This is a genomic window from Mesorhizobium sp. CNPSo 4670 (genome assembly GCF_057784235.1).
The window spans coordinates 1-57,671 of the sequence record NZ_JBWJFQ010000028.1 but is presented as its reverse complement, the minus strand read 5'-3'; the positions used below and the strand labels follow the sequence as shown (position 1 = coordinate 57,671).

At 58.6% G+C, this 57,671-nt stretch carries 40 protein-coding genes and 10 pseudogenes; 15 read left to right on the top strand and 35 right to left on the bottom strand.

The window, feature by feature from the left end:
• Positions 1 to 112: 112 nt before the first annotated feature.
• Positions 113 to 2,437, top strand: coding sequence for a 5-methyltetrahydropteroyltriglutamate--homocysteine S-methyltransferase (gene metE, locus AC0ZT5_RS31760; RefSeq protein WP_488499650.1), 2,325 nt, complete (start codon positions 113 to 115; stop codon positions 2,435 to 2,437).
• A gap of 293 nt (positions 2,438 to 2,730) precedes the next feature.
• Here the strand turns inward: metE and AC0ZT5_RS31755 are convergent, their stop codons facing one another.
• On the bottom strand, positions 2,731 to 3,786 hold the full coding sequence (locus tag AC0ZT5_RS31755; protein WP_488499628.1) for a cytochrome-c peroxidase: 1,056 nt from the start codon (positions 3,784 to 3,786) through the stop codon (positions 2,731 to 2,733).
• A gap of 762 nt (positions 3,787 to 4,548) precedes the next feature.
• Here AC0ZT5_RS31755 and AC0ZT5_RS31750 point away from each other — a divergent pair.
• Positions 4,549 to 4,883, top strand: a pseudogene (locus tag AC0ZT5_RS31750) (Ros/MucR family transcriptional regulator).
• A 3-nt stretch (positions 4,884 to 4,886) separates the two neighbouring features.
• Positions 4,887 to 5,012: a hypothetical protein gene (locus AC0ZT5_RS31745; protein ID WP_488499627.1), complete on the top strand. Its 126-nt coding sequence runs from the start codon at positions 4,887 to 4,889 to the stop codon at positions 5,010 to 5,012.
• 210 nt (positions 5,013 to 5,222) lie between these two features.
• Here the strand turns inward: AC0ZT5_RS31745 and AC0ZT5_RS31740 are convergent.
• From AC0ZT5_RS31740 to AC0ZT5_RS31730, 3 genes and pseudogenes are all read right to left on the bottom strand, one after another.
• Positions 5,223 to 5,510 (bottom strand): annotated as a pseudogene (locus tag AC0ZT5_RS31740) (IS3 family transposase); the annotation flags it as partial.
• Between the two features lie 86 nt (positions 5,511 to 5,596).
• Positions 5,597 to 5,812 carry a helix-turn-helix domain-containing protein gene (locus tag AC0ZT5_RS31735; RefSeq protein WP_488499626.1) on the bottom strand — a complete coding sequence of 72 codons (216 nt, stop codon included), beginning with the start codon at positions 5,810 to 5,812 and terminating at the stop codon, positions 5,597 to 5,599.
• A gap of 1,114 nt (positions 5,813 to 6,926) precedes the next feature.
• Positions 6,927 to 7,142 carry a helix-turn-helix domain-containing protein gene (locus tag AC0ZT5_RS31730; RefSeq protein ID WP_488499625.1) on the bottom strand — a complete coding sequence of 72 codons (216 nt, stop codon included), beginning with the start codon at positions 7,140 to 7,142 and terminating at the stop codon, positions 6,927 to 6,929.
• A gap of 141 nt (positions 7,143 to 7,283) precedes the next feature.
• On the opposite strand from AC0ZT5_RS31730, the gene AC0ZT5_RS31725 reads away from it, so the two are divergent.
• The gene (locus tag AC0ZT5_RS31725; protein ID WP_488499624.1) at positions 7,284 to 7,535 is read left to right on the top strand and encodes a hypothetical protein; all 252 of its coding nucleotides are present in this window, start codon (positions 7,284 to 7,286) and stop codon (positions 7,533 to 7,535) included.
• 684 nt (positions 7,536 to 8,219) lie between these two features.
• Here the strand turns inward: AC0ZT5_RS31725 and AC0ZT5_RS31720 are convergent.
• Both AC0ZT5_RS31720 and AC0ZT5_RS31715 read right to left on the bottom strand, forming a co-directional pair.
• Positions 8,220 to 9,215 carry an aldo/keto reductase gene (locus tag AC0ZT5_RS31720; RefSeq protein ID WP_488499623.1) on the bottom strand — a complete coding sequence of 332 codons (996 nt, stop codon included), beginning with the start codon at positions 9,213 to 9,215 and terminating at the stop codon, positions 8,220 to 8,222.
• A 328-nt stretch (positions 9,216 to 9,543) separates the two neighbouring features.
• Positions 9,544 to 11,019, bottom strand: a complete 1,476-nt coding sequence (locus AC0ZT5_RS31715) for an MmgE/PrpD family protein (protein ID WP_488499622.1) — start codon at positions 11,017 to 11,019, stop codon at positions 9,544 to 9,546.
• Positions 11,020 to 11,670: 651 nt separating this feature from the next.
• On the opposite strand from AC0ZT5_RS31715, the pseudogene AC0ZT5_RS31710 reads away from it, so the two are divergent.
• The 3 pseudogenes from AC0ZT5_RS31710 to AC0ZT5_RS31700 all read left to right on the top strand — a co-directional run bounded on the left by AC0ZT5_RS31710 (position 11,671) and on the right by AC0ZT5_RS31700 (position 14,970).
• Positions 11,671 to 12,839 (top strand): annotated as a pseudogene (locus AC0ZT5_RS31710) (IS91 family transposase).
• Between the two features lie 325 nt (positions 12,840 to 13,164).
• Positions 13,165 to 13,592: pseudogene (locus AC0ZT5_RS31705) on the top strand (transposase); the annotation flags it as partial.
• Between the two features lie 343 nt (positions 13,593 to 13,935).
• A pseudogene (locus AC0ZT5_RS31700) lies at positions 13,936 to 14,970 on the top strand (IS110 family RNA-guided transposase).
• 890 nt (positions 14,971 to 15,860) lie between these two features.
• Here AC0ZT5_RS31700 and AC0ZT5_RS31695 read toward each other — a convergent pair.
• From AC0ZT5_RS31695 to AC0ZT5_RS31685, 3 genes are all read right to left on the bottom strand, one after another.
• Positions 15,861 to 16,523: a GntR family transcriptional regulator gene (locus AC0ZT5_RS31695; protein ID WP_488499621.1), complete on the bottom strand. Its 663-nt coding sequence runs from the start codon at positions 16,521 to 16,523 to the stop codon at positions 15,861 to 15,863.
• Between the two features lie 398 nt (positions 16,524 to 16,921).
• Complete coding sequence (locus tag AC0ZT5_RS31690; protein ID WP_488499620.1) at positions 16,922 to 17,242, bottom strand: MocE family 2Fe-2S type ferredoxin; 321 nt, start codon at positions 17,240 to 17,242, stop codon at positions 16,922 to 16,924.
• An 87-nt stretch (positions 17,243 to 17,329) separates the two neighbouring features.
• A complete protein-coding gene (locus AC0ZT5_RS31685) occupies positions 17,330 to 18,343 on the bottom strand; it encodes a sterol desaturase family protein (protein WP_488499619.1) in 1,014 nt (337 codons plus the stop codon).
• Between the two features lie 194 nt (positions 18,344 to 18,537).
• Between AC0ZT5_RS31685 and AC0ZT5_RS31680 the strand changes: the two genes are divergently transcribed.
• From AC0ZT5_RS31680 to tnpC, 7 genes are all read left to right on the top strand, one after another.
• Positions 18,538 to 19,755 (top strand): NAD(P)/FAD-dependent oxidoreductase, encoded by a 1,218-nt coding sequence (locus AC0ZT5_RS31680; protein ID WP_488499618.1) that lies wholly within the window; start codon positions 18,538 to 18,540, stop codon positions 19,753 to 19,755.
• Between the two features lie 10 nt (positions 19,756 to 19,765).
• Positions 19,766 to 20,608 (top strand): sugar phosphate isomerase/epimerase family protein, encoded by an 843-nt coding sequence (locus tag AC0ZT5_RS31675; protein WP_488499617.1) that lies wholly within the window; start codon positions 19,766 to 19,768, stop codon positions 20,606 to 20,608.
• Positions 20,609 to 20,984: 376 nt separating this feature from the next.
• Positions 20,985 to 21,431 (top strand): IS66-like element accessory protein TnpA, encoded by a 447-nt coding sequence (gene tnpA / locus AC0ZT5_RS31670; RefSeq protein ID WP_488499616.1) that lies wholly within the window; start codon positions 20,985 to 20,987, stop codon positions 21,429 to 21,431.
• A complete protein-coding gene (gene tnpB, locus AC0ZT5_RS31665) occupies positions 21,428 to 21,730 on the top strand; it encodes an IS66 family insertion sequence element accessory protein TnpB (RefSeq protein WP_488499615.1) in 303 nt (100 codons plus the stop codon). The genes tnpA and tnpB overlap by 4 nt, the downstream gene beginning before the upstream one ends.
• Positions 21,731 to 21,779: 49 nt before the next feature.
• Positions 21,780 to 22,106 carry a hypothetical protein gene (locus AC0ZT5_RS31660; protein ID WP_488499614.1) on the top strand — a complete coding sequence of 109 codons (327 nt, stop codon included), beginning with the start codon at positions 21,780 to 21,782 and terminating at the stop codon, positions 22,104 to 22,106.
• 3 nt (positions 22,107 to 22,109) lie between these two features.
• A complete protein-coding gene (locus AC0ZT5_RS31655; RefSeq protein ID WP_488499613.1) occupies positions 22,110 to 24,197 on the top strand; it encodes a recombinase family protein in 2,088 nt (695 codons plus the stop codon).
• A 181-nt stretch (positions 24,198 to 24,378) separates the two neighbouring features.
• On the top strand, positions 24,379 to 25,857 hold the full coding sequence (gene tnpC, locus AC0ZT5_RS31650; RefSeq protein WP_488499649.1) for an IS66 family transposase: 1,479 nt from the start codon (positions 24,379 to 24,381) through the stop codon (positions 25,855 to 25,857).
• A 540-nt stretch (positions 25,858 to 26,397) separates the two neighbouring features.
• On the opposite strand, the gene ehuA is transcribed toward tnpC, so the two are convergent.
• From ehuA to AC0ZT5_RS31560, 18 genes and pseudogenes are all read right to left on the bottom strand, one after another.
• Positions 26,398 to 27,162, bottom strand: coding sequence for an ectoine/hydroxyectoine ABC transporter ATP-binding protein EhuA (ehuA, locus tag AC0ZT5_RS31645; protein ID WP_488499612.1), 765 nt, complete (start codon positions 27,160 to 27,162; stop codon positions 26,398 to 26,400).
• A gap of 50 nt (positions 27,163 to 27,212) precedes the next feature.
• Positions 27,213 to 27,884 carry an ectoine/hydroxyectoine ABC transporter permease subunit EhuD gene (gene ehuD / locus AC0ZT5_RS31640; protein ID WP_488499611.1) on the bottom strand — a complete coding sequence of 224 codons (672 nt, stop codon included), beginning with the start codon at positions 27,882 to 27,884 and terminating at the stop codon, positions 27,213 to 27,215.
• Positions 27,878 to 28,543: an ectoine/hydroxyectoine ABC transporter permease subunit EhuC gene (gene ehuC, locus AC0ZT5_RS31635; RefSeq protein ID WP_488499610.1), complete on the bottom strand. Its 666-nt coding sequence runs from the start codon at positions 28,541 to 28,543 to the stop codon at positions 27,878 to 27,880. Before ehuC ends, ehuD begins: the two co-directional genes overlap by 7 nt.
• Before the next feature lie 60 nt (positions 28,544 to 28,603).
• Positions 28,604 to 29,446, bottom strand: a complete 843-nt coding sequence (gene ehuB, locus AC0ZT5_RS31630; protein ID WP_488499609.1) for an ectoine/hydroxyectoine ABC transporter substrate-binding protein EhuB — start codon at positions 29,444 to 29,446, stop codon at positions 28,604 to 28,606.
• A 202-nt stretch (positions 29,447 to 29,648) separates the two neighbouring features.
• Positions 29,649 to 29,864: pseudogene (locus AC0ZT5_RS31625) on the bottom strand (IS6 family transposase); the annotation flags it as partial.
• A gap of 172 nt (positions 29,865 to 30,036) precedes the next feature.
• On the bottom strand, positions 30,037 to 30,837 hold the full coding sequence (locus AC0ZT5_RS31620) for a CmcI family methyltransferase (RefSeq protein ID WP_488499608.1): 801 nt from the start codon (positions 30,835 to 30,837) through the stop codon (positions 30,037 to 30,039).
• A gap of 734 nt (positions 30,838 to 31,571) precedes the next feature.
• Positions 31,572 to 31,727, bottom strand: a pseudogene (locus AC0ZT5_RS31615) (IS21 family transposase); the annotation flags it as partial.
• 722 nt (positions 31,728 to 32,449) lie between these two features.
• Positions 32,450 to 33,160, bottom strand: a pseudogene (locus AC0ZT5_RS31610) (helix-turn-helix transcriptional regulator).
• Positions 33,161 to 33,450: 290 nt separating this feature from the next.
• Positions 33,451 to 34,857, bottom strand: coding sequence for an aminotransferase (locus AC0ZT5_RS31605; RefSeq protein WP_488499607.1), 1,407 nt, complete (start codon positions 34,855 to 34,857; stop codon positions 33,451 to 33,453).
• A gap of 911 nt (positions 34,858 to 35,768) precedes the next feature.
• A complete protein-coding gene (locus tag AC0ZT5_RS31600) occupies positions 35,769 to 36,263 on the bottom strand; it encodes a Mov34/MPN/PAD-1 family protein (protein WP_488499606.1) in 495 nt (164 codons plus the stop codon).
• Positions 36,263 to 38,062 (bottom strand): ThiF family adenylyltransferase, encoded by a 1,800-nt coding sequence (locus tag AC0ZT5_RS31595; protein ID WP_488499605.1) that lies wholly within the window; start codon positions 38,060 to 38,062, stop codon positions 36,263 to 36,265. Before AC0ZT5_RS31595 ends, AC0ZT5_RS31600 begins: the two co-directional genes overlap by 1 nt.
• A gap of 429 nt (positions 38,063 to 38,491) precedes the next feature.
• Positions 38,492 to 38,992: an Lrp/AsnC family transcriptional regulator gene (locus AC0ZT5_RS31590; RefSeq protein WP_488499604.1), complete on the bottom strand. Its 501-nt coding sequence runs from the start codon at positions 38,990 to 38,992 to the stop codon at positions 38,492 to 38,494.
• A 487-nt stretch (positions 38,993 to 39,479) separates the two neighbouring features.
• Positions 39,480 to 41,024 (bottom strand): fumarate hydratase, encoded by a 1,545-nt coding sequence (locus tag AC0ZT5_RS31585; RefSeq protein ID WP_488499603.1) that lies wholly within the window; start codon positions 41,022 to 41,024, stop codon positions 39,480 to 39,482.
• A gap of 6 nt (positions 41,025 to 41,030) precedes the next feature.
• A complete protein-coding gene (locus tag AC0ZT5_RS31580) occupies positions 41,031 to 42,464 on the bottom strand; it encodes an aldehyde dehydrogenase family protein (protein ID WP_488499602.1) in 1,434 nt (477 codons plus the stop codon).
• A 202-nt stretch (positions 42,465 to 42,666) separates the two neighbouring features.
• Positions 42,667 to 43,593 carry a LysR family transcriptional regulator gene (locus tag AC0ZT5_RS31575; protein WP_488499601.1) on the bottom strand — a complete coding sequence of 309 codons (927 nt, stop codon included), beginning with the start codon at positions 43,591 to 43,593 and terminating at the stop codon, positions 42,667 to 42,669.
• Between the two features lie 128 nt (positions 43,594 to 43,721).
• Positions 43,722 to 44,624 (bottom strand): HpcH/HpaI aldolase/citrate lyase family protein, encoded by a 903-nt coding sequence (locus AC0ZT5_RS31570; RefSeq protein WP_488499600.1) that lies wholly within the window; start codon positions 44,622 to 44,624, stop codon positions 43,722 to 43,724.
• 112 nt (positions 44,625 to 44,736) lie between these two features.
• The gene (locus AC0ZT5_RS31565) at positions 44,737 to 45,888 is read right to left on the bottom strand and encodes a CaiB/BaiF CoA transferase family protein (protein ID WP_488499599.1); all 1,152 of its coding nucleotides are present in this window, start codon (positions 45,886 to 45,888) and stop codon (positions 44,737 to 44,739) included.
• On the bottom strand, positions 45,872 to 47,158 hold the full coding sequence (locus tag AC0ZT5_RS31560; RefSeq protein WP_488499598.1) for a methylaspartate ammonia-lyase: 1,287 nt from the start codon (positions 47,156 to 47,158) through the stop codon (positions 45,872 to 45,874). The genes AC0ZT5_RS31565 and AC0ZT5_RS31560 overlap by 17 nt, the downstream gene beginning before the upstream one ends.
• 204 nt (positions 47,159 to 47,362) lie before the next feature.
• Between AC0ZT5_RS31560 and AC0ZT5_RS31555 the strand changes: the two are divergent.
• A pseudogene (locus tag AC0ZT5_RS31555) lies at positions 47,363 to 47,548 on the top strand (IS630 family transposase); the annotation flags it as partial.
• A 7-nt stretch (positions 47,549 to 47,555) separates the two neighbouring features.
• Here the strand turns inward: AC0ZT5_RS31555 and AC0ZT5_RS31550 are convergent.
• The 8 genes and pseudogenes from AC0ZT5_RS31550 to AC0ZT5_RS31515 form a co-directional block, all read right to left on the bottom strand.
• A pseudogene (locus AC0ZT5_RS31550) lies at positions 47,556 to 47,742 on the bottom strand (IS110 family transposase); the annotation flags it as partial.
• Between the two features lie 479 nt (positions 47,743 to 48,221).
• A complete protein-coding gene (locus tag AC0ZT5_RS31545; protein ID WP_488499597.1) occupies positions 48,222 to 48,815 on the bottom strand; it encodes a GNAT family N-acetyltransferase in 594 nt (197 codons plus the stop codon).
• Between the two features lie 613 nt (positions 48,816 to 49,428).
• The gene (locus tag AC0ZT5_RS31540; protein ID WP_488499596.1) at positions 49,429 to 49,917 is read right to left on the bottom strand and encodes a sarcosine oxidase subunit gamma; all 489 of its coding nucleotides are present in this window, start codon (positions 49,915 to 49,917) and stop codon (positions 49,429 to 49,431) included.
• Between the two features lie 10 nt (positions 49,918 to 49,927).
• On the bottom strand, positions 49,928 to 53,020 hold the full coding sequence (locus AC0ZT5_RS31535) for a sarcosine oxidase subunit alpha family protein (protein WP_488499595.1): 3,093 nt from the start codon (positions 53,018 to 53,020) through the stop codon (positions 49,928 to 49,930).
• The gene (locus AC0ZT5_RS31530) at positions 53,017 to 53,283 is read right to left on the bottom strand and encodes a sarcosine oxidase subunit delta (RefSeq protein WP_488499594.1); all 267 of its coding nucleotides are present in this window, start codon (positions 53,281 to 53,283) and stop codon (positions 53,017 to 53,019) included. Before AC0ZT5_RS31530 ends, AC0ZT5_RS31535 begins: the two co-directional genes overlap by 4 nt.
• A gap of 18 nt (positions 53,284 to 53,301) precedes the next feature.
• Complete coding sequence (locus tag AC0ZT5_RS31525; protein ID WP_488499593.1) at positions 53,302 to 54,558, bottom strand: sarcosine oxidase subunit beta family protein; 1,257 nt, start codon at positions 54,556 to 54,558, stop codon at positions 53,302 to 53,304.
• A gap of 816 nt (positions 54,559 to 55,374) precedes the next feature.
• Positions 55,375 to 56,799, bottom strand: a complete 1,425-nt coding sequence (locus AC0ZT5_RS31520) for a M20/M25/M40 family metallo-hydrolase (RefSeq protein ID WP_488499592.1) — start codon at positions 56,797 to 56,799, stop codon at positions 55,375 to 55,377.
• Positions 56,800 to 57,378: 579 nt separating this feature from the next.
• Positions 57,379 to 57,671 (bottom strand): aspartate/glutamate racemase family protein (locus AC0ZT5_RS31515; RefSeq protein ID WP_488499591.1); only part of this gene is annotated, 293 nt, incomplete at its 5' end.

Sequence of the window (57,671 nt, the reverse complement as noted above, 5' to 3'; positions counted from 1 at the left end):
GGTGTCTCGGTGGCCGCAGCAGTCCGGCGTTCGTGCCGGTCTACGAGGCGCCTTCTTGTCCCCCACGCCCCAACCATCGGGGTATGGCATGACTGTCTCTCAGCAAATTCCTGTGGCAACGCTCGGTGTGCCGCGGTTCGGTCGCCGGCGGGAACTGAAATTCGCGCTTGAAAGCTACTGGTCCGGAAAATCTTCCGCTACTGACCTTCTCACGACGGCGAAAGCGCTGCGTGCCGCCAACTGGGAAGAGCAGCGCGATCGCGGCGTGTCGAAAATTCCGTCGAACGACTTCTCGCTCTACGACCATGTGCTCGACACTGCAGAAATGGTCGGCGCGGTGCCGTCCCGATACGCCTGGAGTGGCGGCGAGCTTCCGCTCGACATCTACTTCGCCATGGCGCGCGGCGACCAAGGCCAGACGGGGAGCTGCGGGCACTCTGATCAGGAGCGTGCGGCTGGCCCTGCCCTGACCGCGATGGAAATGACCAAATGGTTCGACAACAACTATCACTACATCGTGCCGGAACTCGACGATGATCAGACGTTTGCCCTCTCGTCGACGAAACCGGTTGATCACTTCCTCGAGGCTAAAGCCCTCGGCATTCATACACGCCCAGTCATCCTTGGACCTGTCACCTTCCTCAAACTGGCGAAGTCACCTGCCGAGGGTTTCAATCCCATCGCGCTGCTGCCGCGGCTTCTGCCCGTCTACGAGCAGCTCCTGCGGGGGTTGAAACTGTCGGGAGCCGATTGGGTGCAGATCGATGAGCCAGCCCTTGTCCTGGATCTAAACCCGAACGAACGAGCTGCGTATGAATTTGCCTATGGGCAGCTGTCGAAGGCCACTCCCGAACTGAAGATCATGCTGGCTACCTATTTCGGTGCGCTGGGGGACAATCTCGAGACGGCGATTTCGCTGCCAGTGGCCGGCCTGCATCTCGATCTTTCGCGCGCTCCCGAGCAGTTGGAGAGGGTTGGTCGGCTTGCGCCTAAGGACCTGGTGCTGTCGCTTGGCTTGATCGATGGCCGCAACGTCTGGCGCGCGAACCTGCCTGCCATTCTCGACCGCATCAAGCCGATCGTCGCCGGCTGGCCCTTGGACCGCGTCGAAATTGCACCTTCGTGCTCGATGCTGCATGTGCCCATGGACCTTCGCATGGAGACGGCACTTGATGCCACTATAAGCTCGTGGCTCGCCTTCGCGGCGCAGAAGACCGACGAACTGGTGGTGCTGGCGAGGGCGCTGTCCGAAGGCAGGGATGTAGTGGCACACGAGTTGACAGCTTCTGCCGAGGCTGCCGCTGCTCGCGCAGCGTCCGCAAAGGTCCATGATCCGCTTGTTGAAGGTCGGATCGCCGGCATCGACGATAGCATGAAGCAACGAAAGAACCCTTTCCTCGTGCGTTCCACGGTCCAGGCCCGCACGCTGAGCCTGCCCCCGTTCCCAACGACCACCATAGGATCATTCCCGCAGACGACTCGGGTGCGCAAGGCCCGCTCCGCCCACAGGAAGGGTGAGCTCAGCTATCTCGACTACGACAGCTTTCTGCAGAACGAGACCAAGACTGCCATCCGCTGGCAGGAGGAGATCGGGCTGGACGTGCTGGTGCACGGCGAGTTCGAACGAAACGACATGGTACAGCATTTCGGCGAGAAGCTGTCCGGCTTCGCCTTCACCCAGCATGGCTGGGTGCAAAGCTATGGCTCCCGCTACGTGCGTCCCCCGATCATCTTCGGCGATGTATCGCGCCCCAATCCGATGACGGTGCGCTGGTGGGAATTCGCCCAGTCGCTTACGCAAAAGCCAGTCAAGGGAATGCTCACAGGCCCTGTGACCATTCTTAACTGGTCTTTTGTCCGCGACGACATTCCGCGCTCCGAGGTCTGCCGCCAGATCGCCCTCGCCATTCGCGATGAAGTGACGGACCTGGAAAGATCTGGCGCAAAGATAATCCAGATTGACGAGGCGGCGTTTCGCGAAGGCTTGCCGCTGCGCAAGTCCGACTGGCAAGTCTATCTGGACTGGGCGGTCGAATGCTTCCGGCTGGCCTCGACGGGTGTAGAGGACGCGACCCAGATCCACACTCACATGTGTTATTCGGAGTTCAACGCGATCATCGACGCGATCGCTGAGCTGGACGCGGATGTAATTTCGATTGAGACATCGCGCTCGGCGATGGAACTGCTGGACGCCTTTACGAGCACCAAATATCCGAACGAAATCGGGCCCGGAGTCTATGACATACACTCACCGCGCATTCCAGAAGTCGCCGAGATTTCGGCCCTCCTCATGCTTGCACGCGAGCGGCTCTCCGACCGGCAACTTTGGGTAAACCCGGACTGCGGCCTCAAAACGCGCAAATGGGATGAGGTCCGCCCTGCCCTCGTGAACATGGTCGCTGCAGCACGCGCCCTCCGGGATAGAGTGCAGGCCTGAGGCTTTGCCAAGTTGTCGTCGTATGGTGCGTCACCGGCCACCTGGGTGACGCAAATTCCGCGAACCGCCTGGGTTGGCGGAACGTCCTATCAACCGCCTTAGATGAGCTGTCTGAATATTATCTGGCCGCCTCACCTTGGACACTGGCATGGTGCCATCGCGTCGGGCAGACGACGGAAGCGTCGTCTGCCCGTTGATATTAAATCGGACACCTGGTGTTTGTCGCGACCGCCTCGCGGTCTCGCCTCAGTGATGTTCCGTTATACCGTTGGGCTCTCCGAAGCTCAGTCCACTTACTTTCCCAATATCTGCGAGACAGGTCGAGGCGTCGTCGCGGTTTCGGCCGGTAAGATGGGATAGACAACGTCGGGTACTGTTCCGGTCAACGCGTTAAGGAAGGCGACAAGCCGGTCGATTTCTTCTTTCGTCAATTCTTGGCCGAGCTGTGTCTTTCCCATGATGGCGACGGCCTGTTTCAGATCCCACACCTTGCCCGAATGAAAATACGGCGCAGTGAGTGCTACATTGCGCAGCGGCGCCACGCGGAAAACATAAGAATCCTCCGCCTTATTGGTGACTGCAAATCGGCCCTTGTCCCTTTCCGGCAGGACCTCGGGGCTGGGCTTTTCGACAAGGCCGAACGGGTAGTAACCGTCCCCACCTACGTTGACACCGGCATGGCAAGACGCGCAGCCTTTGTCCATGAAGAGCGCCAGACCCTGCTTCTGCTCGGGAGTCATTGCGGCATCATTACCATTGAGGAAATCATCAAAGGGGGCTGGCGTGACAAGCGTCGCCTCAAAGGCTTCGATTGCCTTGGCGAAGTTTTCGAAGGTGACCCGGTCGGCTTCATCTGGGAAAGCTGTGTTGAACCACTCGACATATTGCGGCATCGACTTGAGCGTGGCGATCAGTTGATCCGGCGTGTTGGCCATTTCGCCACTGGCTTGCACTGGACCCTTGGCTTGAGCCTTGAGGTCTTCGGCGCGACCATCCCAGAACTGCGCAATGTTGAAGACAGCGTTCAAAACCGTGGGCGCGTTGCGCGGCCCTTTTTGCCAACCATGGCCGATTGAAGTCTCACGATTGTCATCGCCCCCGGTGGCCAAGTTGTGGCACGAATTGCATGAGAAAACGCCTGATGACGAGACGCGTGGATCGAAGAACAATGCCTTGCCGAGAGCGATTTTCTGCCAGGTGATCGCGTTGTTGGTGACTGCCGGCGTGATGGATGGCAAAGCCTTGAAAGTGGACAGTGCTGTTTCTCTGAGGTGTTCGGGGATCGCTTGATCAGCAAAAGCGGCGGCTGCCAACAAGGCTACTGCCGTCATAGTCAACAGGACTTTCATAGATAATCTCTCCGCGTATTGGTTGGCAGCCATTTTGGGATATGAGATTCGTCAACGCTCTGCGCTGGATCAGTTGAGGAAAGGATCGGATTGTCTGACCGGCAATCCCCACGACAGAAGCCCCAGCGGCCGGAAGTGAGCGCCTTTCTCGATTGGGCTGAAATTCTTGGCACCGATCGCCAGCCCCGAAGCTGGCGCCGAGCCGTATGTCGGATTCTGTTACCCGCCTTCTACTGTGAAGAACTCAGGTCGGCATAGCGCGACGTTTCGATGTTTGGGACGAATTATCCGTTACGCAGCAAATTCTTCTCGACCTCCAGCGGCTGCTGAATGCTTCCGGTCCATTGAACCTTTGCTGCATGGAACCTGCCTTAACGTCTTCCGGGCAGTGCAGAATGTCACAGCCACCGCTGTTTCAAGAGCAAACACCCGCGCGGATCCCCTCAGGTAGGTTCCAGCGGTCCGCTCCCCAATCCTGGCCGAGGTAACGACCCACCAAGATGATGAACCTCAGCCGCTCAATGACTCTCGAACGGATATTCGGTATTTATTCCTCACGTGCACGCCACGGCTTTCGATTGCTCGGCGCGGTCATCAGGAACGTCCGATGAACAGCGAAGGGCGAGTACGGCGCTATGATTGGCACTAATGGATAAGCACTCGCATTAATTCGCTCTCGAGACATTCGTTGTTTTCAGCAACAACCGGTACCATGCGACGCTTCACCGACCGACTATTTTCACCCGCCGTCTGGAGTGTTTCGTGACAGAAGAACCCGAAACAAACATCGACACCCTTGTCGAGCTCACCGCCGATGTCGTATCTGCCTATGTCTCCAACAATCCAGTCCCGGTGGGAGACCTACCCGGTTTAGTCAACCAGGTGCATGCAGCGCTCAAAGACAAGGCGGCGGGCCCTGCGCAGAACAGCCGGAGGCTCTCAAGCCTGCGGTACCAGTCAGGAAATCGGTGACACCCGACTACATCACTTCCCTTGAGGACGGAAAAAAATTCAAGTCGCTGAAGCGCTATCTGTCGACTCACTATGGACTAACGCCGGATGAATATCGCGCCAAATGGGGCCTGCCGGCGGATTAACCTATGGTCGCGCCGAATTACGCCGCGGCGCGCTCGGCCCTGGCCGAGACGATGGGGCTCGGCCGCCAACCGAAGGAGCCGGAAACGGCCGAGCCGGCAAAGCGGCCGCGCAAGAAGGACGCACCTTAATTGGCAATCGAGGTTCGATCTCAAACCTATAGGATCGGCGTAATCTGTGCCCAGCGGACTTATCAGAAGGCGGGCAAACCCGCCCTTCCTTCCAACCATGAACTTCACGTTGCCCCCGCTTCTACCCAGTTTCAGGTCATTTCGGGGGTGGGTTGTGCTCTCCTGGGCGGTGAAGCGACATGGCCTGCTGCCGGTTTTTCGGACACCAGGTTAAGCTAACATAGCTTTCTCCTCGAACTCGACAGGGCTCATATAGCCCAACGTCGAGTGCCGTCGCCGAGGGTTGTAGAAGCCCTCGATGTAATCGAACACGTCGGCCCTAGCGTCATCCCTCCTCCTGTAGACCTTGCGGGTTGTCCGCTCTGTTTTCAGCGACGAGAAGAAGCTCTCCATCGCAGCATTCTCCCATACGTTGCCCGACCGGCTTATCGAGCAGGTGATGCCGTGATGATCGGTCATCAAACGCTGGAACTGCTCGCTCGTATCTTGGCTGCCTTCTCGCGTGTCCGAAAACCTGGCCGAAAAATCTATCTGGGTCTGTTCGCGGATAGTATGTGAGAAGGCAAAGAAAAAGGAAATTTCCCCTATTTTTGCGTCGGTCTGATCAAGTCGCATGGCTCTACGTTCAACGCGATGGCTAGCCGTCCGAGCACACTGACGCTCGCGGAGACACGGGCGCGTTCGATCGAGCCGACGTAACGCATGCTAAGGTCAGCACGGGCTGCCAGCTCTTCCTGCGTCAGATCCTGATCATGGCGCACACGACGCAAGTTTATCGCCATGACCTCCTTGAGATCCATGGCGCGGATACGGACAGAACCGGAACCATCGTTCTAGGAATGTTCGTTCCTATTCGTGTCTGGTTGAGGGTGCGGCTGGGGTATGGAGATACGCGAGCAATTGCGCGGATTACCCGTCGCTGCGCCTACGCAGTCCTGAAGAGTCTTGACCAAACAACCTGCCCGCCTTTCGAAATCGCGTCCATCCTTTGACCCTTAGCCCGGCAGGCGCGGCGCTCGCGCCCGCTTTTTGCCAGCTTGCCAATGCTCATTTCCTCCAGCATAGCGGCGGTTTCAGGCGACCCTGGATCACCAGCACTGCGTCTCGTCATAATCTGCCCAAATGCTTACGCACAATCTGCCAATTTCTGTTTCTCCAGGACGTGCGGAGAACTTCTGGAATTTTCGGTTGAGCATTACCAAAAGGTCGCCAGCCCAAGGAAGAAATGGGCCACGCTTTTGGCCAGGCTGCGGCATCGCTAAATGACTTGAGATGACCCTTTGCATATCGCTGAGTTTGAGGCGACAGTTCCCCAAACGATAATCGTCACAGGGTCGAACCGCTACCGGCAACGTGATGATCGTCCAGGCAGCATTTGTCGTTGTCACTGCAACGGACACACCGGATTTGCTGTTCCTAGTCGGCGGAGCCGCTTCTGCTTTCGCGCCTCGGCTGCGAGGTTGATAGGCCAGGCCGCCTCCTTTTTGTTGAGGTCGACGCTATTCGGCATAGTGCTCCCTTCAAGGAACAAAGCGATAGATGCTCTCGAAGGCCGGATCGCCCGTGCTCGAAAGTGGTAGACGGCGTTGGGATCGCTTCCGAATCCGAAGAATTGGCCTTGCGATTGGCGATGCCTTGGCCGTGAAATGGCTTCAGCCGATCAACGTCATCGGTGCGAAACGACACGGAACGGCGGCCATGTATTCTGGTTTGGGTCGGGCGGCGTCAGACGCGAGAAACGCCGGATTAGCGCGGGCTACGTGGTGGGGAAAATGGTTTGTGCAACGCTCATCGCGTTAAACAATTGGTGTCGAGCCGCCGATGCGAGCGTGTCGTGCCCCGGTGGTGATGGCGGCGCCTCGAACCCCCCGGCGAACGTCAGCCACGATTTGCCGGCCGCGAGCGGCATTGCATCTACCTGTGCCGTGGCCTGATCAAGTCGCATGGATCGACGTTCAATGCGATGGCCAACCGTCCGAGCACACTGATGCTCGCGGAAACACGGGCGCGTTCGATTGAGCCCACGTTAAGCATACTAAGCTCAGCGCGGGCTGCCAGCTCTTCCTGCGTCAGATCATGATCATGGCGCACACGACGCAAGTTGATCGCCATGACCCCCTTGAGATCCATGGCGGAAAACGGACCAGAACAGGACGATCATTATAGGAATGATCGTTCCTATTCGCTGTATTGGGTCGCGAGAGAGTGTGGGCGGTCTTCTGACAAAGCCGTTCACCCCTCCGCTCACGAAACGATGTTCACAGGTCCGCCATGAAGCATGAAACAGTCGACGAGGTACCCTGGTCGGACAGTCTCACGGCTTACGATGAGGCACATTTCACGACTTACATGCAATTTCTGGACGCTGCCGCCGATAACGACAGCTACGAGGAAATGGCACAGCTGATCCTGGGCATCGATCCCGAGCGCGAACCGGAACGCGCCCGAAACGCGGCTAGAAGCCACCTCGACCGCGCGAACTGGTCCATCACGAGCGGTTACAAGGAACTGTTTGCCAACTGAGATGCACGCTATTCAGCGCCTTGTTAAATTAGGACGGTTCGTAGCCGCTATCTGTGCGGTCACGCCGATGGTTCCGACGATCGGTCCAGTCGACCGGACGCGCGCCTGACCGACCAGCACTCCTTCAATGTCCCGATACGAGGCTCAGCGGGTAGCCCATCGATCACAAACACCCTCTGGCCGTCATTGTCCGTCTGCATCACCGCGCCCGCCTCATGCCGGTTGCCAAATGTCGCGCTCGTGCCGCAGTCCGATGCTGCGAATGCTCGCCGAACAAGTTTTAGACCCCACTATCAGGGCAAAGTCCGGTTCGCTCAGGTCTGACGGCGGAAGACCGCCACGGCCAAACAGCAGGGCGCGTCGTCGTGGCCCGGCGGTATCGACCAGGCATGAAAGCCCGGCCTCCCGCGCCCCCAAAACTGCCAGAACGGCGCAGCCGCGAACCTACCGCTAAGCCCACTCCCGAAAACTACCCGATTCAGCGGAATCGCTGTCGGAAGTACTTCGATTGGGACGGCACTTTCGGGCTTTCGGGCGAGCCGTATGGTGATGCCGACCCCCTCTTCAAAATGTCGTCCGTTGTTACGTTGCCCCCGTTGCCGATACCGCCTGAACACTCGCTGAAACAAAATCGATCCAGGCAAGCACCGATATTCGGGAGCGGGTAGTTGACGGATCCGGCGATCAGCGATCGATCCCGGCCATCAGCCAGTCGGGGTAACGATTGCCTGAGACCTTTCCTATTGCGAGCGCTTCGTCGAGCGTCTGCATGTCAGAGGCAGTCAGTTTGACAGTGTCGGCGCCGACATTCTCCTCAAGGTAGGCGGGTCGTTTAGTACCTGGGATCGGGACGATGTCGTCACCCTTGTGCAGCAACCAAGCGAGCGCGATCTGAGCCGGTTTTGCGCCCTTGGCTTCAGCGATGTCGAACACGACCTGAGCCGCCTTCACGTTGCTGTCATAGTTCGAGGCCTGATACCGTTCATCGATCCGGCGGGTATCGCCTTCAGGATATTCCTCGGCGCGTTTGACCCCGCCGGCAAGGAAGCCGCGGCCCAACGGGCAGAAAGGCACCAATCCGATGCCCAGTTCACGAAGTACGGGGATCACCTCCCCCTCAAGGTTGCGCTCCCACAAAGAGTACTCGCTCTGAAGAGCTGAGACCGGGTGCACCGCATGCGCCCGGCGCAGCGTCGCGCCGCCGACTTCCGACAGGCCGAAGAATCGCACCTTGCCCTCGCCCACCAACTCCGCGACCGTACCCGCGACATCCTCAATCGGGACCTCCCGATCGATGCGGTGTTGATACAGCAGATCAATATGGTCGCTTTGGAGCCGCCGCAGGGATCCTTCGACCGCGCGGCGGATCGATTCGGGTCGGCTATCGGTTTCGGCGCCGAGCTGGCGGCCCTTTTTGAAGCGAAAACCGAACTTAGTCGCGATCACCACCTTCTCCCGCCGATCCCGAAAAGCGCGGCCGAGCAGTTCCTCATTTGTGTACGGACCGTAGCCTTCGGCGGTATCGAAGAAATCGCAGCCAAGCTCGATCGACCGGTGCAGAGTGGCGATCGACCCCTCCTCTTCCGCTGGCCCGTAGTACTGGCTCATTCCCATGCAACCGAGGCCGATCGCGCCAACCCGCAGGCCTCGCATACCCAGTCGCCGCTTGCTCAATGTCATGGATTCCTCCTTGTGAAAACGTGTGAAGCAAGAGATTTCGCCGCTGGATATTCTCAGAGGCGAACACGCCGCTCTGGTTCGCGACAGGCGATCTGTGACCCGGCGCGGCTATCGTTGGTATTGCACAGCTACCCTGATGTTGGTCCCGTCGATGTAAGGACGGTGTTCTGCGGCGCGGTAGGACAATCACCTAGATCGGCGACGGCCGCTTCCCTTGCAGACGATGTGGAGAACCTGCTTTTGACGGCGAGATGGCACCTTTATATCGGCTTCATCAAAATCGCCCAATTCTGTATCAGCTTGACTCTGTGTACTCACTCACCCGAGACTACTTACCGCCAACTAACAGCTCGAATAGCGGCGCCAACGTGGGCTGCTTGTCGAGATCGCGGATAAAGTCTCCGATCAACCCGAGTTGTTTCTCAGAGAACGGCAACATCGACATCTCGCTGCAATCCTTAAGTTTCCGTATGCCATCGACCAGCGAAGCTGGGTTTTCCGGATGTCCGAATGGCTTGTCCACACGAACAAATTGTTCTGATCCATTCTTTAATCTTACTTTAATGTTTGTCGGCGAATTCCCATACTGTCCGTGAGTGCGTTCGATCTCCGGATCAACCTCCACCTTGGTAACGGCCATAATACGACGCACGTCCGGATCCTGCAGCGCTTCGGGACGGAAATCGCCAATTGCAACTCTGCCATATTGCGCGGCGACAGAGATGGCGTAGGGCAGACTGTAACGCGCTACAATCGGGTCCCTTGGGTTCCACTTTTGGTCGTGCGGCTGAGCCACGAGACTTTCAGCGCGGTGATTCAACCCAAGCTCGATTGAAACAATATCATCGCCCCGGAAGTTGTGCTTCTCTCGCAACTGCAGTAGCCCGTCGATCCCGAAATGATTACACTTGCAGGAGGGCCAGGGTTTGAAGCCCATGGAAGCGTTCACATAATCATGGCCGAGTTTGTTCATAAGCATATCTAAGTCGAACTCAGGTTCGAAGGCCTTGTAGAAACCATATTTCCCAAAGAACGGTTCCCGCGGGCCATTGAAGCCCACCATAGCTGATAGGGCCGATTCAATTCCCGAGCGGGCCCGCAATCCCTGCTGCAGCGCTACAGTGTGGGCACCTTCTTCATACATCTGGTATTCGCCGGCAGCATGGGCGTAAGCAATTCCGAACGCATTCCGGGTTTTTTCTTCATCGAGCCGCAGCAATTTGGTACTACTGGCAGCAGCACCCCAGACAGCGACCATGTTGTCGCGGCCTGTATTTGAAGAATATGTGGTAACGCTACGCGCGAGACGCACATGCAGATCGATAGCTGTTGCGATCGCGGCCAGCAATTCTCTTCCAGTAATAGAAGGATCCCGTTCGGCGAGTGCTAGGGCCGGAGGAACATCATACGAGCTTGCGTGGCAACCATTGATATAAATCTCATACGTCTCATCAAAATCGAGGGCTCTTGCAGTAGTCGCATTAACAAGAGCTGCCAAGCTGGAAGGAAGCTTCTCCCCAGAAATCCAAACTGTGCATTCTGGCTTGCCGCCCGATAACGCGCCCAGATCGCGAGAAATGTGGGCGATAGGATCATTCGATCCGCCGATCGCGCACGCGATAGTGTCCAGGATCGAAAGCTTCGCGCGTTCTATTGCCTTGTCAGGTATCATCTCGAACTCTGAATTTACAACGTGCCGAATGATCTGCGTTGTTGCATCCATTGCCATACCACCATGAAATATTATGCTTCTGATACCCAGAACATACTCCCTTGGGAGCGGCTGATTGTTCTGTTTCGCCAAGCGAGTCGCCTGTTCGATCGATGTCATTGATTGAATGCATTTAACCTCGAGAGATGTCTGGTGCCGCATCCGCCCCGAAATGTCACAGTTGCTCCAGGCGACGGGTGGGCATTGGAACGCCGGCTTCCGCAAAGAATTGACGTTGAGTAAACGGATCGCAACATCTTCAGTCGATTTCTTTTTCGGTCCTCGTAGATCGAAGTTCGGTAGGGTTTACTGTCGCATCAGCTGACACGTCGAAGTCCGTAAAGTCAGTAATGCCAATAACGTCACAGTTCATACGCAATTGGGACATTAACGGGCCAGCACATCGAAAATTGACAGCCAATACCGATTGCCTCTATTTTTTCCGCCGCCCTTGGGCCCTCAACAGGGATGGCCGTTTTCATGCCATTGGGGCCGACCTCCGTCGCGTGCCGTGCCTAAGCAGGCGCTGGCTTAAATTGTTCGTGACCTCAGGCTTGCTGGACGATACCACGGTCGACGCGCCTCAATTGCGAAAGTTCTGCAAAGTTATTGATGTACATAATTACAACAATTTGCTTGACAGAGCTGCCGGCGATTTGGCGCTGCCTTCTACATTCGCTGGGAACCTGCCAGGCAAAGTCTGGAGCGGGCTAGCGATTCAGGATTTGATGGAATCAAAGGGGATTGAACGAAGGCGAGGCGTATCGACAGGTCAATATCGGCCATCTTGGACGCGTCGAGCGCCGCACGATGAGCGCCATCGAACTGTGCCGGACCGCCGAACTGGGCGGCCATGTGGAGGGCTGCCGGTCCTGCGGGGCGATCCGCGTGGCCTACAATTCCTGCCGCAACCGGCATTGCCCCAAGTGCCAGGGGCAGGCCTGCCGGGACTGGCTCGCCGCGCGGCAGGACGAGCTTCTTCCGGTTGCCTACTTCCACGTGGTGCTCACACTGCCGGCCGAGGTTGCCGCGATCGCCTTCCAGAATAAGGCGGCGGTCTACACGATCCTGTTCAAGGCCGCGGCCGAGACGCTGCGCACGATCGCCGCGGATTCCAGGCATCTCGGCGCAGAGATCGGTCTCATCGCGGTGTTGCACAGCTGGGCCAAACGCTCACCTACCATCCCCACATCCATTGTATCGTGCCGGGCGGTGGTTTGTCGCCCGACGGCACGCGATGGATCCCCTGCCGGCCGGGGTTCTCCCTGCCCGTGCGCGTGCTGTCGCGTCTGTTCCGCCGGCGCTTTCTGGAGGAGCTGCGAGCGGCCCATGATGGGGGGCGGCTGGGCTTCTTCGGCGATCTCGCCCACCTGGCAAAGCCCGATGCCTTCGCCCGCTTGCTCGCCGAGGCTCGTCGCCGTCAATGGGTCGTCTACGCCAAGCCGCCCTTCGGCGGGCCGAAGCAGGTGCTGGCCTATCTCGGCCGCTACACCCATCGCGTCGCCATTGCCAATTCCCGACTGATCAGCACGGCCGACGATCGGATCGCATTCCGCTGGCGGGACTATCGCCATCGCGGCAAGACCAAGATCATGACGCTCGACGCGCATGAGTTCATCCGCCGCTTCCTGCTGCACACGCTGCCCGACGGCTTCCATCGCATCCGCCACTACGGCTTCCTCGCCAATGGTCATCGCGCTGCCAGGCTCGACCTGTGCCGCAGGCTTCTGGCCAACCCGCAGCAGGACGACCTCCAAGCGGATGCCGAAAGCGCCGCCGCCGAGCCCCTTGCGGCAGCGCACCGCTGCCCAAGGAGTCCGGCCGTGACGGCTGAGGCTGGTCCAGTTACTCGGCAGGCCAGAATCGTCAAAACCTTACCACCTTACTACGTCGCAAAAATTATGTTTGTGTGAAGCGTTAGTTTATCTCGCATTGCAGAATTGTAGTGTTGTTGATAACCAGGCAGGCCGACAGATTTGCAGGCCTCCATCGCCAAACGGAAGCACGTTGGCAACAAAAGCCAGGGGTTCAGGCAGCATACCGGCGCCCTGACGGTGGCTGCGGTCAACCGGCTTGGATCATCCCGCTCGCGACGATTGCTCGGTGAGGAGGTCGAGCTGCTGTGTGTGCTGTATCGGCAAGCGGGACGGCTGCCGTGGGTAGATTGTGTTGAAAAGCCTGGCTTGAAACCGTTCTGAAGCACTGATTCAGTCTCCTTGGTGAAGGGAGATTGAGTCGATGATGGGCGAGCGGACCGTGATGCAGGAGGCGCTGTTCCACGAGTTCAGCATCGAACCTCACGTGCCATCAGACCATCTGCTTCGCTCGATTGATCGGTTCGCCGACCTGTCCGAGCTGCGCTCGCATCTGCGACCGTTCTACAGCGAGATCGGCCGGCCCTCGATCGATCCGGAGCTAAGATCCGGATGCTGATCGTCGGTTACTGCTTCGGCATCCGCTCCGAGCGCCCGCTCTGCGAGGAAGGGCATCGGAATCTCGCCTATCGCTGGTTTTGCCGGCTTGGCTTGGAGGGTGATGTCCCGGACCATTCCACTTTCTCCAAGAACCGGCACGGCCGCTTTCGCGACAGCGATCTGCTGCGCGAGCTGTTCGAGACTGCGGTGCGCCGCGGCATCGAAGAAGGTCTCGTCGGCAACGAGGACTTCACCGACCTGCGCGTGCTGCGTCACGCCTGGCAGCGCGTAGCCTCCTACCGAGGCCGACGCAGGGCTGGGATCGACGGGATCACCGTGGGCCGCATCCGGAATGGGATCGGTGAGCAACGCTTCCTCGAAGGGCTTCAGGCGAATTGCGCTCCCGCGCATATCGACCCGCCTGCGCGGCGCAAGCTCATCCCCAAGGCCGGTAAACCGGGGCAATTCCGGCCCCTGGGTATTCCCACGATCAAGGATCGCGTCGTTCAAGGCGCGGTCAAAACACTTCTGGAGCCGATATTCAAGGCGCGGTTTTGGCATGTCTCCTATGGGTTTCGACCCGGACGGAGCACGCATGGCGCCTTGGACCATACTCGCGGTAAAAGAGACCGCGATTTGCATCGTCGATGAAACCGGCAAGATCTGCCGGGAGACAAAAGTGGAGAGCCATCCCGAGGATCTTGTGCGGATGCTCTCGGATTTTGCCTGGACCTCTGAGCGGATCGGGCTCGAAGCCGGGCCGTTGTCGCAATGGCTGTTCACCGGCCTGGCTGGAGCCGGCCTGCCGGTGGTATGCATCGAAACCCGCCACACCAAGGCCTTCCTGGAGGCGCAGCCGAACAAATCCGACCGCATTGACGCCCGTGGCATTGCCCAGATGATGCGGGGCAACCTGTTTCGCCCGGTCCATGACAAGACATTGAAAAGCCCAGAAGCGCCGGGCCCTGCTGATGGCGCCAAGCTCCTGCAGGATAAGGCGATCGCAATCGAAAACGACATCCGCGGGCTGTTGCGCTACTTCGGTCTCAAGGTTCGGATGATCGGCGCCGTCAAGTTCGAGCACCGCATCCGCGAGCTCACCGAAGGCATGCCCGATCTCGCCGAAATCGTCGAACCGCTGCTCGAGGCGCGCAGCAAGCTTCGCGAGACGTTTGCAGCGCTTCACCGCAAGCTGCTTGCCATCGTCCGCGACGATGCGGTCTGCCGGCGGCTGACGACGATACCGGGCGTCGGTCCGGTGGTGGCGCTGGCCTATACGGCGACCATCGACATTCCGGCCTGCTTCCGCAATTCCAAGGCGGTCGGACCGATCTTGGGACTGACGCCGGTGCTCCATTAGGCGGGCGAAAGCCGCCGCATCGGCCGGATATCCCCGCTGCGGCGACGGCATGATGCGAACGCTGCTTTACCAAGCCGCGCAGACGCTGCTAACGCGCGTGACGAAATGGTCGTGGCCGAGGGGGTGGGCGATGAACGTCGCCAGGGGGCTCGGCCGACAGAAGGCAATTGTCGCATTGGCTCGCCGGCTGGCGGTGATCATGCATCGCATGGGCGCGACGGCACAGAGTTCCGCTGGACGCGACAAGACATCATGCCGAAGGCCGCCTGATCGTGCGCCCGACCATTGCAGCCTGCCGGCGCGCACAGTGGCCCGTCAAGGGCAAGACGCGGCGCGCTGACCTTCGGCCACCCTTGACCGGCCACTGTGCGCGCCGGCCGAACCGAAACCAGGTCGGGGACGGTCGAACACGAAGACGAAACATGATCGCACAGCCAGCGTGACAAGGATCACGCGATAAGGTTCCACCAGCCGGTGGAAAGAGTAGTTCGCGAGGTTGCAGTACCGGTCGCATCACAAAGATCAGGACGCGTCCGAGATTGTTCCGCCTCATTCTTCTGATCCCATCAAGGCGACGGCCGAGCGCCGATCCCAGAGAAGCAAGACCCCGCGAAAGACCTCGGATGCTGGCGAAGCGGAAAGCTCGAGAAGCGCTTGACTTCAACACGCCGAATAGAGGAGCAACCCTCGAGGAATGCCCACCGCGTCCGACGTGCCTGGTCAGAGTCGGTGTCGTACCGAAAGCTCCAGTTGGGGTATATGCATTGCATCGGCCAATGCGCCGCAAACACTGCCCCTACGCCGCCAGATCAGGCTGACGGCTGCGTGCCCCCGGGGTATGGCCCGCCGTCGGCTCCTGCCACACCTTGCCATCGAGTTCATATGTCAACAAGCACAGCCCGACCAGCCTCGACGATTGGCAGCACATTGCCCCGTGTCAAGCCTATTTTAATCGAAGCCGCGGGCCTTCGGGGCAAGCTCCGTTGCTCGTGGTCCCTCCTTGGTGAGGCGTATTGGATGAAGCATTTCGTCCGCCAATTTACCGCAAGAAACGCAATAATTGGACTATAAGCGAATTTGGATGAAGCATTTCGTCCGCCAATTTACCGCAAGAAACGAAATAATTGGACTACAAGCGAATTATGCAATCCATCACAGTGTTACTGTTCACGCTCTGCGAAAATCTTTTTCCAATAAATCTTGATATATTTTCGTTTAATATAACCGATATCCTCTATGTCATTATCCCGAACAGCTACCAACAGCTCTGAAATTTCCATTTTTAGCAATCCAACCGTGTCTGTCCCTAGGTCACGAGACATACCGTACCACGATCCAGCTATCCTGAAGTAGAGGTTGTTCCATATATCGAGGAAACTCTTGTTCCATATAAAATCTCCGACGGCGAAGTGCAGCATATGATTTATTCGCCAATGCCCGCTCACATCGCAATTGTCCGCCAATTGATCACACTGGTGAAGCAACGCTTCTAGAACAGCTACATCTGCGGGGGTGGCATCACGCGTTCCGATGCGACCAAAAAGCAGCGCCATTTCGATTCTGAGATCGATAAGCTCACGCAGTTGCACGGAATCAAGGGTTGTGACGAAAGTGCCAACGCCATTCCTGACTTCAACTAGCCCCTCAATCGACAACCGCTGGAACGCTTCACGAACCGGTGTCCTACTTACACCAAACTCAACGGCAATATCATTCTCTCGAAGCATCGTACTGGGCACATACTCAAGAAGGCAGATGCGGTCTCTCAACAAGTCGTGAATCGCGATCGCGCTTACCCTTTTTGACTGGTCGTCTTTGCTCAAGTTGCAAACTCCATGATCATGTGACGGCGCGGTCTTCGAAGAGCATCTGACCAGCCCCAACCTTGTGAACTGAAGAACGGAGCGTCCAGGCTTAAGATGCTATTCCCGCGTTAACGGCGGGATCAAATGACGTGCCGCTGAATAGCGTCATCCGACCAAACTATAGTTTCGTCTTGAGACAGTTCGACGGGTTGGCTGATAGCTCGATTGGCATTACGGAACTAGCAGCCGATCTCAGATAAGCATGCACGTTCCGAAATCTACCCTCACCATCCCCGTCCCAGTGCCGGCCACGAGACCAGTCTTCTGGAACTGCACTTCACTCCGAAGCCCCGGTTGGGACCCATTCGTTTTGTCTTTTCCCAGCAGGATCTGGATATTCGTTGTTGAGATTTCATTCAAATTTTAATGAGCACAACACCCGAGTCGATTTTAACTTCGTAACGATTGAGATCGACGCAAGCAGGTAAGACTAGCGCCTCGCCGGTACGGTAGTCAAAGGTTCCAAAATGCTTAGGGCATTCAATGATGTTACCGTCCACGATGCCGTCAGCAAGATGGACCTTCTCGTGACTACAGTGTCCATCGATTGCGAAGAAGTTTCCATCTGGAGATCTTATAATTGCGAACGAGCGCCCGCAGTGATCGAACCTCACGGCTTCTTCAGGCGCTAACGCGTCCGAGGCACAAGCCTGCACCCACTGTCCCGCGTTCGTCATTTCTCTTCCTCTAGATATGGCTGATGAGGGGAACCCTTTAGAGATGGCGCTCTCGCTTGATAGCCAGCTCCGTTGCAAAAGCGACCTCTATATCTTTGCGTTGCCACGGTTGAACTTTTTCGTCTTTACCCGCTTGTACATGGCCTCATCTGCCCCTGGAGATCCATCGTGCATTGTACCAAACCAATCATCGAATGGGATCAACGTGTCGCCATAGTTTACCTCAAAATATCTGTGATGGAGGTAGTGATAGTACCCGTCGTAGTCGAGATGCTTTTCACCTTCCGTCAGGATCTTACCGAAACCAAGATGAGCTAGTGCCGGAAGCAGGGCTTGCACCATTAGGCAGAACATTACGTTCATTGGATGAGACGGCACAATAAAGTAGCCCAACACAACTGAAAAATACAGGATATGCTCCAACGTATGCATGGACAGGCCTGACCACGGTCCCGGGTTGACGTTGTTGTGATGAACCTTATGTATGAGGCGATAAAGCGGCTCGACATGGATCAAACGGTGAATGAAGTAGAAATGCATCGACGACCAGGCGGGCGCGGCCAGGAGCATGCAGGTAAAGTAGATCGGGTGTTGTCGGACATTAACCTGTTCTACGTACCCATTAGCGTACATCCACCATGATAGCGCTTCGTATGCTGTCCAAATAGGAACACCACTAAACATCGTCCAGAAGATATTTTCGGCCGTTTGGCTTCCGAATAGAAACACGGGATTGTCAGCGTCGGGCCACTTTGCATTATATTTGAAACTGGTGCCCTGTCGACGTTGAATGTAAAGGATTGCGTGCAGGACGCCATAAACAAGACCGGCCAAGACTGCGTTTCGTAACAAAATAGTTAGCACCCAGCCAATGCTAAAGTGACGGGTCACGTCCAAAGCGGGGGTTAGGTATGCCCAAGTCGCAAGCGAGATCGCCAGGATGAGCGTATTCCAAGGCCAGAGGTAGCCCGGGAAACCGAACATCCATAGGAACAGCTTCCTTGGTTGCATTGGCCATGTGAACAAAGGGCCGCGGCGTGGCCGTTCATTAGGGGTCCATTGGCCACGTTTGTCCCGGGTCCCGTAAAGCTTATCGTCCATAACCTTCTCCATGCAAGCCGCTGTCGCGCGCCGTGCCGGCAATGGTGTATACAGCTTACCGTGCATTGTCAAATCCTAGCCTTTTTTATGCGATTAATGCGGGGCATCTTGCTGAGGAAATTGAAAGCTGTGTATAGGTAGCGCTGACAAGGGAGTGCCGTTCAGTTTTTCGGAGGAGCGTCTTGGAACAAGCTATGGTCATCATCGGCGCCGGCCACGCGGGTTGCAGAGCTGCCCGGTCCTTGCGTAGCTACGGCTGGACAGGCCAAATCCATCTTCTGAACGGAGAAGATCGGGCGCCCTATGAACGCCCGCCGATTTCTAAAGCTGTACTGATGGGCGATAAATGTACTCTAGACATCCCGCTGCTGGCAGAGGCATGGTTCCAGGATCAGAAACTCAACCATCACCGGCAAGTGCGGGCGACTGGGATCGACCGCGAGCGGCGTGCGGTTAGGCTGTCCGACGGCGGCGAACTCCTTTATGAACGGCTGCTCCTCGCCACCGGCGCCCAGCCGCGCAGGTTCGGGAAAGCCATGGATGGCATCATGACTCTGAGGTCGGCGGCGGACTCAGAGAGACTTTCCGAGGCTTTGGTTTCGGGCGCAACTCTGGTCATAATCGGCGGCGGATTGATCGGCCTGGAGGTCGCGGCTTCGGCCGTGCGCCGCAACTGCAAGGTGACGGTCATTGAGTCCGCTGATCGTTTGCTAGCGAGAGTCGCGCCGGCGGAAATCAGCACTGAGGTCCACAAGGATCACGAGGCGGCAGGCGTGGCGATCCGGGTCGGCTCGGCTGTCGAAAGCATACTTGGCGAGGATCGTGTCACCGGGGTACACTTGGAATCCGGAGAAAATATTGCGTGTGACGTGCTCCTAATAGCAATTGGCGTGACGCCGGAAACGACCCTAGCAGAGGCAAGCGGCCTTGAGGTGGACAACGGGGTGGTCGTCGACGAGTATTTGCGTACGTGTGACCCGTCGATCTTCGCGGCTGGCGACGCAAGTTGCATGCGTCGCGCAGGCATGGCGCGTGCGCTTCGCCTGGAGTGCTGGAAAAACGCCGAAGATCAGGGGGATGTCGTCGCCAAGAACATGCTAGGCATTGAAACAGTCTATCACGCGGTGCCGTGGATGTGGTCGGATCAATTCGACAAAGTCTTTCAGGCGGCGGGACTGCCCTCACCAGATCAAAGGATTACTGTTCGTCTGCTCGGCGCGGGGGCGCAGGCTGCCTTCCATTATGACACTCAGGGGACGCTGGCCGCAGTCAGCGGTTATGGTTCCCTCGGCCCCGTCGCCAAGGCAGTGCGCGTAGGCTCAGCCCTGCTCCAGCGAGGCGTGTCGCCAACCCCCGAGGCAGTCCGGAAAGCTTTCGACCTTCGGGAACTGCTTCAGGCGCAACCGGCGTAAGGGGGATGACATGCAAGGTATTCTGATTTTTCAATCGATGTGGGCTATGGAGCTTCGCAGCGACCACTATCCTGAGCATACCCTCGAGCAGAACGTCGAAAAAATTGCTGAGGCTGGCTTTGACGGAGTCAGTGCAGACTGGCGCGACCGCAAGTTCGTCGGGCGCTTAGCAAATCTCCTGAAAGCCAAGGGAATGCAAGCTGAAGGCCAGTGCTTCCCTCGGACGATTGATGACCTCAAGCCGGTTCTGGCGAACGCCGTGGAATTTGGCGTCCATCATATCGATCTTCAACCGGATGTCCGTCCGCGACGTATCCAGGAGTGTGTGCCGTTGCTCGAAGGATGGCGTCGGCTCGCCGACGAGGGCGGCGTCCAAGTCTATATCGAGACCCATCGTGACCGCATGACCACGGATCTTTACTTCACTCTGGATCTGCTCGACTGTTTTCCGGATCTCAGGCTGTTAGCCGACATTTCGCACTTTGTCGTCGGTCGCGAATTCCCGTGGCCCATTGCGGATGAACATCATGAAGAAATCCATCGCATCCTGGACAATTCTTGGGCCTTCCACGGCCGGGTGGCGACACGTGAGCAGATACAGATTGAAATCACTTACCCGCAGCACAAACTTTGGGTGGATCAGTTCCTTTCGTGGTGGGAGTACGGGTTCAGAAGCTGGCGGAAACGGGCGGGTGCAGACGACACCTTGGCTTTTACATGTGAGCTAGGCCCGAAGCCTTACGCCATTACGGGGCCAGACGGCGAAGACACGATCGACCGCTGGGAGGAAGCCCTTGTTTTGAAACGGCATATCGCCCAGGTTTGGCAAAAGACTTCGCAAAGTGAGGCATAATCTTCATTGGCCAGTTCTTACCGCCAAGCGCACCGGTTGAATAAAAGCGCTAACATAGGAACTGCCCTCGAGCATCGGAGGCACCTGGTGCGCGCTGCGCGTCTGTCGCAACGCATCTAACAACCTTCGAATTGCCAGTCATACCGGTCCGCCGCCCTTCGCGGGCGAATGTGTGATCCGGTGATGGCGCACCATTGTCGGCGTACCCGGCGCATACTCAACAAGGGAAATGCGATCTCGCAGTGACGCAGTGAGTCGTGAAGCTCTGGCGCTCACCCTTGATTTGGCCTTCGCTAAAGTGTGAGCGCTGTTGCGGCACCACCTTTCGCACGTGGTCATGAGCCGCGATGCTCGGAGCCTTTGAGGGCTTCGACACATGACGATTTCAGAGCTTACGCTTAAGTCCAGGGACGAGGAGCCGGTTCGACGGCTTGAGATATTCACAGGTTCTGGACGGCGGCGCGAATGGTTGCCAGAGGAGAAGGCGCGGATCGTGGCGGAAAGCTACGATGCCGGCGAGACCGTGAGCGCGGTGGCCCGGCGATATGCATTGTCCCCGCAGCAGCTGTTCGCCTGGCGCCGGTCCGCGCGGGTGCCGTTGGAGAATGCGCCGGCACCGGAGCCATTGTTTGTTCCAGCAGTGGTCGCGGCATCGGAGCCCGAACCGGCGGGGAAGCGCGCGAGATCGACACGGAAGCGGAAGGCCGTGCGAGAAGCCGGCATGATCGAGCTGGAGATTGACGGCGTCGCCATGCGGGTCGGTCGTGGCGCCGACGCCAGGACGGTGGCGGCGGTGATCCGTGCGCTGAAGGCGCCGTCGTGATCGGGCCGACGGGTGCGGTCAAGGTGATGGTCGCGACGAAGCCGGTGGACTTCCGCAAGGGGGCCGAAGGCCTGGCGGCGCTGGTTCGCGAGACGATGGGCGCCGATCCGTTCTCTGGCACGGTCTACGTCTTCAGGGCCAAGCGCGCCGACCGGGTCAAGCTGGTGTACTTCGACGGCACCGGCGTGTGCCTGCTGGCGAAGCGTCTGGAGGACGGGAAGTTCTGCTGGCCTGCCATCACCGATGGCGTGGTGAGGTTGTCGGCGGCGCAATTGCAGGCGCTCCTCGAGGGGACGTAGGAATACCCCTGATACTGACGCTGATGTGCCCCTGCCGAGGGAGGTCGAGGTGGTCGAACCGACCCATCCCCTTTATCGGCGACGCTTTCGGGTTGTCTCTGTCATACGCGAGTCGTGCACTGCCCGCATCGTGCGCGTGGAGTGGCGATTCGGCCTCACGCTGCTGTTGCCTTTGAGTGTCACGGATATCGGAGCGTTCGAAGAGCCGCGCACAATGCGCACGAAGCTCAGCGTTGAAGCATTGGAAGAGTTGGTGGCGGTGGCCGAGGCAAGCGAGGGCGCATGCCTGTCGAGCCCCGAGACATCTGGCGCACGCTGCCGTCCGCGCTCCGGCGGGCGGTCGTCGACGATCTCGCCGCGGTGCTCGGGAAGGTGAGCGATGAACTCGGATCTCATCACCAAGGGCCACCGGGAACGCAAGGCGGTCGTCTACATTCGCCAGTCGAGCCCGCATCAGGTGATCAGCAACCAGGAAAGCCTGCGGCTGCAATACGCGCTCCGCCAGCGTGCCCGCGACCTCGGGTGGCATGAAGCCGATATCGACGTCATCGATGCCGATCTCGGCCTGAGCGGTGCCACCGCGACTTACCGGCAGGGCTTCAAGGATTTGGTCGCGCGCGTCACTCTTGGGGAAGTCGGCCTCATTCTGTCGATCGAGGTGACGCGGCTGGCCCGCAATTGCTCGGATTGGTATCCGCTTCTTGATGTCTGCGGTCACCGTGGCTGCCTGATCGCGGACAGGGACGGCATTTACGATCCCGGCACGCCCAACGGCCGGCTTCTGCTTGGCCTGAAGGGGACGATCTCGGAACTGGAATTGCACACTATCCGTGGGCGGCTAACGGCTGGCCTGCTCGCCAAGGCTGAACGCGGAGAGTTGGCGCAGCCTTTGCCGGCGGGCTTCGTGCGCGATGCCAGCGGTGTCGTCACCAAGGATCCGGATCAAGAGGTGCAGGATCGCATCAGCCTGGTCTTCGACAGCTTTCTTTCTCTGCGCACCGCCGTGCGGGTGATGCGGGCTTTGCACGCCGGCAACCTCTCGCTGCCGCGACGCGATCGGCATGGCGAGGTATGTTGGAGGCGGCCGACGATTCCGGCGGTGACCGACATGTTGAAGAATCCGGCCTATGCCGGAGCGTTCGTCTACGGCCGCAAGCGCCTTCGGCCACCGGGCGCGTCCGGGCACCCGCAGAAGACGCCGAGGCCGATGCCGGAATGGAGGATTGTCGTGAAGGACAAGTATCCCGCCTATGTAAGCTGGGAGACCTTCGAGAAGGTACAGGCCATCCTGCGCGACAACCGGAACGACTATCTGCGCATCAAAGGCCGCGGGATTCCGCGCGATGGCGCCGCCCTGCTGCACGGCATCACCTGGTGCGGAGAATGCGGGCACAAGATGTTCGTGCGCTACAAAGGCGGCGGCCAGTACGCCTGCAATCATCTGCGCCAACAGCATGGCGTGCCGGAGTGTCAGCGCTTGCCGGCCGCGCCGATCGACCGCCAGGTCGCGACCGCTTTCCTCGAAGCGGTCGCGCCAGCCGAGATCGAGGCGCTGGCAAGGGCGCACAAGATGCGCCGTCGCGCGGACGAGGCTCTGTGCCACGCCCAAGAACAGCAGGTTCAGCGCCTGCGTTACCAAGCGTCTCTCGCCGAGCGGCAGTTCAACCGGGTCGATCCGGATAACCGGCTCGTGGCCGCCGAGTTGGAGCGGCGCTGGGAAGCAACGCTCCTGGAACTGAGGGAGGCCGAAGAGGCGCTGCAGCGCAAGACTGCCACTTCACTGCCCGAGCCAGCCGGCATCGATCGCCGTTTACAGGCAAAGGTCGTAGTCTTGGGAGGACGACTACCTGCGATCTGGGCCGATCCAGCGACGCCGTGCGCCCACCGCAAGGCGCTGCTGCGCTGCCTGATCGACAAGGTCGTCATGCGCCGCAGTGCCCGTGACCGGGCCGAGGTGCGTATCGTATGGCGCGGTGGCGCAACGACCGAGCTCACCGTCCTCATGCCCGTCAATGCAGTTGCCGCGTTGCCTCGCCAACAGGAGATGGAACGGCGGATCTGCGAGCTGGCTTCCAAGGGCGTGTATGATGATGAGATCGCCCGCATCCTCACAGCTGAAGGCCATCGCTCGCCACGGCGCGTCGATGAAGTGTCCCCAAGCACGGTCCAGAGCGTCCGTCTTCGCCATCGCATCAGAACGGCGCGGCAGCGCACCCGCTGGCCCAAGCTCGAAGGACGGCTTTCCGTCATGGAGTTGGCTGCGCGACTGCGCATCCCGCCGAAGTGGATTTACACCCAACTTCGTCGCGGCCGCCTTCTGACGTCCTATGATCCCGCCGGTCGCTATCTCTTTCCCGACGACGAAGCCGCCATGCAGGCTGTGCGCAAGCTGCGCGAACACGACGGAATCGATCACATCGAACTCAGGGAAGATCAGCCTCATGAAGAGGGGTATCGTTATGGCTAGTCGCTGGAAGGGTTGGATTGGCGGCGCGTGCATGACGCCCGCGAGACGCGCGCGCCGATCGCGGCAAGTTGATTCCATGGGCGGCTAGAGACGCTGGCAAAGCATTGGAATGCATGATTGAATCGGCCTTGTGAGCAACTCGGCCGAGCCTCAGACCAACGATCCGATCGCGCTTCAGGCGATGCTCGCGGCGGAGCGCGCCGAGAACGAGCGGCTGCGCCAGATCATCAAGGAACTGCAGCGCCACCGTTTCGGCCGCAGGGCAGAGAGCCTGCCCGTCGAGCAGCTGCTGCTGGGCCTGGAAGAGGCCGAGCAGGTCGAGGCGGAGGGCTTCGCCGCGGAGGACGCCGCCGACCCTGCCAAGCGCGAGGCTCGCGCCAGCAAGCGCCGCACCAACCGCGGTGCACTGCCCGCGGACCTGCCGCGTATCGAGCAGGTCATCGACATTCCCGACAAGATCTGCCCGTGTTGCAAGGGCATGCTGCACGTCATGGGCGAGGATCGCTCCGAGCGCCTCGACATCGTGCCGGCCCAGTTCCGTGTAATCGTCACGTGCCGGCCGAAATACGCCTGCCGGAGCTGCGAGGAGGTCGTTGTGCAAGCGGCGGCTCCATCGCGGCTCGTCGAAGGCGGCATCCCGACCGAGGCGACCGTCGCCCATGTTCTGGTCGGCAAGTACGCCGACCACCTTCCGCTGTATCGCCAGGCGCAGATCTATGCTCGCCAAGGCGTGAACCTGGATCGATCGACGCTCGCCGACTGGGTCGGCAAGGCAGCCTTCCTGCTCCGGCCGATCCACGAGCGGCTGTTCGAGCGGCTGAAGGCCTCCGGCAAGCTCTTCGCCGACGAGACCACGGCGCCGGTGCTCGATCCCGGACGCGGCCGCACCAAGACGGGCCAGCTGTTCGCTTATGCTCGCGACGATCGCCCCTGGGGCGGGATCGCTCCACCTGGCGTCGCCTATCTCTATGCACCCGACCGCAAGGCCGAACAGCCACTGCGGCACCTTCAGGGCTTCGTCGGAATCCTGCAAGTCGACGGCTACGCCGGATACCGGGCGTTGGCCGAGCGCAATGCCGTGAGCCTGGCGTTCTGCTGGGCGCATGTCCGTCGACGCTTCTACGAACTGGCCCAGTCCGGGCCTGCGCCGATCGCCACGGAGGCGCTCCAGCGCATCGCCGAGCTCTACAAGATCGAGAGCGAGATACGGGGACGCTCGCCCGAAGAGCGGCGCACCGCCCGCCGGGAGAGAAGCCGCCCCGTCATCGATACCCTCCAGCCATGGCTGCGCGAGAAGCTCGCCCTGGTCAGCCAGAAGAGCAAGCTCGCCGAAGCAATCCGCTACCCGCTCTCGCGCTGGGCCGGACTTGGTCGCTTCCTCGACGACGGCCGCGTCGAGATCGACTCCAATGTCGTCGAACGCTCGATCAGGCCAATCGCCCTCAATCGGAAGAATGCGCTCTTCGCCGGTTCCGACGGAGGTGGCGAGCACTGGGCGACCATCGCCTCGCTCGTAGAAACCGCGAAACTCAACGGCGTCGACCCGTACGCCTACCTCGCCGACGTCATCACCCGCATCGTCGCAGGCCATCCGCAAAGCCAGCTCGACGACCTGCTGCCCTGGGCCTATGCCCCAGCGCCACTCAAGGCCGTGGCCTGAGAACAGCGGTTACGCTAAAGTCGCAACCCCCAATGATGATTATGCCGCCGCTGTTTCAGGGCACCCGCTGGGCTGCAGCTTTATGCAGGACCGAAAAAAGAGAAGCGGTTAGCAGTTATGGTGGCACGGCTGAACGCCCGAGGCGGAGCTAAGTAGCTCAACGATTTAGAGTACCACTCCAGATCACATTGGTCTCGCATGGCACAAATCGACGATCTGTCCCAAGCTGGTGCACCCGTTCCGATAAGAACTGCGAGCCACAATGCCAGCCCTCCGCACCTGTTTGTAACCCTTACAGTCCCTCTCGTGCATGATAGGTCATGTCCCTCCTTGTGAATCCATTCAGATTTTGATGAGCATGACATCAGCTTCACTCTTGACCTCGTAACGTGCCAGAAATGAGAAAGAAACACAGAACTCTGCCCCAAGCGGCGGAGATTGGGGTCTTGATCACTGGATGCCGCCTTCCTTGCCATCGTCCCGGAGCCTCCCGCTGAGTTATTCGCTTGACCGTCGGAATGTCACCCAGGAATACGGGTCTTAGACTGCTTCCTTGACCGCCGACAAAAATTGCTTCGTCCGCTCCCGTTGCGGATTTCCAAAAAGTTCACGGGGACTTCCTTGCTCCTCTATCTTTCCGCCGTAGAAGAAGCAGACACGGTCAGAAATATCGCGTGCAAAGCTCATCTGGTGGGTAACCATCAGCATGGTGAGATTGTGTTCGGCAACAAGCTTGCGAATGACGTTTGTGACTTCCCCAATCACCTCCGGATCCAAGGCGGAGGTAACCTCATCGAGGAGCATCACCTTTGGTCGCATAGCCAACGCACGCGCGATTGCGACGCGCTGCTGTTGTCCCCCAGAAAGGCGCGATGGATGATGATCCTTTTTGTCGATCACGCCGACCATATGCAGCAACTCTTCCGAACGCTCCCGTGCTTCTTGTTTTGAAAGACCAAGAACCTGCACGGGGCCCTCCATACAGTTCTGAATGGCGGTCATGTGAGGGAACAGGTTAAAGCTCTGAAAGCACATGCCAATAGAGGTTCGCATCCGTCTAAGGTAACGCGCGTCAGCTGGAACTAGCACCCCTCCCTTGGCCATGTGAGTCAACGGCTTGCCTTCAACGTAGATAACGCCATCGTCTATGGTCTCAAGGGTCATGAGGCTGCGTAAGACAGTGGTTTTACCTGAACCCGACGGACCTATGATTGAAACCATCTCTCCCTCAGCAACGTCGAAATTGAGTTGTTCGATAACGCTGAGGTCCCCGTAGATCTTACTGACATTCATGAACCTGACCATGGGCCGGTCTGTGTGAGGTAACCAAAGAGGGTAATCAGACTTGTCGGCTGTCACAGACCCAGCCTCACTCGAAGTCGGCGTTCTAATAGCTTTATAAGTCCGGCGGCGGCTAGCGAAATAGAAAGAAAAATCAAGCCCATCAGCGTAAAGGGCTCAAGATACCTGTAATGTTCGGAACCGATCGAGTTTGCGGCATGCATGAGCTCCATCACGCCGATGGCAGAAAGCATCGGGGTATCTTTGAAAATGCCTACTAGGTAGTTTCCCATGCTGGGCAGAACGGGGACCAGCGCTTGTGGAATAATGATTCGCAAGTAAGTATCACGCGCCGACATGTTAATCGCGCGGCATGCTGCCCATTGGCCAGGTGTCACTGCTTCGAGACCTCCGCGATAGACCTCTGACAAATACGCAGAGTAGTGAAGTCCTATCACCACTAGCCCAGACCCCCAAGGGGACAACTGAATACCAAATTGTGGAGCAACATAAAACAAGAAAAAAAACTGTAGAACAAGCGGCGTCGAGCGAATAAACTCAACACACTCTCGTACAGCCCGACGTACCGGTCCAAACGCCACTCGCTGTGCCACCGTAAAGATGAGACCTCCGACCAGTGCAATCGCGTAACCTGCACCGGCCGCAAGAAGCGTATTCGAGGTCGCCCACAGCAGTCGTGGCAATATCTCCCAGGTAAGGGTCCAGCTCCAATCGAAGTTCACCACCGACCCAACCTCCGCGCGACCGCATGCTCCGCCCAACGCATCGAAGGCGCAATTAGCACTCTTGCTAAAAGGTAGTAAACTATGAGGGCGGTCCCGAAGGCTTGTGCCGAAAGGTTAGTCGAGATGTTGATTTGCTTGGCCTGGAACATTAGATCTGTCACCGATATGAGCGAGACCAGGGCTGTGCCCTTGAGCAACTCAATTAAAAGATTTCCCAACGGGGGTAGCATAATAGCAATCGCCTGGGGCAATACGATGCGGCGCATTCTTGCGAACGGCGACATAGATAACGCGGTAGCCGCCTCCCATTGTCCGCGGGGTACTGCTTGGATCGCGCCTCGCACAAGCTCTGCACCATATGCCCCGTAGTTTAGTCCCACGGATATAAAGCCAGCAGTGAAATTTGGTAGCGTAATGCCAAAAAAAGGCGATACAAAAAAAATCCAATAGAGTTGGACAAGAAGTGATGTTCCGCGGAAAAGCTCAATGTAGACTATGCTTGTTCCGTGGATCAGCAGGTTGGCGGAAAGCTTTCCGATTCCCATCACCAGAGCAACGGACCCTGCGACAAGAACGGCTAGCACGAATTGCAAGCAAGTTACCCACGTTCCGTACGCCAAAACAGAACTATACTTTTGTAGAAATTCCCAGATGGGCATGTGCTATCCTCTGTTCCGCGCTGGGGAGGCCCAGCCTGTCCCAGGAGGCGTACATTACGGTCAGCGGTTGGTGCAAACCCACTCCGCTGCCTTGTCGCCCGGCAGCAACTTTGCGTCGTAGCCATATGCCTCCACAGCCTTCAGCATTTCGGGGGTTCCAATATATTTATTCAGGCCTTCGTTGAATTTCTTCACGAAATCCTTGTCAGACTCTCGGAAGGCTATGCTCACCCAGTTCTGAGTTGATTCCGGCATGGCGTCTGGGTCAGTGACTTCAAGCTTTCCACCAGATTTTCCGGCGACAGAACGCGACAAAAGATATCCTGATGCTCCAGCGTCGGCGCGTCCAGCTTCGACTGCTGCAAGTATCTCTGCCTGACTCGGCACTTGCATGATGTGCACCTCCGGTACGCCGGCCTCCTTGGCTTGCTGTATGTTGCTGTAGCCTATTCCAGTGACCATAGTGGCACCCGTCTTAGCAATGTCCTCGTAATTTTTGAGTCCTTTTGGATTACCGGCGGGCACAATCAGCGCGTCCGTTACCTTCGCCAAAGGCCGTGAGAATGCGACACTTACACACCTTGATTTGAGAATGTAAAGACCGCCAGTAGCCATGTCAAAGCGGCCAGATTGCAGGCCTGGGATAAGCCCACCCCAATCTGTTACTACAGTCTCCACTTTATCGTAGCCCATCTGTCCAAGCACGCCCAGTGCGATCGCATTGACGAATCCTGCCGGCCGGTTCTTGCTATCGGGAAAAGCGAATGGTTCTTCGTTGGAAAAGCCGATGCGGATGGATTTGCCCTTGGCGATACGGTCTGACAGTTCTCCTGCTTGGATCGGCGCGATTGCCGCATAAGCGATGGCCAAGCCTGCCGCTATTTTTGCAAATCTCGTGTTCATGTTTCAGTTCCCATTTGCGGAGTAATTGAACGGCTCCCGTGGGTGGGCATTTTCCATTTTGTAGAACGGCCTGTTTGGGAGGGCTGATCTCCATTATCCTAGCCCATAGAGGGGGCACCGCGCGACCTTCACGCGGGGAAAGCTTAGCTTATCAGAGTGAGCGCCTACTTGTTCACTTGGTCGACTAGTGATGTCCATTCGTCCGAACCTCGATCCAGGTTTCATCTACTATCTTTCCAGAGACGCCTCGCCTGCGTCGGTTGAATCGTTCCAGCAGATCAAGCGAGAAGTGCAGGCCCCAACGATGCACAGTAAACGGTCGACGCTCGGGCCATGCAGTGATTCCACGCGGGCTGAGGTTGTAGGCTAGGTAGCGAACGCACTGCAGGATCACGGATCGGTAAAAACGGGGGTGAATGCAGGAGATGATCTTTCGAAAGTCTGCGGACGAATTCTTTGCATAGCCTAACTGACCGCGGTCACCAGACGGCGCAATCCCGTGGATGGCACTGTCGCAGGGCTCCCAAACTCCGGCCGAGTTAGGCCTTGCCTGCGTTACGAGCCCAATGAAGCTTCCTATCCGAGCCAAGTTACGACTTTCGAAGCCATGCATTTGGGGCACAAGTAACATTAACCCCGAACGCGTCGGTGTAGTACGTATCTATTAAAAAACCTGCCTGCTCTACTAGCTTGAATCCGTCTATAATTTCATTATTTACGTTTGTCGGATTATCTTCGATTATATAGTAATCCCCTGGTTCCATAAAGTTGTTTATGTGTAAGAATAATTTAAATATGTTTACGTGAGCGTCGTCGATCACAAGCCATGGATGACGCAGTCTCATCAGTAAGTTTCGGTCCAAATTCGTGACATCAGAAAGGTCGACTTGATGGAATGTAATAAGTGGATGTTGTATTGCATTTTTATGTATACATTTCGTGTGCAAATCAAAAGAGTGAACTTCGCCGGTATTGTCACACAGCACAGACAAGTTATCGGCAAGCCACAGCCCGCTTCCACCCTGATATGAACCGAGCTCCAGGATTGTCCTCGGCTGGAGTTCCCAAATCAGCCTTGGATACAGAGCAAGATCAAAAGGAGTCTTGAGAAGTATCAGTCCTTTGTAAGTCTTGGCCAATGCTCCCGCTTTTGTGGAGCGCTTCTCAGCACTCCATGGGAAGATAGACGACGCCCATGCTCGATCGGATGGCCTTGCAAACCGGTCAGAATGATCAGCATTCACGACGTTGCTAATCGTGTCAAACATTCCCGGCCAGTCAGGAAGAAAATCTCGCCAATCCTGGTCAAGAAGTCCGCCTGGCCTCATCTGATCGGGGTAGTACTTGTGGGCGGCGTCCCAAAAGTCCTTGTACCCGGAAGTGAGTTTCATAAATCCGTCTCCATATTTGCGTCTATCCCCTTGTCAATGCAATCGGCGTGCCACTCTGCGGAATGAGCGCGCCTGCCCTTTAAGGAGTGGAAAAACGCATAGCTGCCCGCGTTCCCGCTGGAATGGTCGGCGCGCTTTGTCGGATTCCGGACATTGGCGTTATCAATCAGGCATGGGTGCAATAACAGAGTTGGTGACTTAAGCCCGTGCCGGTCGCCTCTCATGCTCACGTCGAAGGTCTGCTCGAGCATGCTGATGCCCCGATGGCGATGTAACCATCGAGACGCTCGGTATATGCGCACATCGGAGGGATACATTTTCGCTCGCCGATTCGATAGCGAGACAATGCGCGAAAGCCTTTCGGCTTTCTTCAGGCGGCGGCGCTTTGAGATTTTCAGGGCCAAGTCGTGAGCGCGAAGCTCTCTCGGCTGCGGCTCAGGATTGAGTTGGCTGATTCATAGAGAAACTCGCGGACCACGCTGCCAGCTTGCTTAGTGATCCTGCCGTCCAGTCGAGTTCGCCGGATTGATGACGCCGCGGCACCAGGCCACAGGAGGCGCAACCGCGTTCGAGGTTGTCGGAACCGGCCGGCCTTGCCGATGGGCGGCGGAGAACGCGGCTGAAGCCTGAATGCCAGCACCAGGTATATTCATGGGAATCTGGCAGGCCTGCGACTGAGCGGCGTGCGAGCATTCGCAGCTTGCGATCCAGACCGAGGGCCTGCATCTGGTCGAGGGTGGGGTTCGTCGGCAGGCGGTTTTGAGGATGGCGGTGACGGAGGAGTAGCGATCGCGTTGATCAGCAACGCCGCAGGCGGCATCGAGGCGCTCCGACCCATAGCGCGGCGCCAGCGACAGGATGCCCATGGCCGAGCGGTATCCCTGTCCCGGCGAGCGTGGTGCCGGTGACATCGCCGGTGTCCTCGTGGATGGCTCGGCGGTGCTTCTCAGCATCTCCTGCATCTGCTGGAGCAAAGGCGTGAGCGGTTACGCGCGGCAGTGCTGATAAGCGCCGACTTGCCGAACCAAGGCGCGAGGCAAATCAATGGCTGCGGAAAGAAGGCCGATAACCCGCGGGTACGAAGGCTGATCCAGACCTCACTCACGATTCTTTTGTGGTGAGGCTACGTGCGTACTTATCCCTCGGATGGGCGCGGTCTGCTATGAAAATAAAATCCGGAGCATGTGAGGGCTGTGGCGGGCATCATGCTATCGATTTCCTGGTCTAAGACATGCAGCTCTAAGACAATGCAGCGTTGTCTGGGGCGGTCCGCGAGCTGCGCATCAGCGCGATCCGCAAGATTTTGTGAGTCAGGGAGGTTCCACGATGCCAGCAACTGTCGTGCTTGGGCGCATGGCGACGCGGACCTCATAGCATTGCCCAGCTTTAGCAACGTGGGCCACGGAGGCCAAGAGCTGAGGGCTCTGGATTGCGATGGCTAGGTCGCTCTGCAAATGAGACAATACCTCACGAGGGATCGCGAGCTGTTCATTCAAGTCCGTTTGGACATCCACCGCTTTAAGCAGGCCCTGCACCGAAGAATGGCGCCCACCAGAATAGCGCGCTGCAGGGGAACAGACAGGCTGTGGGCTGCACTGCCAACTTCGAAGGGTCAGCAACGCAAAGAATCCGTTTCGCCCAGCAGCGCGATGGCTTGCCTGGTTGTTTCCACTCCGAGCTTTTTGCGGACATTGTCGAGGTGAAAGGTGACGATGCGGCGCGCGATCCCCAGTATGCGGCCTGTCGCCCAGTCACACTTGCCCTTCACAGCCCACTGCAGGCACTCGAATTCCCGAGGCGTCAACTGGACCCCATCTACGATCCGACCGGTCAAGAGCTTGCGGCGAGCATAAATGTGAAAGCAGCTCGCCATGCACAGCAAGATCTGCTGGTATCGCTGAGTGACGCGCACAAAGGCTGGTCTGGGCTCGTCCGATGCGAAAGTCACCGCTGCGAAACAGCCTCGCTTATCGACGATCGGAACCGTCAAGCCGCAGCTTATGCCGAATTCGGCCCCCTCGGCGAGGAGCTTGCGCTCGACCTTTGAAAGTTCGGTTTGGCTGGCCCCAAAGACCCCCAAAGAAACGGGCAGCCGCCAGATTGCGCCTGCACGATCACCGGATCGATCGTATGATAGCGGTTTAGCTCATAATGGTCGGTCCAGCGGGGCGGATAGTTCGAGATCAGCCTTGGTTTGCCAGATTTTTTGGTGGAAACGACAGGTACGCAAATTGAGGAAGATCGTATTCCTGCGCTGCACGCGCGAAGGCGTCGCCACGCTTTCAGACAGCCGCTCGAGGAATGTCTCGAAAACTTCCTGCATTTCCAAATTTCGCCCTGGCCCCCTTTCGACATCGCGTTGATTGGGACGAGACAAACACGCCGGCATGGCGACGCCGACACAAGGCGCCCTGCCGGTTGGGAGGAAACCGGCAGGGCGTGCCGCGGAAAGAGAGCGATCTAGGGAGATGCGCACAGCCGCGGCATAGCTACAAGAAACGTTAATCGCCGACCCTCACCTGTCGGCCGGAAATCGACTCCGGCATCTATTGAGCCGATGGGGCTTTGCTCTCGTGATCTTCGCCAATGCTGGCGTGACGGCTACCGCTAGGATCATATTGCGCCCTCAGTTTTAAGCGCGCGGTAGGTGGTTTCGACCGATTTCACCGTCGCGTCGACGATGATGTCCACCTCGTCCCTGGTGATGATGAGCGGTGGCGCATAGCCGAGGATATCCGCATGAGGCATCGCGCGGCCGATGACACCATTCTCAAGCAGGGCAGCAGCGGCACGCGCTCCGACCTGAAGTTCGGGCTCGAACGGCACGCGCGCTTTGGGATCTCGCATCAACTCCACGGCGGACAGAATTCCCTCGCCGCGAACTTCGCCGACAATAGGATGTCCTTCCAGTTCCGCTTTCATACGCGAAAGCCAGTAGGGGCCGACATCCTGGACATGCTCCAAGATGTTTCTTTCCTTAAGGACTTGAATGTTGGCAAGGGCGGCCGCCGCGCAGAGCGTGTGTCCAGAATATGTCCAGCCATGGCCCAGCGGACCGTGCTTTTCCGTTCCTTCTTCCAAAACCGACCAGACTCGATCGCCAATAATCGAACCGGAGATGGGCAGATAGGCCGAACTCACACCCTTTGCGATCGTGACGAAGTCCGGCCGCATGCCATAGAGGTGAGAGCCGAATTTCTCGCCTGTCCGCGCAAAGCCGCAGACGACCTCATCCGCGATAAGCAAGATGTCATATTTGTCGAGCACCGCTTGAATAGCGGCCCAATACCCCTTGGGAGGCGGAACGATGCCGCCGGTTCCGAGTACCGGCTCCCCGATGAAGGCCGCGACCGTCTCCGGGCCCTCGGCGAGGACCAAGGCTTCGAGGTCATCGGCACAGCGCTTGGAGAAGGCTTCCTCGCTTTCGCCGTCCCGCGCTTGGCGATAGTGGTGCGGCGTTGTCGTATGACGCACCAGATTGAGCGGAAGGTCGAAAAATTTATGAAAGAACGGAAGGCCAGTCAGGCTGCCGGTTACGAGCCCGGAGCCATGATAGCCGCGATTTCGAGAGATAATCTTCTTCTTTTCCGGGCGACCGAGAATGTTGTTGTAGTACCATACCAGCTTGATGTTGGTCTCGTTTGCGTCTGATCCCGACAGGCCAAAATACACCCTTCGCATGTTCTGTCCGAAATATTCGACCACGGCTTCCGCCAAGCGGGCAACGGGTTCAGTGCCTTGGCTGGCATAGACATGTGCGAACGGCAGTTCATACGCTTGCTTGGCAATCGCGTCAGCGATCTCCGTGCATCCATATCCCATGTTGACGCAATAGAGACCACCGAAACCGTCCAGGCTTTTCCGGCCTTCCGTATCCCAGATGTACACACCTTCTGCACCGGCCATGATCCGGTTTGGGGTTTCGCCGCGGCTGTGCTTAGCCAAATGTGTAGACGGATGAAAGACAAAGCTTCGATCTTTCTCGCGCAGTTCCTCAGTCCCCAAATTGCTCAAGCTCATAATTCCTCTCCTCGCCAGCTGTAGGCAGAAGACACTCCCCAGCCGCTTATTGAAAACAAGCATACCGTAATCGCCACTCGGGTTTCGCCGGAATGCGCCCCTTTAGCCGACGAATTCGCGAAAATCGGCCTCGAACACGGTGAAATCCAAGGTTTCTTGAGTTTACCTTTTCTTGAGGCGGACAGTGCGGGCGCCGCCATGTCTGTTCTGCGGCGGATGTTTACGACGGTACCGCATTCCTCCGTGGACGGCATTACGAGAACCGTGTCCGAGGGCCCGTCCAGCAGCCCTTTAGAACTCCCCGATGTGTTCGTCGTGTCACCAGATAATGTCCAGCGGCGTGATGACGCGCACGCTCGTGCCGGCACGCCGTGGGCTATTCAGGATTGCCGTCCCTCTCAAAGCAGGTTCGCAGGGTTATGAAGGCGTTCGGATCACGGCGTCGCGCGGCTGAGGAACCATGCTCGAATAGGGCCGCCCGCAGTCTATCGAGCAGCAAAGGTCCCGTCTTCGCATCGATCGACTTGCGATCTCGGGACGTGATTCCGATTCTTTTTTCGTAGAGATTTGGATGGGCTCGACAAGGCTCGACAGCGGTGTCGCCTCAGCAGAGACTCTGCCCCGATTGCCTGTCTCGATCTTCCAGCCCTGAGGTCTTTATCAATCGGAAGAACTGCTCGATGAGCCCGCGCTGCTTGTGCCGGGGACAGTCTGCCAGGCCCGGCGGAGCGGGTGGTCACCAACAGCCGGTGCTGCGGCGCCACGCCGGCGGTCGTGGCCATAGGGAAGACTTCAACCCGCTTCAGCACGAGACATCGAGCGGAACGCTCCTCGCGCGCCCTCCGCGAGACCATCGTCTGAACGAAGCGGATGCCAAGCCGCCGTCGCTAGGGATCTACAAATGCGGAGTTTCAAAAGCCCCTTATCTGCACCGGATCGAGCTGCAGCTTGTCCCAAAGCACCACGCGCGGCACCGATTGTGCCCGCCACGCCGTCATTTGCCATGTCCCGGAAGAACCCCACAGGATCATCATCAGCGGCATTGCGCAGCGGGCTTCCGGCGTGGCGATCACGCGACGAAGGACGCCGCGGTCGGTCCAACTCAGGGCGCCGCTCGAAGCGCTGGGATGGCTATGCCAATCGCCGAGGTAAGTCTCGCGGCGCCCCGAACGCTCATAGTGCGCGGCAATCTGCTCAAGTTGCCATTGCTGATCCGGCTCGAACCGGAAGCGCTGGTGAAGGGCGCGAGGACCGGGACCAATCATGGTGGTTATGACGGCCGTATCAGGACTCGACCACCAGCCCATGAAAGTGCCGCCGGTCTCTAATGGGAACTTGTTGTCAGCTTCAACCGCACATTCCTCAGTCACGGTGTCAGGAAGCCAGGCCTCGACATCCGGCAACATCAATGCTCGCCCCGGCAGTCCGGATGTTTTGGCAGCGGATCGACACGCCAGCGCGGCGGACAGCGCGCTCGTCCGTCATCAACAAAACTAAGTGTCTGCACGACCGAACCCTCGACCGCGTTACCCGAGAGGGTATCGATGGCCAGCCTCACCGCCTGCAGTGAAAGTTCCTGCAGATCATAGTCAGCACCGGCGAATGTGCGCTCATCGCACCCCGCCGGCTGGATTAGGGCCCCGTCACCGGCGTCCTGTCCTGGCGGGGGGGCGATCTCGTGCTTGTGCCATGCGTGGAGAAGGCAGTTCGGGCAGCCGCTTTCGCGGACGTGCCGGACAACGGTGCCGCCCTCCAACGTCGGCGTGGCGGACAAGCTTATGAGGGGAACGGCAGCGCCTCGGCAGCGGTCATCCAGCAGCGTCGTAACGCCATGCGAAGCGCTGCCATCGATTACGAGATCGGCGTCCCTGATAAGCGTGTCGAGGATGTCGTCGTCAGCTGGATCGCTCAGAGCCTGCGCCGCGGTACCTATAAAATGCGAATGGCTACGGACTTCGGTTGCCGGATACTGACGAGCGAGAAAAGCCTGCAACGCGTCTGCCTTGCGCTGTCCCCATACGGCTGCACCCAGCGGCCAACGGATCGTGTTTCCGGGCTCTAGAATGTCATGATCGACGAGATCGAGCTTGCGGCATCCGTTGCGGACCAGTTCGATCGCCACCGGTGCGCCAACGGCGCCAACCCCGACGACAAGAATCCGCTTATCTTTGAGGGATGCAACGGCCGGAACACGCCAGCCAATGTCGTCCGGGCCGGCCCGGAGAACGGGCAACGCGGTGATACGCAGCGGTTTGGGTTTGTTCTTCTTCGGCTCAAAGCCGCGGGCATGACCGAAGCGCATGATGAAGCACCAGCCGACACCCGTTTCACCAAAGGCGAGCTCGCTCGGATAGATAAGCGCGCGGAGGTCAAACTTCAGACCTGAACCATAGTTTCGCGGCCGGGCACGTTCGAGCCATGGGTGCTCTTGGCGGAGCTTTTTCAGCTGTGCGTCGAACTGAGGTTCGGGCAGGATGGTGTCTTTTGATCTTACCCACGGAACCTCGAGCCGGTTCTCCGCATCGGCCAGATCGACCGGGAGCGGGCCTGCCCATTGGTGAAGTACTTGGCCATCCGCAGCGCGAACCTCTTCGATATAGGCCCTGACCACCGGATTACGGATTATACCGTTCTCGCCCTGCACTTTGACCGTGTGATCTTGGATGTAACGCAGATGCAGGGTGCCATGCGACGTGTTCCCGAGATTCCAGTCGCTGTCGATCAGACAATAAGATCCGGAATCGCGCCCAAGGTTGTTCCACCAGTATTCGGCAGGCTCGCCCTGCTGGTCTTCCTCACCGACGCCAAGCACGGAGTCGGCGAGCTGTTTTTCCAGCAACGTGCAAAGCGACCAGCCCGGTGTCCACTGCCGGGTGTCGCGGCCGAGCAGGCAGAGATTGCCCTCCATAGGGCTGCGGTGGCGCGCAGGCGGGGGGTCAAGGCCGGCGAGCAGAAAGACCTGCGGCCGAAAGTGCGGGTAGGCGTCGGGAAAGGCAGCCTGCAATCGAAGGGTGATCACCGTATCGAGCGGCCAATCGAATGTGAGCGACAACCGCCCGGCAGCGAGGGCCAGCTCATCAATCTCGGGGGTTATCCCGGCGGCGCGCAGCGCGTCGAGTTCGTATTTCAGCCGCCCCGGATAGCGCTTCTCCCAGCGGGGAACTGGCCCCGCCGGGCTCGTCATGGATGAACAGGGATCGAGCATCCTCTCATCCGACCTTGCGCGGCGGAGGAATGGGCGGATCAGGCGGCCCCGGCGGAACACCGTGAGGCGGACCAGGAGGCACTCCGTGAGGCGGCCCTTTTCCGGGATTATCTGGTGGTCCCTTTCCGGGGCCGTCGGGTCTTCCAGCCATAATTGGCCTCCATATCTGTGTGAGCTTGTCGCAGGGCCGGCAGTCGACCGTTGTTGGCAATGATGTGCCTACGAGATTAGATCCTCGGGCGAAGAATTTTTCTCCGACTAGATTGTTCAGACGCTTCGTTGCTTTCCGCCCGAAAGATTGGGGCGGAACACCCGGTCGACTGCCTCCTTATATGCGCAACGACCAATCGACTTTCGCGGAAATGAGCATATTTGACCGATGAATTCGCGGAATCGGGACTTATTACCGACGCATCAACGCTTCAGAGTTCATTTCCGCTTGAAGGAGGACAAGGGAATTGGCGAATTGGCCTTCACTGGCTTCGTCACGACAAGGCTGTAGTATTGGTTGATACCCAAGCCTGCCTGGAGCAATCCCTCCATGAAATCCTGATACGCACCCATCGAGGGAGATGAAACGCGCATCAAATAGTCGATCCGACCCCCGATGGCCCAGCAGTCCAGGATTTCCGGAATCTGTTGGATCGCAGCCTCGAAGTGCCGCTGGTCCTCGAGACGGTGGCGATCCAGAACCACCTCAACCATTATAGAGATAATGCCCCCCATGAGGGCCGGACTTAGTCGCGCATAGAATCCCTCAATGATGCCTGCGGCTTGCAACATGCGAAGCCGCTCCGAACAGGCCGACGCTGAAAGGTGAACACGCTTTGCGAGCTCGCTTTTTGAAATCCGACCATCTAACTGGATTTCTGAGAGAATCCGGATATCCCAGGCGTCCAACAGTTGCACAGGATCTGGTTTCGACTGCATGATCTGTTGCTCTCAAGCGTGGTCCAAAGGCAATTAGTGCCAGGAATTCTATCATCAATCCAAGCGAGCGAATTTAGTGGACATCTCTGTCTTCGGCCCGAACGCGTCAGTGTGTGGTTGACGATTGGCATTTGACCAAGAGCGATCCAATCTCAAGGGACGCAGAACAGTTGGGAATTGCCCTCGCCTACGCGGGCGATAACGCACAGTGCGGGGATCGCCTGTCGGCATCGATCTCAGCGTAATTGGATAGTGCTTTTGTCGGTTACCGGCGAGTTTGACCTGATTGGCTCCCTGACTGCACCAGGCAACAATTCTCATGACCGCCTGTCGAACCACGCAATATCCGGGCATTTTCGCAACGAGTGACTTGAAGGCCTTTCCTATGTGCACCGCCGAGGGGCCGAACCCCACAACGCAGTTTGTCCGACTGCCGTAGCCAATATCCGGCGCGATAGCCTGGGCGGATCGCGCAGCCCGGACGAACTCAAACGCCGATGCTGCGAGCGATGCTGTCGGCAGCCATACGCTTACGCCATTCAAGCGGACCCGACTTATGAATGGAGTTTCCCTCAACATCGACAGCCATGATGACGGGCATGTCCTGGACTTCGAATTCATAGATGGCTTCCATGCCCAGATCTTCGAAGGCCACGATCCGCGCCGCCTTGATCGATTTTGAAATCAGATAGGCGGCACCACCCACTGCGATGAGATAGGGCGTTCTGTGTTTGACGATCGCTTCGATAGCCGCCGGTCCCCTTTCGGCTTTGCCGACCATCGCATATAGGCCAGTCTCCGCGAGCATCTTTTCGGTAAAACCGTCCATACGGCTCGAGGTTGTCGGGCCAGCCGGCCCGACGACCTCCCCCCTCATCGCGCGCACGGGTCCGACGTAGTAGATCACACGTCCCCGCAGATCGACCGGGAGCGGCTTGCCGACATCCACTAGCTCGACCATTCGCTGGTGGGCGGCGTCACGGCCCGTCAGCATCCTCCCCGACAGAAGAAGGGTTTCCCCGCAGCGCCATGATGCCGTCTCTTCCTTCGTGAGCGCATCGAGATTGACCCGACGGACCTCGGCTGTGTGCAAATCCTCATGACCGATCTGGGGCCATTCGGAAAGGTCGGGCGGCTGAAGCTGTGCCGGCCCTGTTCCGTCCAAGGTGAACTTGAGGTGCCGGTTGGCGGCGCATTGCGGAATGAGCGCGACGGGCTTGGAAGCGGCGTGAGTGGGATAGGTAGCAACCTTGACGTCAACGACGGTGGTCAAGCCGCCTAGGCCCTGAGCGCCGATGCCTAGCGCGTTAATTCTTTCATAAAGCTCGATCCGCAGCGCCTCCTCCGCGTTCGACGGCCTCCTGGCGATCAGTTCCGACATGTCGATCGGTTCGTTCATTGCCTCCTTGGCAAGCAGCATCGCCTTTTCAGCGCTGCCACCGATGCCGACCGAGATCATTCCGGGCGGGCACCATCCGCTGCCCAGCGTCGAAACGGTGTCGACCACCCAGTCGGCAACGGACGCATTGGGATTCAGGGTGGCGAAACGCGCCTTGTTCTCGGATCCGCCGCCTTTTGCCGCGATGGTAATCTCGATTCGGTTGCCAGGCACTAGGTCGACGTGGACGATTGCCGGCGTGTTGTCGCGGGTATTGATCCGTCCGGCGAGCGGATCGGAGACGACCGATGGTCGAAGGGGATTGTCGGGGTCGAGATATGCCTGCCGGACGCCCTCATTCACGAGGTCAGCGAAACTGGCCTTTGATTTGATGTGAACGTCCATGCCCACCTTGGCAAAGACCACTACGAGACCGGTGTCCTGGCAGATCGGACGCCGCCCGAAGGCCGCCATGCGGGAGTTCAGCAGGATTTGCCCGATGGCATTCTTCGCGGCCGGGCTTAGTTCGCGAGTGTATGCCCGCGAAAGGGACCGGATATAGTCGGGAGGATGGTAATATGAGATGTACTGAAGGGCGTCTGCGACGCTCTTTGTGACATCCTCCCCTGCAATGGTCGATCTTGTCCTATTCACGAAAACTCATCCGCATGCGCCCAACCCGTTGACCAGTTTCAGGCTCTGGAAGCTCCGCACCCCCTGCTCGCCTCCTTCATATCCATACCCGCTCTGTTTAACGCCTCCATACGGCGCATCCGCGGAAACGCCTTTCAGGTAATTTACACTAAGAGCGCCGGCCGAAAGACCGCCGATGAGCGCTCGTTTGGTATCGTCAGCATCGGTGAAGATGTATGCAGCCAAGCCATAGTCAGTGGCGTTGGCTACTTCGATCGCCTCCTCGATCGTGTCGAACGGCGCTACGGTGAGAATCGGTCCGAACGGCTCGTCATGAAGCACTCTGGCATCCTTCGGCACGCCTGTCAGGATCGTTGGCGGCCAGTAAAAACCCGGCTGGCCAAGGCGGGCGCCGCCGGTTTCGATGTTGGCGCCGCGATCGACCGCATCCTTGACGAGGCGCTGCATGGCCTCGATTCGCCGAGCATTAGCCATTGGCCCCATCTCTGTCGCCGGATCGTCCGGTGGACCGATCCTGATCGTGCGGGCGACCTCGGTCATCCGGGCAAGAAACTCCTCGTAGAGAGGTCGCGCGACGAGGATCCTGCTGGGCGCATTGCAGCTCTGGCCAGCGCACTCGAACTTGTATTCCGAAATTGCCGGTATAGCTTTTGCCAGGTCGACGTCCTCGCATACAATGACGGGGGAGTGCCCGCCGAGTTCAAGAACGCACCGCTGCAAGTTATTGGCGGCGAGCTTGGCGAGTTGTTTTCCAACCTCGGTAGAGCCCGTGAATGTCAGGACCTTCACGATTGGCGAGCTGAGGAGATGGCGGGATATTTGCACCGGAACGCCAAAGACGAGATTGATCACGCCGTCCGGAATACCGGCTTGTTGCAAGGCTTCGACGAAATGGACAGCCGCGCTTGGTGTCTCTTCAGCCCCCTTGAGGATTACCGGGCAGCCTGCCGCCAAAGCGGGAGCGAGCTTGCGGGCGATGAGAACGGCGGGATAGTTCCACGGCGTAAAGGCAGCAACGACGCCAACCGCATCGGGGACGATCATCCGGTTCGGGCCCATCGCAATAGGGGCCGACAACTCTTCGGCGTGCGTTCCGTTCCACTCCAGGGTTTCGATAGCGCGCGCGTACTCGCCTGTGGCTTCGGCAATCGTCTTTCCCTGTTCGGCTGACAGGTCCCTAGCCGCTGCTTCAATCTTCGCTGCCAGAATTTTGGCGGCTGCTACGAGAATCTCGCCACGATCCTTTGCAGGCCGCGAGGACCAGGTCTTGTGGCTGCGCTCTGCCGAAGCGAGGGCCTCGTCCAGGTCCGGTATCGTCGCCGAGGCCACCGAGGCAAATTCTATCTCCGTCGCCGGATTGATGACCGAAAGAGCGCCTCCGCTACCACCGGCTCGCCATCTGCCATTGATGAAAAGCTGATAGCTGGTGGCGTTGGACATCCCATGCTCCGCTTGAGTATTTCTGCCAATGCGAGACCAGCCGATCTCCGACCGTGCGCTCACTTTCTGTGCAGTCTCATCGCGATGGTCACGCCGGGTCAAATATGGAATGTCGCCCAAAACCATCTCGAATCCAGATTGATGGCCGGCTGGGGCCGACCGTGGAAGCCTAATAGCACTGGGATCGCTTTGACGGATATGCCTAAGCCCGGACCGGAGCCGTGGCCGGCCACTGCCCGCTCTCGATTAATGTCCTGGTGACATTGGGGATCAGCTTGCGGACAGCAGAGACAGCGGGAGATTGCTCATCTTTGGGGTTGACGGCAAGTACAACGGAGCGGGTAATCACTGGATCAATAATTTTGACTGTCCGGACCTGTCCCTGAGAGGTTTCCCTCTGAATGGCCGACGGGGCAAGGATAGAATACGCTTTTGCTTCCATAACCATATTAATGATCGTAGAAAGGGAGTCGACTTCGAATCTGACGTCAAGCACACAACCGTGCTGCGCAACGACATCAGCCACCGAACGCCTGACATTGTTATTGCGCATGGGAACCGCTAGCGGGAACGCATGCAGATCGGCGAGCGGTATCTCATCTTCGAAAGGCGGTTCACCTGGCGGCGCCACCAGGTAAAGTTCTTCGCGCGCCAGCACCGGCATCCGCCCCGCGCTCTCGGCAGTGCGGTAGAGGACAGCCAGATTGAAGCGGCCGGCAGCCATCCACTCTTCCAGCGGTCCCGTCATGCCCTCAATCATCTTAAGGGAGATCCGTGGCAGCTCGTTTCTGACCGATTCAAGCAGCGGACCACTAAGTACACGCGCAGCCCCGGAGGGAATGCCGATGGTCACCTCTCCGGAAGGAGATGCCACCGTGTTGGTGAGTTCGATCTCGGTGAGGCGAATTTCCCTGAGAATCGTGCGCGCCCGCTCAAGCAGTTTGCTTCCGGAGGCCGTCACACTGATACCGGTCCTGTCACGTACCAGCAGCTGGGTGCCGAAGCCTTCCTCCAATTGACGGACATGGAGGCTAAGGGCGCTCTGAGCGACATGGAGGAGCGAAGCGGCCTTCGTAAAACTGCCGGCTTCCACCACGCCGACAAAGTATTTTAACTGCCTGATATCCACAGCTTAACCCAACTGAAGAGCAACTTCCCCCAGTCCCTTGCGTTTATCTCGAAACGAGATGGGCCGCAAGTGATACTTGCTGCAGACACCAGGAAAGGTTCCCGGCCGGACCATTGAGGGGAAGTAGGTCAGTTGCTACCGGCGGGGGTCAGGATTTCGTGGGCGCGCCGCGCCACTGGCGGATCAACCATCCTACCATTCAACGAGAACGCAGACAGCCCGCGAGCGGCGGCATCGTTTTCTGCCGCGACGACATCGCGGGCCCATTCGAGCTCCTGTGCGCTTGGCGAGAAAGCCTCATTGAATATGGCCACCTGTGTCGGATGGATCGCCAAAGCTCCGGCAAAGCCAAGCCGTCGCGCATGCGCCGCAGCTTCACGAAGTTTGCGAGTGTCCGAAAACTCGCCAATACTTCCTATGAAGCCCAGTGGGAGCAAGCCGGCCGCACGGGCGGCAAACAGAACAGAAAGGTTCGGCGTCAACAAAAGGTCGAATTCCGGCGCGCCGCCAACAGCAGCACTGAAATCTTCAGGACCAAGCGCCATTGCAACCATCCTAGGATGCGCCGACGCAATTGCGCCAAGCCTTTGCAACGCGCCCGGCGTCTCGATCTGGGCAAGGAAGCGGATGCGTCCCTGCGCAAGATTTCTTTCTCGTTCAAGTTCCGAAACGGCATTCGCGATCTCCAGTACCCACTCTGCCGAATCCGTCTTCGGAAGAACAAGCGCCTCAACCCCTGCGATCGCGGCCGCATCGAGATCGGCCGCCGACGCGCGCAAACCGCGATTTACGCGCACCAAAACAGATGCGCCCTTCCGGCCCACCTTTGTCACGGAATCGGAAAGCTGCCGCCGTGCCCCGCCCTTCTGATCCTGAGGAACGGAATCCTCCAGATCTAGAATGATGCCATCTGCACCGCGCTCATGAGCCGTTTCCACAAACCGCGGAATGTGGGCGGGAACGAAGAGCAGGGATCTCCAGCGGGGTACAGACGTCGCGCTTTCATCAGCCGCAAAGGTGTCCTTGATCATGGAGTCGCCTCTGCTGCCGATTTTAGCGACGGCGGTGCCAGTGAGCTATTTGGGCGACCGGCGTGCTGAGATGGTGCGCGGTACACAGGCTCTTTGGAAATAGCGTGCGCGCTCACGCTGACGCGGCTCTCTCGCGCAAACGCCCCAGAACCTCCTCGCGGACAGTCTCGGTATGAGCGCCAAGAGCCGGAACTGGGCGCAGCCCGGGGTGCTCCGAGTTGAAAATCGCCGCCGGTGCTATCGTCTCGACGGTTCCTTCGGGTGTTCCAACCTCAACCCTGCGAATGTGTGGATGGTTTGAAACATCCGCCACTTCGTTTAGCCGGCCGTATGCCAAACCGGCGGCCTCAAGCTCCCGCATCGCTTCATGGCAGGACAGTTCGGAAAAGCGCCTCTCAATGATCTCATCAAGTTGCGCCCGGTGACCGAGGCGCTCCATATTGTCAGCAAAACCAGGTGCGCGAGTAAGCGCCGGCTGCTTCAGGAATTTCTCGCAGAAATTTACCCATTCGCGGTCATTTTGAACCGAAAAGATGACCTCTTTGTCATCGGCACAACGATAGGCGCCATAGGGTGCCAGCGATGGGTGTTTCACGCCGGCGCGTACGGTGTGATAGTCGCTGTAGTCGTTTTGAAGAACTGGAACATTCATCCAGTCGGCGACGGCATCGAACAGTGACACCTGGATGCTGGCGCCTTCGCCGGTGACCTCGCGGTGATAAAGGGCCTGAAGAATGGCACTATGCGCTGTCATGCCCGCCGAGATGTCACAAACCGAGACACCTACACGCGCCGGCCCTTGTTGATTGCCGGTGATCGCGCATAAACCTGTCTCGGCCTGGACGATGAGATCATAGGCCTTCAGATGGGAATACGGCCCTTTGTCCCCGAAACCCGAGATGTCGCAGGCGATCAGCCGCGGGAAGCGTCGGCGCAGATCAGCAGACCCGAAACCCAGTTTTTCGATACTGCCCGGCTTCAGATTCTGGATAAAGACGTCAGCATCGGCAATGAGCGTGTCGAGGACCTCGCGGTCCGCCTCCAACCTCAGGTCTAGACACACCGACTCCTTACCCCGGTTGAGCCAGACGAAGTAAGCGCTCTGCCCCCGAACCAACTTGTCGTAGCTTCGGGCAAAGTCCCCTTCCGGCCGTTCGATCTTGATTACCCGGGCGCCAGCATCCGCAAGGCGAGACGACGCATAAGGCGCGGCCACGGCCTGCTCCACCGCAACGACGGTGATCCCCTCAAGAGAGTTCCGCATGTGACACCGTGCTTTTCACCCAAAGTTTTTCGCCTTGGGCCCGACGACGATTCAGCATCGCCAGCAGGCGATTCTGTTCGTTCCCGACTATGGAAAATGCCTCGTCGACACCCATTCCGGGCTTTGCAAGCATCATGTCTGCCTGGGTCGCCACTGACACGTGGACAGAAGCTTGGGCGGACAGATCTGTCTCGGTACAGCTCCCCCCCACATACGCCCCTACCCTATTCGCCTTGCACATGAGAACGGCGCGCGCCGTATCGACGAGTGAGCCGACATCTGGGGTCTTGATTTGAACGAGATGCGTGGCCTTCGCTTCGGCAAAGAGCCGGATATCCTCAAGCGTATTGCATCTCTCATCCACGACAATGCGTGCGCTGGAACCGCGATTATCCAAGATCGATACGATTTTGGCGTAGTTCTCAATTTGAGCTTGTGTAGAGCCGAAGTCCGCCGGCGATTCGATGTTAAGTGCGAAACCCGGAACGCTCTCGGCAACCATGCAGATGAAATCGGCGATCTGTTGCGGTTCCAGCCCGATTTCCTGGCCGATCCAGCCATACACATCGAAATGCAGCACCGGGTGATACCCCGGGCGGCCGATTTCGCGCGTTCGCGCTGCAACCCACTTCACGAACTCCAAGAAAGTCTGGCCGTCGGCGCCAAATTTCTGCCGAGAATTGATTAGGCCATGGGGAAGGATGTCAACGCCCTTTAAGATCATTTTATCGACGTTGATTTCCCGAGCATCACCGCTCTGGCAATAAATTGGAACCCTCCGTTGGGGCAGCGGTAGGTCAAACTCCGCGCATATGATCTCCGCCATCGTCTTGCGCTGAAGATGAGCGGCGGCGCGAAGGAGCGCCTGACTGACGCCATACTCAATCGCGAGAGGTAATCGCTTGTGTTCGAAGGGCTCGAACACCTTCGCGCACGCGTCAAGATACCTAGACGCATCGACATCGAGAAGCCGCGGCACCACCACCCGCGACGTCGAATCGGACATTTGAATCGGGTCGAACAGCGGATCCCGTCCGCCAGCACCAGAGTACTGGACGTTCATCATGTCACCCCAAACAACGGTGTCGTCGGTAAGGACAAGCCCGACGCTTAGCGAGGATCCTGGAATGCGAATTGCCGTGAACCCAGGCGTTATCGGTTCGCCAAGATAAATGAATCCATCCTGAATCGCGCCGACTCTGATGGCAGATTGGTCGTCATAGAAAAATGCGCCTGTGCCAGGCGCGAGAAGGACTTCTTTGATCTGCACTTTCACTCGCTCGACTGTCGGACGGAGTTGACGTAGGATGCGGTTCGAACCTTTTCACTAGCATGCGCCACTTGGCCTTGAGTTCGCCAATATAATCTCCCGGCCAGCACCATCGCGTTTTCAGATGGCCAGGCCTGTCCGAGAGATTCCGTACCTTTCACCCAACTGGACACCTCGAACTACTGGCATTTCGGAGGCGGGTGCCTGCCGCCCTACAGTCCCGACTTCAATCCGATTGAGAACGCCTTCGCCAAACTCAAGGCGCTGCTGCGAGCAAAGGCCGAGAGAATCATCAAGGCTCTGTGGGACGCGGTCGGCGCGGTCGTCGACCTCTTCACCCCAGCCGAATGTGCCAACTACTTCAAAGCCGCAGCATATGAACCGGATTAAACAGGACCTGCTCTAGGAAGGCGAAGAACCAATCACTGCGGCTGTTTCCCCTGAAGCGATCAATCTCGGGGAAATACTGCGGCAGGTAATGCGTCAGGATGGTGCTGGATCTCGATCTTGGCTCTTGCAATCGCTTCATGGATCTTCGACAGTTCCTGCACATCGTTGATGCCGGCGCGCAGTGGATCATGATAGCGTAAATCGACCCGGAAAATGGACGCACAAATCTTCGAAGAGTTGCACACGATCGGCCACACCATGCGGAGCGCTTGGACACGGGCTTGGCCAGTCTGAGCGTAGACCGGCTTCGGCCTTTCCGGCGTCTTTGCCTTTGTAACGGCTGGAGCGGGTGGGGTCGCCGGCTTGAGCGCCGGGGTGGGACTCGCAATAAGGACTTGCGTCGAGACCTTTTGTAGACTTCGTAGGTAACGCGGTTTGGCTTCAATGGAGAACGTCGGGCGGATTTCGCCCGCGTGCCAGGCGCTCGACAGGCTTGCTACGAACGCGGCCAGGTTGGCGGTTCGGATGTCGTCGGTGGCGGCGTTTCGCCGTCAGCCAAGGCTTCCAGATAAGTTCGTCACGTACAAGAGAGGTATGGGCGCGTCGGTGTCAACGATTGTGCCAAGTCCATCGACGGTGATTAGCGCCCGAACAATGCGGTTTGGTCGCAGCACTACTGCTTTGGAATAGGTTCCGGATATTTACAATCAAAAACACGTAACTTATCGGACTTTACAGAGGTATCCGGAAAAATCTCAAAATACCTCATCGTCATTTTATTGTAAATTCTGTCACTGATATATAAAAATCCGATTTTCTTATTTTTTAGAAGCGAACGCGTATTCTCTGGCCGAATGAATACAGTCACTTTCTCATGTTTTAGATGCTCGAAAGCAAATTGCACTACCGCCTTGCCGGCCTCCACCGCGATCCCCTTTCCGGAGGCCGCAAGGTGGAGGACGGTTGCCATTTCCACGTTATTCGGATCTTCGGGCAGATACGAGCCGCTGCGCATCAATCCACAATAGCCAGCGAATTCTCTGGCTTGGCCTTCATCTTTGACGAACACCATCCATTTACCGAAACGATTGTGCTGCCAATGATTAATGTACTGAAGCAGTACAGCTTTCGACTGCTCTATCGTCGGATAGACCCCATCCCCGACGGCGTTTACAACGAACGGATCGCTATGAAGTCCATGTAGTAGAAGCTCATCGCTATGCAATGGCGGCCTTAAGATTAGGCGCGGCGTTTCAAGGATGTGCACGAGAGGAGTCCTTTTTGCATACGGAACAAACGTGGGACTATGATCTCCTAGAATGCGCGTTCCTTGGGTTAACGTTCTAAGAAATCTCTGCAACAATCTTGTTTCCTGATGCTGAAGCTTCTTTAAATTCGCTGAGAGGCACAGCCATTGCACGTTTATGATGTTACTGGAGTCGCGGCGCTTCGAAGGAGAAGCAGGGCCCCTGTCGTTCAAAGGCACACCCGGCCGCGTATCGGCATGAAATAGGGATAACGGACCAACGAAGGAGGAGTTGATTCCGCCCGAAAGGGCGTGATTCGGATCGTTCCCGTGGGGAACGATAGGCAAGGTGATCTCGTTAGCAGGCACGATCCTGGATCGAACTCTCCCAAAGTCGGTTCAACATATTGAGCGCCTCGCTCTACTGACTCCCCCATGCGGCGGCCTAACGTCGACCGCGAAGAGCGAGTGATCCGCGGGGCGACATTATCCGGAAAATTCAGAGGAGCTTGACCTCAACGACCCCAATCAGAGAAGCCTGCTAGGCAAACAATTGGCTTTGCTTTCCTCAAAGGCGCCTTGAACCCGATCCTCCATTTGGCTAGGTGGCAGCCCAACCCCTTCGATGCGGTAGTCAGGTCCCGGCTGCGGAAGCGTCGGCAATCCACTTCGTTAGGCTCTTGCTGAAGCTGCGCGGGACGAGAAGATCGCATTCGAATGCGCTCCTGCGCAGCAGCAGGACCGGCACGCGATGGAGGCCGGTCTGGACCGCCCGTCCCTCGCCTAGTGTCTCCCAATCCACCGCGACGCACCGCTCCAACACATATTTGAGGTCGCTGCTGGAAAGTCGCAGCCTCACCCTGCCCTCGCCGAGCGGGAGCGCGCAGCCGAGTTCCGGATCGACATCGAAAATGGGCGGCGGGCCGTCGCAAAGCAGCCAGAACCTGCGTGGCGCAACGCGGATCATCAGCCGGCTGTCATGACGAGCGGTCTCGCCGACTTCGCTCGGCGGCTGCCCGCCCAGCATCCGGTGCAGTTCCGCCTCGAAGCGCGCCATCGCGCCGTTCCAGCCCTCGAATTGGACGATCGCGCAGTCATACGCCGCCATTTCGAACCCCGCCATGGTCGAACCATCAGCCATGGAGCCGCTCTCCCTTCGGGTCGAGGAAAATGGGCGAGACTACCCGGGCCCGCACCGTCTGGCCCGCGATCGGATAAGTGGCGACGATCTCGGCGTCCTCCTCCGCTGCCTCCCGGGCTAGCAATCCCAGCCCCACCCAGGCGTCGAGCGTGGGGCTGTAGGTCACGGAGGTGATGCGGCCGAGACCGTGGCCCTGGATCGGCTCGCTAGGCCTGAACAGGATCGCTCCTTGGTGCAACCGCTTCCCAGGCTCGATGCAGCGCAGCCCGACCAGCCGCGGGCGCGCCGGGTCGCTGAAGGCTTCGCGGCGGCCAAGCACCTCGCCCACATAGCCGCTGCGCTTGCCCGCCATGCGGCTGAGCGCTAGGTCGTCGAGCGTCGTCCTGCCGTCGATCTCCGGTCCCGCGACATGGCCCTTCTCGATGCGCAGGGCGCCCAGGGCCTCGACGCCGTAAGGCTTCAGGCCCAAAGGCGCGCCGGCCTCCATCAGGTGGCACCACACCTCCTTGCCAACGCTCGCGCCGACATAGATCTCGTAAGCCCGCTCGCCGGAAAAGCTAAGGCGGATGATGCGCAGGGGCCCGCCGCGATATTTCTCTTCAAGCAGCCCCATATATGGCAACGCCTCATTTGAGACGTTGCAATCGGGAAACGCGGCGGCGAGGATATCGCGGCTGTTCGGACCGGCGACCGACATCGCCGCCCATTCGTAGGTGACCGAAGTCACCGAAACGCGAAGGTCGGGCCAAGCAGTATCGAGCAGGAACTCGAGCCGGGACATTACGTCCTCGGCCTTCGCGGTCGATGTCGTCATGAAGAAGTGCCGCTCACCGAGTCGGCTCGTGGTGCCATCGTCGAAGACGATGCCATCGTCGCGCAACATGATGCCGTAGCGTGCGCGGCCGACCGGCAGCTTGGCAAAGCCGTTAACATAGACTCGGTCGAGGAATTCAGCTGCGTCCGGTCCCTGTACGTCGATCTTGCCGAGCGTCGAGATGTCCATCAGCCCGGCCGCCTCGCGCACCACCCGCATCTCCGCGACATAGGCCTCGTTTACGTCGCGGCCGGAAGCACGATAGAACCAGGGCCGCATCCAGAGCCCGCCCTCCAACATCTGCGCGTCGTTGGCGACATGCCACTCATGCATCGGTGTGCGCCGGATCGGCTTGTAATGATGGCCAATGCTGCGCCCGGCCAGCGCGCCGATGGCGACCGGTGTATACGGCGGCCTGAACGTTGTGGTGCCAACTTCCGGAACCGCCATGCCGCGCAGGCCGGCCATGGCCGAAAGGGCATAGAAATTACTTGTCTTGCCCTGATCGGTGCCCATGCCGAGCGTCGTGTAGCGCTTCAGGTGCTCGACTGACTCGTAACCTTCGCGGTGAGCGAGAGCTATGTCTTGCGTGGTCACATCCATCTGTAGGTCGACGAAGGCCTTGCCTTCGGCAAATTTCGTCCCTTTTTCGTCCCCCTCTCGGGTTCGCTTCGCAAACCACCTCTCCTCCGATCGACGGGGGCGATGATGCTCGGGGCACACGGTATGGCTCCCGTGGTCTGCCCTCACGAAGTGGGGGAGAGGTGCCGAGCGAAGTGAGGCGGAGAGGGAGTTATCATGAGGTCTCGCATCGATCTCAGTCAGTTGGAGCCCGACCGGCTGGGGGACTGATTTCGCTATGCCGCAGAACGCAGATGCCTCGGCCCCTGCACGATGCCCCTCCCCGATCGCGCCCCCTGTAGTGAAGCCTCCCGTCACGGCACCGGCCACGAACAGCCCCGCTCCGAGCTTTCCAGGAACGAAAGTACGCATGTCTTCGCGATAGACCGGCTTCACCCCGAGATGGGATATCAGATGCACGGTCGGCGACCAGCCGCCGGAGACCGCAACCAGGTCGCATCTGACCGTGGCCGGACCGCCCGGTTCGGAAAGCGTAACAGCGCGTACGGCCCGACTCCCCAAGGCATTGGCAATTCGCGATTTCGTGCGGACGGCGATGCACCGGCGGCGCGCCTGTTCCAGAAGTTCATGTATCGGTTCGGCGCGGCTGTCAGCTATCGTCACCTCCGCCCCGGCTGCCGCTAGATCGAAGGCTGCTTTGTAGGCGCTGTCGTTGTCGGTCGCAACCACTACCCGGGTACCCGCCAGTACGGCAAAGCGGTTCAGATAGATCCGCGCCGCGGAGGCCAGCATGATGCCGGGTCGGTCGTTATTGGCGAAAGTAAGCGGCCGCTCAAGCGCCCCAGACGCATAAACGATCGATTTCGCTCGCAGAAGCAGTAGCGTCTGGCGCGCTTGCCCTTCTTTCGGATCGGCGGTTCCGGAGCCGTGCCGCTCCACGAGCCCGAGCACATTGCCGTCATAAGCGCCAAACGCCGTGGTGCGCGTCATCAAGGAGACATTCGGCATTTCGGCGAGCCGTGCGAGCATACCCGAAAGCCAAGCCGCGGACTCAGTGTCCGCCGGGTCCGACAGAAGCGTGCCACCGGGTGCAAAATCTTGTTCAATCAGGACCACTCTGGCGCCGGCCTCGCCCGCCGCGAATGCGGCGGAGAGCCCCGCCGGGCCGCTGCCGACTACCGCGACGTCGGCGAAGAGATGGCGGACGTCGTAGCGATCCGGATCGGGCTCCTCGCCCGCACGGCCGAGCCCCGCCGCCTTGCGGATGAAGTGTTCATAAAACATCCAGGCCCGCCGGGTCGGACCCATGAAGGTTTTGTAGTAGAACCCTGCCGACAGAAATGGCGCAAACAGGCCGTTTATGCCCTGAGCATCAAATTTGACCGACGGCCAGCGGTTCTGGCTTTCGGCGACCAGCCCTTCAGCCAGTTCCACCGTCGTCGCCGTTAGGTTCGGCTCGCGGCGGCCGCCCATCCCCAACGTCACAAGCGCATTCGGCTCCTCGGGCCCGGCTGAATAGATGCCGCGCGGCCGGTGATACTTGAAGCTGCGGCCGGCAAGGCGGACACTGTTCGCCAGCAGCGCCGAGGCGAGCGTGTCGCCGCGAAAACCGTTCATCGCCCTGCCGTCGAAGGTGAATTCGATTGGCTGCGAGCGGTCGATCCGCCCACCTATAGCAACCCGCTTCATGCGCGCGTCTCCCGAGCGAAGCGGATCGAGGCGATGGCATGGCTCCGCGTGTCGCGCTCGACGACCAGCCATTGCCGGCAGCCCATCACATGCTGCCAATATTCGCGATGCAGCCCGGCTGGGTTCTCGCGCACGAAGACGTAGCGGTACCAGGCTTCGAAATCCGGATCGTCATATGCCGGCCGGTTCACCGAGGCGTCTCCGCCATAGCGGAACTCGTCGTGGTCGCGCGGACCGCAGCAGGGACATTCGATGCGCAGCATGATCTTTCCGTCTCTCGATTATTGCAGCCAGGTGAATGGGCCGGCGCCTGCCTCATCGATCGTGCGGCCGGTGCGGAAGCGATCGAGCCGATAGGCGGCGGTGAGCGGATGGGCTTCGCCCTTGGCGAGCGTATGCGCAAAGCACCAGCCCGAAGCGGGTGTGGCCTTGAAGCCGCCGTAACACCAGCCGCCGTTGAGGTAGAGCCCGTCGATGGGCGTCGGGCAGATAATCGGGCTCGCGTCGGGCGTCATGTCCATCACGCCGCCCCAGTGCCGCAGGATGCGCAGCCGCGAGATGCAGGGCATCATTGCGACCGCCGCCTCCGCGACCTCGCGCACAACCGCGAGATTGCCGCGCTGCGCATAGGAATTGTAGCCGTCGAGACCGCCGCCGAATACCAGCCCGCCCTTGTCGGATTGGCTGACATAGAAATGGTCCGCGCCATAGGCGACGACATGGTGGACGAGCGGCTTGATCGGTTCGGTCACGAAGGCCTGGAGGACATGGCTCTCGATCGGCAGTTCAAGGCCGGCCTTCCGGGCGAGCACCGAGGTGTGCCCCGCCACCGCAAGCCCCACTTTTGCGGCGCCGATTCGGCCCTTCGTCGTCTCGACGCCGACGATGCGGTCGCCTTGACGGATGAAGTCTGTCACCTCGCAGCCCTGGATGATGTCGATGCCCTGGGCGTCGGCGGCGCGCGCGTAGCCCCAGGCCACCGCGTCATGGCGCGCGGTGCCCGCCCGGCCCTGAAGTATCGCGCCGTGAACCGGAAACAGCGCCTTCTCCGAAAAATTAAGATAAGGCACCATCCGGCGCACCTCCTCGCGATCAAGCAATTCGGCGTCGATCCCGTTTAGCCGCATGACGTTGGCGCGATAACCGAAAGTGTCGAATTCGCCGGGCGAATTGGCGGTCAGCAAAAAGCCGCGTTGGGAGAACATCACGTTGAAATTGAGCGCCCGGGACAGGCCCTCCCACAGCTTCATCGAAAATTCGTAGAACTGGGTATTGCCATCAAGCCGATAGTTCGACCGAACGATTGTGGTGTTTCTGCCGACGTTGCCACCACCGATATAGCCCTTCTCCAGTACGGCCACATTGCGGACGCCGTGGTTCTCGGCCAGATAGAAAGCGGTCGCCAGGCCGTGCCCACCGCCGCCCACTATAACAACATCATAGGCCGACTTCGGGTCGGGCGCCCGCCAGGCGCGCCTCCAGTGCCTTTGGCCCGTGAGCCCATTGCGAAGGATGGAAAAAGCCGAATAGCCGCGCATGCCAATCCCGCTATTTGACGAAGGCGTCGGGGGAAGTTGCAGAAGGTTTCCCCGCACCCCGCTTTGTGATGCGGACAGATTCGGATATCGCAATGCCCCAGTCCTTTAGCCAGAACCCAGTCGTTATGATTTCACCAACATAGAACATTCGGTCTCAGTCCCTCCGCCCCGAATAGCAGCTTGGTCGTTATAGAAAAATGCGCCATTGGCCATGCGCGAGAAGGACATCTTTGATCTGCATGCACTTCACCTTGCATCAACGGGCATCAGTTCGAACCATTACCTGTCAACTATGCGCCACTTGGCGTAGGACTCACCAACATAAAGTCACGAACTGTACCATCGTGTTTTCAGATGACAGAAGACCGCGCCGCGTGAAGGAAGTTGTTGCGCGCAGTTGTACGCGCCGCGGGATTTGATGCGGCGATCTCAGTCATATCTGCGTGGGACAGCCGCGCGCCCCAGCTTTCGTTCGATCGAGCTTCTCAAGCATCATATGACGCTCGGCATGGAAACGCACTGAGTAAGATAAGACCGGTTACAATCGCCGGATGAAAAACACTCCCTGTCGGCGAGACTCGATTTGCGAGTGATGTTGCGAAGGATGATCGGCGCGTCTTTGCGTTGCGATGCCAATCGCCGCTGATGAAATGTGCGCCTCGCTCCCTCCACGAGTGGGCAGGTTGCTCCACTCGACGAATTCCAAACGAGATACCGGACGACAAGTCGACAAGTCTTCATCCTGTTAAAAATTTCCGAAGACAGGACCGTCTAGTCAAAGGCTCGTTGTCCGAAGTTCTAAACACTCGTTCAGGTTTAAACTGGCGCCTTCTCGGCCTCTACGGCCATCGATCGAAACTCATCGGCGCTGTACTCACCGAGTTGCTCTAACAACCTTGGCCACGCAGAAAGGCCTTCCGTCAAAGAGGCCAACCGGAAGAATTCGTTAGGCGCATGAATATCCTCATCCGGCAGGGCAAATCCGAACATCAGCGTTTGGATTCCCAACAACTCCTGGAAAATCACGGTGATGGGAATGGACGCGCCCAGCCGGACAAGCACCGGCTCTTGACCGGTGGCCTCAGACAAGACTTTTTTTGCCGCAAGCACAAGTGGATGCTCGGTAGGGAGGTTGAAAGCTCTGCTCCCAGTTCCCGGGTCGTCGATCGAGAGCTTAATGTCCGCGGGGCAAACGAAGCGCAGATGAGCCTTCAGCGCGTCTAAGGCCTGGCCAGGGTCCTGTCCGGGCACGATCCTCAATGATAGCTTAGCGTGGGCAGCACTTGGGATCACTGTTTTGCTGCCGAACCCGGTGTAACCTCCCCACATTCCGTTTACGTCCAAGGCCGGTCGAAGCGTTAGCTGCTCACGTATCGTGAAGCCATGTTCCCCGTGAGCCCGCGCCCCAACATCCTTGACGAAAGCGGCCTCGTCGAAGGGAAATCTGGCCGTCTCAGCTCGGGCACTCACAGAAACGGAAGGGAGAGCCGCCAGCAATCCCGGGATTGCAATCGCGCCATCCTCATCATGTAACGAAGCGATGATCTTCGCCATCACATGTGCGGCGTTCCGGACCGCGCCGCCGTAACGGCCAGAATGAAGGTCTTTATCGGCGGTTCGGATTGAAATCTCAAACTCAACAATTCCGCGCGATCCGACATTTATCGTTGGGATTTTGGGATGCGCTCGCGCGCCATCAGCGGATATCATTCCGTCAGCCTGCAGCAAGTCGCCGTACCGCTGCACAATCGGCCGCAGACTAGGACTGTTGGTTTCTTCTTCCCCTTCCAAAAAGACTTTCACATTCACGGGGCACGCACCCCGGAGTTTCAGAAATGCGGCGATTGTCTCGAGCGCGATTGCAGTCGAGCCTTTAACGTCAGATGCCCCACGAGCGTAGAGCCGTCCGTCGCGGATGGTTGGTTCAAAAGGTGGAGTTACCCAAGCTTCTGCCGGGTCCGGGGGTTGAACATCGTAGTGTCCATAGATGAGCAAAGTAGGTTTCCCCGGCGCCCCGTTCCAAGCTCCGTAAACGGCTGAGTGACCACCGCCATCGAGAAGTTGGACATCGCTCAAGCCCATGCGCTCGAGCCAGCTTATTAGAAACGCTTGCGCGTCCCGCATTCCTCCTATGAATGCTGGGTCTGTGCTCACGCTTGGCAGCCGCAAGAAGGCGCAAAGTCTATCCACGATTTCGCTCTGGCGACCGAGTAGGTCTTGAACGATTGTATCTACATGCATGGTCTTCTCCTGGCGCTCTCCGGAAGGACACCCCTCCCGCTAATGCGAGCACTCATTCTTTTGGTTGTGTCGATTCGAACGTCACGTGATTCTCATGCGGGCCGCCTTCCTACGCGATGGGTGCTTACTACGCCAAACGAATGTACGCCAAGCTTTTCGGCAAGTTGAGAAGATCACATCAAATACTACGTCACCTTGATCCATGATGGCTATCAACCTCGGCTACCTCTTCATGCCTTGGCTCATTGCGGATCGAAGAATGTGCCGTTCGATCTCCAGACAAACTGCGCGCGATTGTGCTTTTCGCACTGTCTCTCTTCTTCCCCGGATGAAGGCGCCTCGCTTGCGTTTCGCGGCAGCGACGGGACGACGGTAATTGAGGCGATGAAAACCCTCATGCCCCCTCCGGAGCCAAGCATCACCAGACCGCAAGAGCCGCAGGTGCGTCTAAATTGACGAGCACGGGAGGCAAGCGATCTTCGCAAATCGAACCCGTCGGTACTTGATCCGGCCATCGGCCGCATCAACCTAGTGCGACAATGGCCGCAGCCTTTCTGCGGCCCCAAGAGCACCCCGTTATCAGAGGAGCCCTGTGAATGGTTTGCGTGTTAGGCCACCGACGAAGAATTCAACCATGGATGTATAATCAAACACTGGAAGGTCAGTCGCCTCTTGAACTGCAGCCGCGTATGGTCCCAGCCCGCCACACTCAAGCAAGAGCATGCCGATATCCGGCCGATCCTTCTGCAGAGTCAAGATCGCATTGACCACATCAGCCTGGACTGCCTGCACGTCTAGGTCACCATACGGCTCCAGGAAGAAGCCGGCAAATATGGGAGCGTCATCGAGTCCAAAGACAACCACCCTGTCAC

Bases quoted from the DNA above. Each gene is read 5' to 3' on its own strand.
- AC0ZT5_RS31755 (WP_488499628.1), bottom strand. From the start codon at position 3,786: ATGAAAGTCCTGTTGACTATGACGGCAGTAGCCTTGTTGGCAGCCGCC.
- AC0ZT5_RS31745 (WP_488499627.1), top strand. From the start codon at position 4,887: ATGGTCGCGCCGAATTACGCCGCGGCGCGCTCGGCCCTGGCCGAGACG.
- AC0ZT5_RS31735 (WP_488499626.1), bottom strand. From the start codon at position 5,812: ATGGATCTCAAGGAGGTCATGGCGATAAACTTGCGTCGTGTGCGCCAT.
- AC0ZT5_RS31730 (WP_488499625.1), bottom strand. From the start codon at position 7,142: ATGGATCTCAAGGGGGTCATGGCGATCAACTTGCGTCGTGTGCGCCAT.
- AC0ZT5_RS31725 (WP_488499624.1), top strand. From the start codon at position 7,284: ATGAAGCATGAAACAGTCGACGAGGTACCCTGGTCGGACAGTCTCACG.
- AC0ZT5_RS31720 (WP_488499623.1), bottom strand. From the start codon at position 9,215: ATGACATTGAGCAAGCGGCGACTGGGTATGCGAGGCCTGCGGGTTGGC.
- AC0ZT5_RS31690 (WP_488499620.1), bottom strand. From the start codon at position 17,242: ATGACGAACGCGGGACAGTGGGTGCAGGCTTGTGCCTCGGACGCGTTA.
- AC0ZT5_RS31685 (WP_488499619.1), bottom strand. From the start codon at position 18,343: ATGGACGATAAGCTTTACGGGACCCGGGACAAACGTGGCCAATGGACC.
- AC0ZT5_RS31680 (WP_488499618.1), top strand. From the start codon at position 18,538: ATGGTCATCATCGGCGCCGGCCACGCGGGTTGCAGAGCTGCCCGGTCC.
- AC0ZT5_RS31675 (WP_488499617.1), top strand. From the start codon at position 19,766: ATGCAAGGTATTCTGATTTTTCAATCGATGTGGGCTATGGAGCTTCGC.
- tnpA (WP_488499616.1), top strand. From the start codon at position 20,985: ATGACGATTTCAGAGCTTACGCTTAAGTCCAGGGACGAGGAGCCGGTT.
- AC0ZT5_RS31655 (WP_488499613.1), top strand. From the start codon at position 22,110: ATGAACTCGGATCTCATCACCAAGGGCCACCGGGAACGCAAGGCGGTC.
- tnpC (WP_488499649.1), top strand. From the start codon at position 24,379: ATGCTCGCGGCGGAGCGCGCCGAGAACGAGCGGCTGCGCCAGATCATC.
- ehuA (WP_488499612.1), bottom strand. From the start codon at position 27,162: ATGGTCAGGTTCATGAATGTCAGTAAGATCTACGGGGACCTCAGCGTT.
- ehuC (WP_488499610.1), bottom strand. From the start codon at position 28,543: ATGCCCATCTGGGAATTTCTACAAAAGTATAGTTCTGTTTTGGCGTAC.
- ehuB (WP_488499609.1), bottom strand. From the start codon at position 29,446: ATGAACACGAGATTTGCAAAAATAGCGGCAGGCTTGGCCATCGCTTAT.
- AC0ZT5_RS31620 (WP_488499608.1), bottom strand. From the start codon at position 30,837: ATGAAACTCACTTCCGGGTACAAGGACTTTTGGGACGCCGCCCACAAG.
- AC0ZT5_RS31605 (WP_488499607.1), bottom strand. From the start codon at position 34,857: ATGAGCTTGAGCAATTTGGGGACTGAGGAACTGCGCGAGAAAGATCGA.
- AC0ZT5_RS31600 (WP_488499606.1), bottom strand. From the start codon at position 36,263: ATGTTGCCGGATGTCGAGGCCTGGCTTCCTGACACCGTGACTGAGGAA.
- AC0ZT5_RS31595 (WP_488499605.1), bottom strand. From the start codon at position 38,062: ATGCTCGATCCCTGTTCATCCATGACGAGCCCGGCGGGGCCAGTTCCC.
- AC0ZT5_RS31590 (WP_488499604.1), bottom strand. From the start codon at position 38,992: ATGCAGTCGAAACCAGATCCTGTGCAACTGTTGGACGCCTGGGATATC.
- AC0ZT5_RS31580 (WP_488499602.1), bottom strand. From the start codon at position 42,464: ATGTCCAACGCCACCAGCTATCAGCTTTTCATCAATGGCAGATGGCGA.
- AC0ZT5_RS31570 (WP_488499600.1), bottom strand. From the start codon at position 44,624: ATGATCAAGGACACCTTTGCGGCTGATGAAAGCGCGACGTCTGTACCC.
- AC0ZT5_RS31565 (WP_488499599.1), bottom strand. From the start codon at position 45,888: ATGCGGAACTCTCTTGAGGGGATCACCGTCGTTGCGGTGGAGCAGGCC.
- AC0ZT5_RS31540 (WP_488499596.1), bottom strand. From the start codon at position 49,917: ATGGCGGGGTTCGAAATGGCGGCGTATGACTGCGCGATCGTCCAATTC.
- AC0ZT5_RS31535 (WP_488499595.1), bottom strand. From the start codon at position 53,020: ATGAAGCGGGTTGCTATAGGTGGGCGGATCGACCGCTCGCAGCCAATC.
- AC0ZT5_RS31530 (WP_488499594.1), bottom strand. From the start codon at position 53,283: ATGCTGCGCATCGAATGTCCCTGCTGCGGTCCGCGCGACCACGACGAG.
- AC0ZT5_RS31525 (WP_488499593.1), bottom strand. From the start codon at position 54,558: ATGCGCGGCTATTCGGCTTTTTCCATCCTTCGCAATGGGCTCACGGGC.
- AC0ZT5_RS31520 (WP_488499592.1), bottom strand. From the start codon at position 56,799: ATGCATGTAGATACAATCGTTCAAGACCTACTCGGTCGCCAGAGCGAA.